This is a genomic window from Acidithrix sp. C25, from assembly GCF_904848545.2.
Genome location: NZ_CAJHCI020000001.1, coordinates 888,186 through 945,856, shown reverse-complemented (window position 1 = coordinate 945,856; position 57,671 = coordinate 888,186). Strand labels below are relative to the sequence as shown.

General features: G+C 48.2%; 54 protein-coding genes and 4 pseudogenes (1 of these 58 only partly in view). 37 read left to right on the top strand and 21 right to left on the bottom strand.

From position 1 onward, the window contains the following. The first annotated feature begins 365 nt into the window (after window positions 1-365). The 5 genes from ACIDITHRIX25_RS90630 (at window position 366) to ACIDITHRIX25_RS90610 (ending at window position 4,822) form a co-directional block, all read left to right on the top strand. On the top strand, window positions 366-629 hold the full coding sequence (locus ACIDITHRIX25_RS90630; RefSeq protein ID WP_052605453.1) for a type II toxin-antitoxin system RelB/DinJ family antitoxin: 264 nt from the start codon (window positions 366-368) through the stop codon (window positions 627-629). Continuing rightward, on the top strand, window positions 616-897 hold the full coding sequence (locus ACIDITHRIX25_RS90625; RefSeq protein ID WP_052605452.1) for a type II toxin-antitoxin system YafQ family toxin: 282 nt from the start codon (window positions 616-618) through the stop codon (window positions 895-897). Before ACIDITHRIX25_RS90630 ends, ACIDITHRIX25_RS90625 begins: the two co-directional genes overlap by 14 nt. Before the next feature lie 1,244 nt (window positions 898-2,141). Then, a complete protein-coding gene (locus ACIDITHRIX25_RS90620) occupies window positions 2,142-3,392 on the top strand; it encodes an ATP-binding protein (RefSeq protein ID WP_201732623.1) in 1,251 nt (416 codons plus the stop codon). A gap of 158 nt (window positions 3,393-3,550) precedes the next feature. Further along, on the top strand, window positions 3,551-3,811 hold the full coding sequence (locus ACIDITHRIX25_RS90615; RefSeq protein ID WP_213333406.1) for a hypothetical protein: 261 nt from the start codon (window positions 3,551-3,553) through the stop codon (window positions 3,809-3,811). A gap of 462 nt (window positions 3,812-4,273) precedes the next feature. Further along, window positions 4,274-4,822 (top strand): DDE-type integrase/transposase/recombinase, encoded by a 549-nt coding sequence (locus tag ACIDITHRIX25_RS90610; protein ID WP_201732955.1) that lies wholly within the window; start codon window positions 4,274-4,276, stop codon window positions 4,820-4,822. Window positions 4,823-5,713: 891 nt separating this feature from the next. Here ACIDITHRIX25_RS90610 and ACIDITHRIX25_RS90605 read toward each other — a convergent pair. Then, on the bottom strand, window positions 5,714-6,052 hold the full coding sequence (locus ACIDITHRIX25_RS90605) for a helix-turn-helix domain-containing protein (protein WP_052604390.1): 339 nt from the start codon (window positions 6,050-6,052) through the stop codon (window positions 5,714-5,716). Window positions 6,053-6,146: 94 nt separating this feature from the next. Here ACIDITHRIX25_RS90605 and ACIDITHRIX25_RS90600 point away from each other — a divergent pair. Both ACIDITHRIX25_RS90600 and ACIDITHRIX25_RS90595 read left to right on the top strand, forming a co-directional pair. After that, window positions 6,147-8,386 (top strand): annotated as a pseudogene (locus tag ACIDITHRIX25_RS90600) (vitamin B12-dependent ribonucleotide reductase); the annotation flags it as partial. A 512-nt stretch (window positions 8,387-8,898) separates the two neighbouring features. Next, window positions 8,899-9,285 (top strand): RNA polymerase sigma factor sigma-70 region 4 domain-containing protein, encoded by a 387-nt coding sequence (locus ACIDITHRIX25_RS90595; RefSeq protein ID WP_052604386.1) that lies wholly within the window; start codon window positions 8,899-8,901, stop codon window positions 9,283-9,285. A gap of 77 nt (window positions 9,286-9,362) precedes the next feature. On the opposite strand, the gene ACIDITHRIX25_RS90590 is transcribed toward ACIDITHRIX25_RS90595, so the two are convergent. Beyond that, window positions 9,363-10,049: a hypothetical protein gene (locus ACIDITHRIX25_RS90590; RefSeq protein WP_201732621.1), complete on the bottom strand. Its 687-nt coding sequence runs from the start codon at window positions 10,047-10,049 to the stop codon at window positions 9,363-9,365. Between the two features lie 407 nt (window positions 10,050-10,456). Between ACIDITHRIX25_RS90590 and ACIDITHRIX25_RS90585 the strand changes: the two genes are divergently transcribed. The 3 genes from ACIDITHRIX25_RS90585 (at window position 10,457) to ACIDITHRIX25_RS90575 (ending at window position 13,026) form a co-directional block, all read left to right on the top strand. Beyond that, complete coding sequence (locus ACIDITHRIX25_RS90585) at window positions 10,457-10,789, top strand: hypothetical protein (RefSeq protein WP_201732620.1); 333 nt, start codon at window positions 10,457-10,459, stop codon at window positions 10,787-10,789. 334 nt (window positions 10,790-11,123) lie between these two features. Further along, window positions 11,124-11,855: a hypothetical protein gene (locus ACIDITHRIX25_RS90580; RefSeq protein ID WP_201732619.1), complete on the top strand. Its 732-nt coding sequence runs from the start codon at window positions 11,124-11,126 to the stop codon at window positions 11,853-11,855. A 1-nt stretch (window position 11,856) separates the two neighbouring features. Further along, window positions 11,857-13,026 carry a hypothetical protein gene (locus ACIDITHRIX25_RS90575; RefSeq protein WP_201732618.1) on the top strand — a complete coding sequence of 390 codons (1,170 nt, stop codon included), beginning with the start codon at window positions 11,857-11,859 and terminating at the stop codon, window positions 13,024-13,026. A 163-nt stretch (window positions 13,027-13,189) separates the two neighbouring features. Here ACIDITHRIX25_RS90575 and ACIDITHRIX25_RS90570 read toward each other — a convergent pair whose 3' ends face one another. Beyond that, complete coding sequence (locus tag ACIDITHRIX25_RS90570) at window positions 13,190-13,654, bottom strand: transposase (protein WP_201732617.1); 465 nt, start codon at window positions 13,652-13,654, stop codon at window positions 13,190-13,192. 164 nt (window positions 13,655-13,818) lie between these two features. Between ACIDITHRIX25_RS90570 and ACIDITHRIX25_RS90565 the strand changes: the two genes are divergently transcribed. The 5 genes and pseudogenes from ACIDITHRIX25_RS90565 to ACIDITHRIX25_RS90545 all read left to right on the top strand — a co-directional run bounded on the left by ACIDITHRIX25_RS90565 (window position 13,819) and on the right by ACIDITHRIX25_RS90545 (window position 17,798). Beyond that, window positions 13,819-14,007 (top strand): ferredoxin reductase domain-containing protein, encoded by a 189-nt coding sequence (locus ACIDITHRIX25_RS90565; RefSeq protein ID WP_201732616.1) that lies wholly within the window; start codon window positions 13,819-13,821, stop codon window positions 14,005-14,007. A gap of 17 nt (window positions 14,008-14,024) precedes the next feature. Then, a complete protein-coding gene (locus ACIDITHRIX25_RS90560) occupies window positions 14,025-14,282 on the top strand; it encodes a ferredoxin reductase domain-containing protein (protein WP_249685643.1) in 258 nt (85 codons plus the stop codon). Between the two features lie 136 nt (window positions 14,283-14,418). After that, a complete protein-coding gene (locus ACIDITHRIX25_RS90555) occupies window positions 14,419-14,643 on the top strand; it encodes a hypothetical protein (protein ID WP_201732615.1) in 225 nt (74 codons plus the stop codon). A 622-nt stretch (window positions 14,644-15,265) separates the two neighbouring features. Further along, window positions 15,266-16,465: an MFS transporter gene (locus tag ACIDITHRIX25_RS90550; RefSeq protein WP_201732614.1), complete on the top strand. Its 1,200-nt coding sequence runs from the start codon at window positions 15,266-15,268 to the stop codon at window positions 16,463-16,465. A 388-nt stretch (window positions 16,466-16,853) separates the two neighbouring features. Next, window positions 16,854-17,798, top strand: a pseudogene (locus tag ACIDITHRIX25_RS90545) (IS1595 family transposase). 478 nt (window positions 17,799-18,276) lie between these two features. On the opposite strand, the gene ptsP reads toward ACIDITHRIX25_RS90545, so the two are convergent. The 7 genes from ptsP to ACIDITHRIX25_RS90510 form a co-directional block, all read right to left on the bottom strand. Further along, window positions 18,277-19,959, bottom strand: a complete 1,683-nt coding sequence (ptsP, locus tag ACIDITHRIX25_RS90540; protein ID WP_349632148.1) for a phosphoenolpyruvate--protein phosphotransferase — start codon at window positions 19,957-19,959, stop codon at window positions 18,277-18,279. A gap of 39 nt (window positions 19,960-19,998) precedes the next feature. Continuing rightward, the gene (locus tag ACIDITHRIX25_RS90535) at window positions 19,999-20,268 is read right to left on the bottom strand and encodes an HPr family phosphocarrier protein (RefSeq protein WP_201732612.1); all 270 of its coding nucleotides are present in this window, start codon (window positions 20,266-20,268) and stop codon (window positions 19,999-20,001) included. An 804-nt stretch (window positions 20,269-21,072) separates the two neighbouring features. Then, the gene (locus ACIDITHRIX25_RS90530) at window positions 21,073-21,840 is read right to left on the bottom strand and encodes a DeoR/GlpR family DNA-binding transcription regulator (protein ID WP_201732611.1); all 768 of its coding nucleotides are present in this window, start codon (window positions 21,838-21,840) and stop codon (window positions 21,073-21,075) included. 703 nt (window positions 21,841-22,543) lie between these two features. Then, window positions 22,544-22,702, bottom strand: a complete 159-nt coding sequence (locus ACIDITHRIX25_RS90525) for a hypothetical protein (protein ID WP_201732610.1) — start codon at window positions 22,700-22,702, stop codon at window positions 22,544-22,546. A 532-nt stretch (window positions 22,703-23,234) separates the two neighbouring features. Continuing rightward, window positions 23,235-24,008 (bottom strand): ATP-binding cassette domain-containing protein, encoded by a 774-nt coding sequence (locus ACIDITHRIX25_RS90520; RefSeq protein WP_201732609.1) that lies wholly within the window; start codon window positions 24,006-24,008, stop codon window positions 23,235-23,237. Further along, entirely contained in the window at window positions 24,008-25,030 is a 1,023-nt protein-coding gene (locus tag ACIDITHRIX25_RS90515) for an ABC transporter permease (protein WP_201732608.1), read from the bottom strand. The genes ACIDITHRIX25_RS90520 and ACIDITHRIX25_RS90515 overlap by 1 nt, the downstream gene beginning before the upstream one ends. 114 nt (window positions 25,031-25,144) lie before the next feature. After that, entirely contained in the window at window positions 25,145-26,209 is a 1,065-nt protein-coding gene (locus ACIDITHRIX25_RS90510; RefSeq protein WP_201732607.1) for a substrate-binding domain-containing protein, read from the bottom strand. Window positions 26,210-27,616: 1,407 nt separating this feature from the next. Between ACIDITHRIX25_RS90510 and ACIDITHRIX25_RS90505 the strand changes: the two genes are divergently transcribed. The 4 genes from ACIDITHRIX25_RS90505 (at window position 27,617) to ACIDITHRIX25_RS90490 (ending at window position 31,679) form a co-directional block, all read left to right on the top strand. Continuing rightward, entirely contained in the window at window positions 27,617-28,687 is a 1,071-nt protein-coding gene (locus ACIDITHRIX25_RS90505) for a hypothetical protein (protein ID WP_201732606.1), read from the top strand. Window positions 28,688-28,694: 7 nt separating this feature from the next. Then, entirely contained in the window at window positions 28,695-29,645 is a 951-nt protein-coding gene (locus tag ACIDITHRIX25_RS90500) for a 1-phosphofructokinase family hexose kinase (RefSeq protein WP_201732605.1), read from the top strand. Continuing rightward, window positions 29,642-30,100, top strand: coding sequence for a PTS sugar transporter subunit IIA (locus ACIDITHRIX25_RS90495; protein ID WP_201732604.1), 459 nt, complete (start codon window positions 29,642-29,644; stop codon window positions 30,098-30,100). Before ACIDITHRIX25_RS90500 ends, ACIDITHRIX25_RS90495 begins: the two co-directional genes overlap by 4 nt. 70 nt (window positions 30,101-30,170) lie before the next feature. Then, window positions 30,171-31,679, top strand: coding sequence for a PTS fructose transporter subunit IIC (locus ACIDITHRIX25_RS90490; protein ID WP_213333404.1), 1,509 nt, complete (start codon window positions 30,171-30,173; stop codon window positions 31,677-31,679). A gap of 543 nt (window positions 31,680-32,222) precedes the next feature. Here ACIDITHRIX25_RS90490 and ACIDITHRIX25_RS90485 read toward each other — a convergent pair. After that, complete coding sequence (locus ACIDITHRIX25_RS90485; protein ID WP_052605479.1) at window positions 32,223-32,471, bottom strand: helix-turn-helix domain-containing protein; 249 nt, start codon at window positions 32,469-32,471, stop codon at window positions 32,223-32,225. A gap of 363 nt (window positions 32,472-32,834) precedes the next feature. Next, window positions 32,835-33,116: an ADP-ribosylglycohydrolase family protein gene (locus ACIDITHRIX25_RS90480; RefSeq protein ID WP_249685703.1), complete on the bottom strand. Its 282-nt coding sequence runs from the start codon at window positions 33,114-33,116 to the stop codon at window positions 32,835-32,837. 87 nt (window positions 33,117-33,203) lie between these two features. Here ACIDITHRIX25_RS90480 and ACIDITHRIX25_RS90475 point away from each other — a divergent pair. Then, window positions 33,204-34,146, top strand: a pseudogene (locus tag ACIDITHRIX25_RS90475) (IS1595-like element ISAxf1 family transposase). Window positions 34,147-34,174: 28 nt separating this feature from the next. On the opposite strand, the pseudogene ACIDITHRIX25_RS90470 reads toward ACIDITHRIX25_RS90475, so the two are convergent. Further along, a pseudogene (locus tag ACIDITHRIX25_RS90470) lies at window positions 34,175-34,756 on the bottom strand (ADP-ribosylglycohydrolase family protein); the annotation flags it as partial. 109 nt (window positions 34,757-34,865) lie between these two features. Here ACIDITHRIX25_RS90470 and ACIDITHRIX25_RS90465 point away from each other — a divergent pair. After that, on the top strand, window positions 34,866-35,108 hold the full coding sequence (locus ACIDITHRIX25_RS90465) for an AbrB/MazE/SpoVT family DNA-binding domain-containing protein (protein WP_201732602.1): 243 nt from the start codon (window positions 34,866-34,868) through the stop codon (window positions 35,106-35,108). A 2-nt stretch (window positions 35,109-35,110) separates the two neighbouring features. Then, a complete protein-coding gene (gene mazF, locus ACIDITHRIX25_RS90460; protein ID WP_201732601.1) occupies window positions 35,111-35,443 on the top strand; it encodes an endoribonuclease MazF in 333 nt (110 codons plus the stop codon). Window positions 35,444-36,956: 1,513 nt separating this feature from the next. Here mazF and ACIDITHRIX25_RS90455 read toward each other — a convergent pair. The 3 genes from ACIDITHRIX25_RS90455 to ACIDITHRIX25_RS90445 all read right to left on the bottom strand — a co-directional run bounded on the left by ACIDITHRIX25_RS90455 (window position 36,957) and on the right by ACIDITHRIX25_RS90445 (window position 39,546). Then, on the bottom strand, window positions 36,957-37,466 hold the full coding sequence (locus ACIDITHRIX25_RS90455; protein WP_201732600.1) for a GNAT family N-acetyltransferase: 510 nt from the start codon (window positions 37,464-37,466) through the stop codon (window positions 36,957-36,959). After that, window positions 37,463-37,753 (bottom strand): type II toxin-antitoxin system TacA family antitoxin, encoded by a 291-nt coding sequence (locus tag ACIDITHRIX25_RS90450; protein ID WP_201732599.1) that lies wholly within the window; start codon window positions 37,751-37,753, stop codon window positions 37,463-37,465. Before ACIDITHRIX25_RS90450 ends, ACIDITHRIX25_RS90455 begins: the two co-directional genes overlap by 4 nt. Before the next feature lie 509 nt (window positions 37,754-38,262). Then, a complete protein-coding gene (locus ACIDITHRIX25_RS90445; RefSeq protein ID WP_213333402.1) occupies window positions 38,263-39,546 on the bottom strand; it encodes an ATP-binding protein in 1,284 nt (427 codons plus the stop codon). Window positions 39,547-40,755: 1,209 nt separating this feature from the next. Here ACIDITHRIX25_RS90445 and ACIDITHRIX25_RS90440 point away from each other — a divergent pair. The 3 genes from ACIDITHRIX25_RS90440 to ACIDITHRIX25_RS90430 all read left to right on the top strand — a co-directional run bounded on the left by ACIDITHRIX25_RS90440 (window position 40,756) and on the right by ACIDITHRIX25_RS90430 (window position 42,931). Then, complete coding sequence (locus ACIDITHRIX25_RS90440) at window positions 40,756-41,925, top strand: hypothetical protein (protein ID WP_213333401.1); 1,170 nt, start codon at window positions 40,756-40,758, stop codon at window positions 41,923-41,925. Window positions 41,926-42,386: 461 nt separating this feature from the next. Next, complete coding sequence (locus ACIDITHRIX25_RS90435; protein ID WP_283770397.1) at window positions 42,387-42,608, top strand: antitoxin MazE5; 222 nt, start codon at window positions 42,387-42,389, stop codon at window positions 42,606-42,608. Further along, window positions 42,605-42,931, top strand: coding sequence for a type II toxin-antitoxin system PemK/MazF family toxin (locus ACIDITHRIX25_RS90430; protein WP_201732595.1), 327 nt, complete (start codon window positions 42,605-42,607; stop codon window positions 42,929-42,931). Before ACIDITHRIX25_RS90435 ends, ACIDITHRIX25_RS90430 begins: the two co-directional genes overlap by 4 nt. A gap of 666 nt (window positions 42,932-43,597) precedes the next feature. Here the strand turns inward: ACIDITHRIX25_RS90430 and ACIDITHRIX25_RS90425 are convergent. Continuing rightward, complete coding sequence (locus ACIDITHRIX25_RS90425; RefSeq protein WP_249685697.1) at window positions 43,598-44,131, bottom strand: ADP-ribosylglycohydrolase family protein; 534 nt, start codon at window positions 44,129-44,131, stop codon at window positions 43,598-43,600. A gap of 67 nt (window positions 44,132-44,198) precedes the next feature. Here ACIDITHRIX25_RS90425 and ACIDITHRIX25_RS90420 point away from each other — a divergent pair, with 67 nt between their 5' ends. From ACIDITHRIX25_RS90420 to ACIDITHRIX25_RS90405, 4 genes are all read left to right on the top strand, one after another. Then, the gene (locus ACIDITHRIX25_RS90420) at window positions 44,199-44,453 is read left to right on the top strand and encodes a transposase (RefSeq protein ID WP_201732593.1); all 255 of its coding nucleotides are present in this window, start codon (window positions 44,199-44,201) and stop codon (window positions 44,451-44,453) included. Window positions 44,454-44,614: 161 nt separating this feature from the next. Continuing rightward, window positions 44,615-44,803 carry an IS3 family transposase gene (locus tag ACIDITHRIX25_RS90415; protein WP_201732592.1) on the top strand — a complete coding sequence of 63 codons (189 nt, stop codon included), beginning with the start codon at window positions 44,615-44,617 and terminating at the stop codon, window positions 44,801-44,803. After that, a complete protein-coding gene (locus ACIDITHRIX25_RS90410; protein WP_249685642.1) occupies window positions 44,727-45,173 on the top strand; it encodes a DDE-type integrase/transposase/recombinase in 447 nt (148 codons plus the stop codon). The genes ACIDITHRIX25_RS90415 and ACIDITHRIX25_RS90410 overlap by 77 nt, the downstream gene beginning before the upstream one ends. 95 nt (window positions 45,174-45,268) lie before the next feature. Next, window positions 45,269-45,394, top strand: coding sequence for an integrase core domain-containing protein (locus tag ACIDITHRIX25_RS90405; RefSeq protein WP_201732952.1), 126 nt, complete (start codon window positions 45,269-45,271; stop codon window positions 45,392-45,394). Here the strand turns inward: ACIDITHRIX25_RS90405 and ACIDITHRIX25_RS90400 are convergent. From ACIDITHRIX25_RS90400 to ACIDITHRIX25_RS90385, 4 genes are all read right to left on the bottom strand, one after another. Next, on the bottom strand, window positions 45,371-45,655 hold the full coding sequence (locus tag ACIDITHRIX25_RS90400; protein WP_201732590.1) for a transposase: 285 nt from the start codon (window positions 45,653-45,655) through the stop codon (window positions 45,371-45,373). The two genes, ACIDITHRIX25_RS90405 and ACIDITHRIX25_RS90400, sit on opposite strands and share 24 nt — an antisense overlap. Before the next feature lie 112 nt (window positions 45,656-45,767). Further along, window positions 45,768-46,511, bottom strand: coding sequence for a FadR/GntR family transcriptional regulator (locus ACIDITHRIX25_RS90395; RefSeq protein WP_201732589.1), 744 nt, complete (start codon window positions 46,509-46,511; stop codon window positions 45,768-45,770). Between the two features lie 183 nt (window positions 46,512-46,694). Continuing rightward, complete coding sequence (locus ACIDITHRIX25_RS90390) at window positions 46,695-47,879, bottom strand: thiolase family protein (RefSeq protein WP_201732588.1); 1,185 nt, start codon at window positions 47,877-47,879, stop codon at window positions 46,695-46,697. A 108-nt stretch (window positions 47,880-47,987) separates the two neighbouring features. Then, on the bottom strand, window positions 47,988-48,773 hold the full coding sequence (locus ACIDITHRIX25_RS90385) for an SDR family NAD(P)-dependent oxidoreductase (RefSeq protein ID WP_052604247.1): 786 nt from the start codon (window positions 48,771-48,773) through the stop codon (window positions 47,988-47,990). A gap of 159 nt (window positions 48,774-48,932) precedes the next feature. Between ACIDITHRIX25_RS90385 and ACIDITHRIX25_RS90380 the strand changes: the two genes are divergently transcribed. From ACIDITHRIX25_RS90380 to ACIDITHRIX25_RS90345, 8 genes are all read left to right on the top strand, one after another. Further along, entirely contained in the window at window positions 48,933-49,481 is a 549-nt protein-coding gene (locus ACIDITHRIX25_RS90380) for a biotin/lipoyl-containing protein (protein WP_201732587.1), read from the top strand. Continuing rightward, window positions 49,478-50,869, top strand: a complete 1,392-nt coding sequence (locus ACIDITHRIX25_RS90375) for an acetyl-CoA carboxylase biotin carboxylase subunit (protein WP_201732586.1) — start codon at window positions 49,478-49,480, stop codon at window positions 50,867-50,869. The genes ACIDITHRIX25_RS90380 and ACIDITHRIX25_RS90375 overlap by 4 nt, the downstream gene beginning before the upstream one ends. Before the next feature lie 8 nt (window positions 50,870-50,877). Further along, a complete protein-coding gene (locus tag ACIDITHRIX25_RS90370) occupies window positions 50,878-52,341 on the top strand; it encodes a hydroxymethylglutaryl-CoA lyase-like TIM-barrel protein (RefSeq protein WP_201732585.1) in 1,464 nt (487 codons plus the stop codon). 64 nt (window positions 52,342-52,405) lie between these two features. After that, on the top strand, window positions 52,406-53,119 hold the full coding sequence (locus tag ACIDITHRIX25_RS90365) for a PEP-utilizing enzyme (protein ID WP_201732584.1): 714 nt from the start codon (window positions 52,406-52,408) through the stop codon (window positions 53,117-53,119). Beyond that, window positions 53,119-54,675 carry a hypothetical protein gene (locus ACIDITHRIX25_RS90360; RefSeq protein ID WP_052604252.1) on the top strand — a complete coding sequence of 519 codons (1,557 nt, stop codon included), beginning with the start codon at window positions 53,119-53,121 and terminating at the stop codon, window positions 54,673-54,675. Before ACIDITHRIX25_RS90365 ends, ACIDITHRIX25_RS90360 begins: the two co-directional genes overlap by 1 nt. A 23-nt stretch (window positions 54,676-54,698) precedes the next feature. Continuing rightward, window positions 54,699-56,171, top strand: coding sequence for a class I adenylate-forming enzyme family protein (locus ACIDITHRIX25_RS90355; protein ID WP_201732583.1), 1,473 nt, complete (start codon window positions 54,699-54,701; stop codon window positions 56,169-56,171). Window positions 56,172-56,192: 21 nt separating this feature from the next. Continuing rightward, on the top strand, window positions 56,193-56,798 hold the full coding sequence (locus tag ACIDITHRIX25_RS90350) for a hypothetical protein (protein WP_052604254.1): 606 nt from the start codon (window positions 56,193-56,195) through the stop codon (window positions 56,796-56,798). Between the two features lie 2 nt (window positions 56,799-56,800). Further along, window positions 56,801-57,671: the 5' end (the start) of a pyruvate, phosphate dikinase gene (locus ACIDITHRIX25_RS90345; protein WP_201732582.1), read on the top strand. The gene runs 878 nt beyond the window's last position; 871 of the gene's 1,749 nt are visible here — the first part of the coding sequence; the start codon lies at window positions 56,801-56,803; its stop codon lies off the right edge, out of view.

Genomic DNA, 57,671 nt, shown 5'->3' with positions numbered 1-57,671 from the left:
TCAACAACCAGCCGCTACTAATTAATCGAAAAAGCTCTATGGATTTGCCTTAAAGTCACTAATGTGTAAACACAACCCGATCCAAAGATCACATTCATTTTGGACCATTAAATGGGAACCCGCCACAGTCGCCAATATAGTCATGAACTGGGCTTTCATGGGGTGGTGCCCGAAAGTAGAATTAACATGGTATCCATGACTTACTGCTCCACGTCTTCGCCACAGGCGACTTACCCTCTTGAGTACCCCCGGGTGAAAATTATGCTTCTGGATCTAATTCATTAGCGCTCAGCACGAAATCTACCAATTTGCCCTGGTAATACACCAGCGGTGTATTACAATGTAATTCAGTAGAGGAGGCCATTATGCCTGCAAATGCGCTGGTTCAGGCTCGTATTGATAGTGCCATAAAGGAAGAAGCCGCTCTTGTCTTAAAAGCAATGGGGCTAACCGTATCTGACGCAGTGCGTCTACTCCTGACTAGAGTCGCTACTGAGCACGCTCTACCTTTTGATCCACTGCTTCCCAATGAAGAAACTATCGAGGCAATGAAAGAAGCACGACGGGGTAATCTGCCCTCCTTTGCAACGGTTGAGGAACTGATGGCAGATTTGAATGCGCCTGATTGAGACTACCAATGCTTTCAAACGCGATTACAAGCGAGAAGCAAAGGGGAAACATAGGCTCACCCTAGAAAGAGACTTTCACAGTATCGTGCAATCCTTAGCTAATGACGAGCCTTTGGAACAACGATATCAAGACCATCCGCTTGCGGGAGAATGGAGTGATCATCGCGACTGCCATATTAGACCCGATTTAGTGCTCATATATAGAAAATCAAATCCGGATCGCGTGCAACTAGTGAGGCTTGGTTCGCATTCCGAACTCGGACTGTAGGGTTCAGCTCAAGATCTCAAAGTGGTTGATTAGATTACAGATCCAACAATGGTGGAAACGCCACACCATTGTTAACCCGACCATAACGATCCGTTTTTACCAGTATATTGATGGCTTGGTACTACCTCAAATACGATGACATGTCAGATTTTCGGCTTCATGCAAAATCGGTTCAAAGATGCAGTTGGCCTTTACGAGAAAACAGTTTGGCTCCATCTCATGTATTGGCCTTAAAGGTACTCACCAGCGGGTTGTTGTAGGTGATGGAATACAAACTAACTCGCCGACAACTCCCGGCGCGCAGCAGCGGTGATAAGCCCGAGCCAATACGACGAAATGGTCGAGGCGCTCGAAGAGTCACGTGATGTAACCGCGTTTGATATCGCCCGTGACGAACCGAATATTAACATTCCCTGGGATCAAGTAAAGAGAGATCTCAGCTGGTCATGAGGCGGTATCAAATCGAACTTAGGCCTTGCGCAGTTCGTGAACTTCGAAAGATTGATCGTTCAATTCAACCCCGGATTCAGGGAGCGATTGAGCTTCTCGCTCGAGATTCACGTCCCCCTGCTTCTCGCCAGCTCAGGGGTCGCGATGGTTTTAGGCTAAAAAGTAGGTGACCTCCGGATCATTTACACAATCGATAATAGAGTCCTGCTAATTGTCGTTACACCGTTGGCCACCGCCGAGAGGTTTATCAGTAATCGAACAAGCTGATTCGACGCCAAGAGGATTTTCGATCTGGTGTAGGTCATTACCCTTCACGACAAATCCTCCCAATTATATTTTGGACAGTATTCTTACATTTAGGGTAGACCATCCAGGATCCACCGTGGCAGTTTGGCTTCCACAATTGCATCCAGCAGGTCTAACTGCACTTCAGTTGCAACATTAAGTACTGAGATAGGCTTACTTTTACCGGTTAAACTGAGCTAACAGTACTAGAGACCATGAGATCAACGTTTGCGAAAACCTTGGGTATAGTGTCACCTTTGAGTTTGTAACTCCAGAAGCCTCGACTACCCATAGAGTCCACCTTTCTCATTTTCTGGCCCAGGCATTTCCGTTCTCGCTTTAGTAGTGGCTCATTTGAAGTTAGATCGCTGAGATTGTGTGGGCTGAAGCCGATGGCGTTCACCGCCTCGAGCATCAATGTATTTCGGCCAAATCTATCAATGTATTTCGGCCAAATCTATCAATGTGTCGCTTATGCTCTATGTGTTACGTTTTATGGAAAGCTAAAAATGTTGTATAGGGACAGGATCGTCGATGTTGAACTGATTGAACGCTTGGCAGCGACCGGTGCGGTACTGATTGAGGGGCCCAAAGCGTGCGGGAAGACGGAAACTGCTCTTAGATTAGCCAAGAGTTCTGTGATGCTTGATGTTGATACTGAAGCAAAGCGGGCTCTTAGTGTTGATCCGTTGCTCGTGCTTGAAGGCGCTGTTCCGAGATTGATTGATGAGTGGCAGGAGTCGCCGAGTATCTGGAACGATGTGCGTAGGCTGGTTGACCAGCGCAGGACATTTGGTCAGTTCATACTTACCGGTTCGTCAGTTCCGAATGATGATACTAAGCGCCACAGTGGCGCAGGTCGATTTTCTATCTTGACTATGCGACCTATGACGTTGCTTGAGATGGGGTTTAGCACTGGTCAGGTTTCTCTTACGAACCTTATGGAAGGGGAGGCCCCGAAGTCGGGCGAAGTTGCGCTTTCGCTTCAGGACCTTACCGATCTGATAGTACGCGGTGGTTGGCCACGAAATCTTGAACTTTCTTCACGCGTCGCTGCTCGTTCGGTGCGTGATTATCTTGACAATATTTGTAATGTAGACGTTCAACGTTTGGCAGGGGCATATAGAGACCCACAACGACTTAAACGCTTCTTACGATCTTTTGCTCGCAATGTCGCTACCGAAGTGGCAATTGGAGTTTTGGGCTATGAGGCGGGAGGGGAGTCTGGACCATTGGCTCATAACACGGTCGTCTCTTACCTTGACGCTCTTGAACGCCTAATGGTGATAGAAAATCAGCCAGCATGGTCGCCACATCTTCGTTCGCGTACAATGCTTCGTAATTCGCCTAAGCGTCATTTCGTTGACCCATCGCTTGCGGTGGCTGCATTGGGAGCTACGTCCGAGAGATTAGTTCGGGATTTAGAGTTGCTCGAATTGTTGTTTGAGTCGCTAGTCGTCCGTGATTTGCGCGTGTTCTCGCAGCCCCTAGATGGTGAGGTTTTTCATTACCGGGACAAAGGGGGACAAGAAGTCGACGCAGTTGTGCAGTTGCGTGATGGGCGTTGGGCTGCATTCGAAGTAAAGCTTGGCGCTGGGCGCATCGATGAAGGTGCAGCTTCTCTATTGAGGTTTGTGGGAAAGATTGATAGAGATCGAACAGGTGAACCGAGCATGCTAGGCGTGATCACGCCCGGAGGCTACAGCTACATGAGGCCGGATGGGGTGGCAGTAATTGCTTTGGCTGCATTGGGCCCCTAGCTAGTCGTGCTATCGCAGTGGTCGCCGCAGGCAGTTTCGGAGTATTTGCAATTTAGATTGAAGCTTAATCACGATGTGCGGTACCCCTAGGTGTCAGGATGGTTGGCATCTGCTCAAGTAAAATATGTACAACCCCATAGGGCGAGAACTCGGATCGAATGATGATACTTTATCCAAAGGATCAAAAGGAAGCTGTTTTCAGAAAAATAAGGACGCTCCTTTCAGATCCAAATACACCAAGAGGTGCTTTTTCCCAACTTGCTAAAGAAAGCAAGATACCAAGTGCAACTATCTACCAATGGAAAAAAGAAGTAGAAGCTGATCTGATTAGCCAGGACCCAGTAAAGGGAACCCCGACACATACGTGGAGCTCAGAAGCTAAGTTCCAGGTGCGTACTTGCTACAGCAGCAATGAGTGAGTTGCAACTCGGGCAATATCTTCGAACCAATGGAATTTTGAAACAAGAGCTTGATAACTGGAGAATCACCTGTTCAAAGGCGAATGATAGAAGTGGTGAAACCACTTCTAAATACCGATCTGCGTTAATGGCCATTGAGAAGCTGCAAGTGAGAAGGCTAAGTCAAAGAAGCTTGAAGCTTAAATAATTGAAATAGAGCTAAATAGAAAAGAAAAGGCACAGCAAGAAACTTACACATTGCTGGTATAGCTAAGGAAAAGCCGAGGCTATTCTGGCGAGGGACAAAGGGGTTACAATGATCTCCTCCCTCAGATCGCCTACTCGCAGTAGAACTTATTGATGAAGCTCATAATGCTGGAGCTAGATTACGACTAGCGGTAAAGGAACTCGGTCTGTCACTACGCAGTTACCAGAGGTTCCAAGGCTGAAGGTGCGAATACCCATGACAAGCGTCCCTTTGTCATTAAGGCTAAACCAAGCTTTGCCCTTGATGAATCAGAACGTCAAGAGATATTAGATACGCTCCACAAAGAGGAGTACTCATCACTTCCACCAAGTCAAGTAGTTCCATCTTTAGCTGATAAGGGTATATATCTCGGATCAGAATCTACCTTTTATCGTATTCTTCGAGATAACAAGCAAAACAACCACAGGGGTAGAGCTAAAAAGCAAGTCAAGCGTGGTACACCTAGTCACCTAGCGACTTGTCCACTTGAAATTTGGGTCACGGACATCTCTTGGCTCCGTGGACCAGCTAGTGGTATCTACTACTACCTGTACTTCGTAATGGATCTATATTCAAGAAAGATAGTTGGTTACGAAGTGTATGGATGCGAATCGTCTCAGCAACTTAGCGACGTAGTAAGAAGAGCAACCCTCCTAGAAGGAGGAAGAGCTCCAAAGATATTACATAGTGACAACGGCTCACCGATGAAAGGATCATCTCTACTGGAGCTTTGTTACAAGATGGGAATCACCACCTCTAACTCACGACCTTTCAATATCAGATGACAACCCTCACATCGAGGCGCTCTTTCGTACAACCAAGTACTGGCCAGGTTATCCTTATTCAAGGATTTGAAAGCCTTGCAGATAGTCGGATCTGGGTGGAGAAGTTTGTCAGTTAGTACAACTACCACCACCGCCATAGTGCTCTAAAGTTCGTCACTCCACACGATGTCCACGAAGGTAACCATATGGAGGTACTCTCAAAGCGAGCCGAGCTCTACAAGAGAACAAAGGAACTCAATCCAAAGAGGTGGGTCAACTCCAAAGTGAGAGATTGGAGCCTCACCTGGCGAGAACATGGACCACACCACCGCGAGATAGATCGGTCGTTAGTCAAAGTTTGCCTGCTAGTTCTAAAGTATCTTCAATGACTATTTGACTTAGTTGGTAGTAGCAGCAGAAGAAAACTGTTGGTGAAAGCGGTCAAAGATTGTTGAATTGTGTTTAAACGCTCCGCGTTTATGCACATTTCAATAATCGCTTGCGAAGTGATCATCCACGATGAAATAATCGTTGCGAGAAACCGCGAAATCAGAGAGACTAAAACGGCTCAAAATGGCCAAATGGCCATTAATCTGAAAGCAGGCAAATGCGTCAACTATCCTGACATTCACCGGTACACGAGGTCCCTAATTCTTTGGGTGTGACGGGGGTTGCGATTTGAGCCCAAGTGAGTGTGAATTGTGCAGTTGAGACACCCCTTCGTAATGGTTTGAAACTCCCCAACGGGCCCATAGCGTCGAACAAATCGAGATACGTGCTAAGCGGTGCGACGCTGTAGGTGGGAGCAGCACAAATCTAAACCACGAAGGTGGATATCGGGTAGGTGCAGAGACTTTCGATTCAGTAGCAGAGGTACCAATTATTCCTACGAATAGTTCGGTTGGAAATGTATCAAAAGGGAGCCGAAAGGAGGTAGCTTAGATTGTGTGGAAGTGACAACTTCTTTGGCGGGCTCCGGATTCTTGGGGTTCCACTTCGTGGAGCATCAGATAGAACTGATACCCCAAAGAGAGAGAACCTCTTCCTCCACTTAGAGTCAGTAAAGCTTGAGACACCGGACAATTCAACGATCTCTTCGTGGCTAAGGCCATCAGCAGCTCCAAGAGCAATCTTGGCACGAGTTACGTGAGACTGTGGAGAGGTGGTCTTGCGGATTACACCCTCTAGGAACTTTCTATCGTTGTCTGAAAGAACAACCTTGTAAGCAGGTCGACCGATCTTCTTTTCCATTTTTCTACTAAGTGTAGTGAAATGTACCTCTGTATAGGTAAAACACTACAAATAGGGATTAATTCCTTAATTAAACGAATTTATGACTAGGGAAACTAGAAGAGCTGCGAAGATGGCCATTCTTGACGCTTCACATCCAGTAATTGAAGAATTTATCTGGTGCAAAGCAGTAGAAGAGCACAAAGCTAGGGCGCTCAGGGATGCTGGTTTCGATATGGGAGTTGATGGTAGGGACGGATTTTCAGTCCAGTACCAAGACGCTAACAACTCTGTTCGGGTAACTGATGAATTCATGGAAGCTGTGCTCGAGGACAAGAACTGGGAACTTAGAGCAGTAAAGACAGGTGGATTACTTCGCACCATGCGTGCTCGTGACCTGATGCGTCAGATTGCCCAAGCTGCGTGGGAGTGTGCCGATCCAGGACTTCAGTTCGATACCACAATCAATCACTGGCACACTACGCCAAAAGCTGGACGGATAAATGGTCGAACCCATGTTCAGAATATCTTTCACTTGATAATTCGTCATGCAACCTTGCATCTCTGAATCTGCTGTCTTTTTTGGGTGATGATGGTTCGTTTGATGTCGAGTCCTTCGTTCATGTAAGCCGGTTGGTATTTGCTGCCCAAGATATTCTCATCAATCACAGTGATTACCCAACCGAGGCTATAGCTGAGAACACTCGGTCTTATCGCCAGCTAGGACTGGGCTATGCAAACCTTGGAGCGCTTCTTATGACTTTAGGGTTGCCTTATGACTCAGACAGCGGAAGGGCGCTTGCAGCGACTGTTACGGCACTTATGACCGGAGTTGCTTTTATGACTTCGGCTGAACTTGCAGCACGCCTTGAGCCGTTAACTGGATACTCACGCGACGCCGAATCAGTTCTTCAAGTACTTTATATGCACCGAGAAGCAATGGGGAAGATCGACGAGAAGTTGGTTTCGCCGGAACTTTTCTCATCTGCTACACAAATCTGGGATGACACCCTAGAGATAGCTCGTACCTCTGGCGTTCGCAATGCTCAGGCTACGCTGCTTGCTCCAACTGGAACTATTTCGTTCCTGATGGACTGTGGTACCACTGGAGTCGAACCCGCTTTCTCGCTTGTTTCGTACAAGAAACTGGTTGGTGGTGGAAATATGATCCTCCCTGTACAGTGCGTCGAATCAGCACTTGTGCGCCTCGGCTACAGCGAGTCTGATCGGTAAGCTATTCTCGAGGCAATAGTAAACGGCAGCTCTCTAACGTCAGAGCCGCATCTTCGGCCTGAACATCGTTCGGTTTTCGCGACTGCCGTTGGGGAGAACTCTATTTCAGCGAGCGGCCATATCAAGATGATGAGTGCTGTTCAGCCATTTCTTTCTGGAGCGATTTCAAAGACGGCCAATCTTCCAGAGGAAACAATCGTCGAAGAAGTCGAGGAAACCTACATCGAAGCGTGGGAGCTTGGACTTATGGCCGTAGTTCTTTACCGTGATAACTGCAAGGTTAGCCAACCGCTCTCGAGCACTAAAGATTTAGCAACTCAAGATACGACATCAGAAACAGAAACGTGGGAAGCTCTTGCAGCGGAGGCAGAGGCAGAGTGCTCAACTTTGCGCCACCGTGTAGCTGGGCTGGAAGAAGAACTTTCAAAGCCTAAAGTAATCTCTCCAGTTCGCAGTCGCCTTCCTCGTCACCGCAGAAGCCGCACGTATGCTTTCCGTGTTGGTGAAGCAGAAGGATACGTGACAGTAGGGGAGTATGACGACGGACGGCCTGGTGAGTTGTTTGCTAAGGTTTCCAAGCAGGGTTCCACATCGGCCGGAGTCATGGACGCTTTCTCGATAGCCATAAGTCTTGGCCTACAGCATGGTGTACCGCTTGAAACTTATGTTCGCAAGTTCACTAACATGCGCTTTGAGCCAGCAGGGATGACTGACGATCCCGATCTTCGGATTGCCTCGTCTTTGGTTGACTGCATCTTCAGGCGTGTGGCTATTGATTAGCTTGACTCTGGCACTCGCTCAGAGCTTGGGATTCATAGCTCAGAGGAACGTCAAACCATGGTTGAGCCTCCATATACATCTATGAACGGCGACTCAGTAGGTAGTTCATTCCCCGAGCTTGACGGCAATCCCACGGAAGTTGAACTTAGAATGCGACTTGGACACTATTCCGCCGATGCTAAAGCTTTGGGGTCGCCTCTAAAGGAACAGGTTTCCATAGATGAGCATCCTTATAGTAGGATCGTTGATGCGCCACTGTGTTATGAATGTGGAACATCAATGATGAAAACGGGATCTTGCTGGTGTTGTCCTGGGTGCAGCAGCTCAGGGGGGTGTTCCTAAAACCCCTGGTAGACTGCACTATTATAGGATTAGGTGCAACATTTCAAGGGTGTTCGGCGCAAGCTGGGCACCCTTGTTGTATTCGGTTGTGATGCCACGCCTACTTGACATATCAACTTCACAACTTCACAACATAAAAACACTTACTTACTTTAACGCTCTCGGTATATGCTTGGCAGCCTCACAGCGGATGAATCAGAGGGCTTACATGCCTATTTCGGAATGTAAAGTCGGTAAACATTCATGTCTAGCCTGATTGACTTTACGTGTATTGTTGGCTAGACTAACCATATGGTTGCAGAAGAATCCTCTCGCAAAATGGTTAAAGAGTTCAAAGCAGCCAAATGGACAGCATTGTGGACCGACGGTAGTCACACGATGTATGGATGCTCCAGTGGCCAGCATCATTTCACACTCCCGGACGGTCACAAAACGATCTCCCCTGGTGTCGTTCACAATGCGCGTAAGGCAATCGCGGGTTGTACCTGCCATACAGATAGATAGGACAACAAATGACCAAACACACCTACAAAGCAACAGTTGCCAGAGAGGGCCGTTGGTGGATGGTCAGCATCCCCGAGATCGGCGGGTTGACACAAGCACGACGTCTCAGCGAAGCCGGAACAATGGCGAGCTCACTGATCGCGATCACTCTAGACGTTCCATCCGATAGTTTCAATGTTGACATAGAAATAGGGAAGGTTGGGACGGTGGAGGTAGCTGAACGAACTGCCCGACTGCGGTCTACCCGAGAGACTGCAATACGACTCGAACGTGAAGTGCAGACCGATGCCGAAAGTCTCGCTCACGACCTGGCCAATGAGGGCCTTTCTCTACGGGATATTGGCGATATTCTCGGCATCTCGTATCAGAGAGTTCACCAACTGATAGCTCGCTAGGTGTCGCGATACACGTCCACGAGGAAAATTGCGGTATTGATGGTAGATATGTCGTCTAACACTTTAATTTTGATAGCTCACCCAAATGGACTTCCAATGAATTGAACTGTCTGTGAATCTATCTGTCCACCGACACTAGGGGCTGAAGGCATTTGCAAGACATTTATTGCAGAGCGGAAAGATGGTGCCGTCCCAGCGACCACTAACGCAATCTTGTTTGTGGTTGGATCGAGCATTACCCCATAGCTGTTGTTATTGATCTGCAACCTGGTGGTCTGTTTGTGGGTCTTCGGATTGGTTGTGGTCACATAACTACCAAACAGAATGATGTCACCAGCGAGAGGCTTTGAGGTGGATATCAGGTCTTGTTTCATCTGCGACGGGGCGGAGGGGATTACGATTCCGTCATAGTTGCCCATAATTGTTGGAAGCGCATCGAAACACGACGTGTGTAGCGCCGACTGACAACTATTCCCAGAGAGTAACGCCATCCAGAGCGCACTACGTTGACGTAACTGATTCACGCTCCCGCTCGCCCCTGGCGCTAGTCCTGTAACTGACATGCTGGACGAGCCAGATATAGTTCCACTGCTGTATCTAGCAGCATTTGAAAGTACATCTAAGACGTACCGAGCTGGATTATCAGAAGAATGGGCAAATATGGAGTCGTTGTAGACCACCGTCGGTTTCCCATTTACATTTTTGTAGCTAACGCCATTCCATCCAGCGTTGTATGTCCATAAAGCTAATTTTGGGTTGGTCAATATACCACTAGTGCATAACGGCGAATGTCAGGATAGTTGACGCATTTGCCTTCTTTCAGATTGATGGTTAATTGGCCATTTTGAGCCGTTTTTGACTCTCTGATTTCGCGGTTTCTCGCAACGGTTATTTCATCGTGGACGATCGGTTCGCAAGCGATTATTGAAATGTGCATAAACGCGGAGCGTTTAAACACAATCGATTGATCTCCGCCCACAGCCTCAACAGCTAGCTACTACTGAATGGTAAAAAGCTCTAGGGATCTCTCCTGGAATAGCTATTATGTAGAACAACCCGATCCAAAACTCACATCAATTTTGGACCAACAAATGGGGACCCGTCAGGTGCAATTAGTCGAGATCGCCATAATCGAGGACTAAGTGCTGCCAGAGATGCACTTGCTAATAAAATGGGAACTGTAACCCAAGAGGAGTTACAGCAGACAGCCCAGACGCTAATTAAGGTACGGGCTACTCTAGCCAAGTTACACGCACAAAAAGACAACAAGAGAGTAGATCCACAACGCGACGCCGAACAACGAGCAGCAGTGAATGAGTGGCGGGTCAAGTTCGATGGATGGCATGACAACTTGAGCGAGGTTGACAAGGAGCGCTTTGTAGCGTGCGTCAGAACAGAACAGCACAAAGCGGCAAGAGTAGCAGCAAGACAGCAGGCACTTCTGCAAGATCAATTAGACGTAGGCATTGTGGTAAACAATGATGGTCACGACTTGTCTATCTAGCTGGATTGGGAGAGGTGGCTGGGAGAGACGCCAAGGTACCCGATCCGGACGCATGACTGGTTACTTCTGAAAGTTATTCTCCAGAGTAAATAAAGCCCAAAAGTCCCCAAAAATCATCTTTTAAGCAGATGCGACGCGCAAAATAAATAGTTAGCGTTACTACCAGTGTTCTATGACTACGGAGGTTGGCTTCGAATGTGGTGGTGGCCATGGGGATGCTTTATAGCAGAATCAATAAATCAAGGTCTTATCCACGATAGGCGAACTCGTTTTATGAGCCATATTGACGAATGCTATTAGATAGATAAATGGTAACAAAGAGGGGATGTTCGCAATGGGAATTAAAAGAATAGCTGGAAGGATCGGAGTTGGTTTGGGGGCATTGGCTGTTGCCGTTAGTGCAACCGCTGCTTCTGCGCAGGGAGCAAGAAATACAAGTTACACCATTCCAGCGACGGCCACGAGTACCTCCCCTGGCAGGCAAATAGGGGATCAATTGCCAACTGCGCTAGTAGCTCTCACAGCTCCGTACGTGACTGCTAAGGCAGTCGAAGTTCGAGTTCCGCTTAGGTCAATCCCGGTTGTTTCTAGAGTGGATTTTGCATCTGGCCTAAGCCGGTTGGTCTTGGCAGACGGTACCTCGCTTACGGTTCCATCATCTATGGCTTCTCGGCTCCCGGTTGTTAATCGTAATAGTGGCGTTTCGCCGCTCAACACGGTGTATGGAAATTGCGGATATTCATATATTTACATTGAGAAGGATTCTAACAATTCCGGTGTATATGGTTGGACCGGATGGAACGTCAATGCGTCGGTAAATGGGCAGTCATACTATTACGGATGGGGAGCCGAAGTTGTTAACACAACCTACGGTCGGCCCATATTGTTTCAATGGGAGGATCCAATCTCTGAAAATAGTTGGATAACAAGCTTTTATGATATCGACGGCACAGGAAGCTATAGCGCAAACGTAGTTGGAATCTATCCTTCATTATACGGTTACGTTTTGGGGGCGAATGGAATTTGCACCTCCGCGGGTGCAAGGTCGTATACGGTGGTATCCTAAGGTGCATAGTGAAGATTACGCAGCGCCCCCTTGGCGCCTAGCTGCTGATAGGCCTTGGTATCCGCACTTGGCACTTTTCGTTCGAGATGCGTGCCGACTTGAGATACCAAGGTGGGAACTATATCCCCCCAATCTTGAGGGCGATCTCCCAGATCTCAGGGGCCTCCTTGATGAATCGATGCGTTCCATTGCAAATCGACAGTGGGTTTCCTGGTGGGGAAAGATCATTGACTCTTCGGTCCGAGATGTCCTAGTCCTTCAACCTCAAGGGAGTGCGGCGATCCTTCGGGCCATGACTCAGGCATCGGACCAGTTCTTAGCTCGTGTGACATCAAGTGCAACGGACGTATCAAGCGAGGCCGCGGAACGCATGCGTCTCATCATCGTGGAAGCGCAGCGATGGTTCTACCATAGAAATGGTGCTGTGCCAGATCGTCCAGAAGGACCCATGATCGTGGACTGGAACCTCGTTTCGTCAGTTGCTTCTGACGTGCTTCAAGGATTAGGTGTACAGTCTAAAACCGTAACAGTAGGAGTCATTCAACTTGACGTATTGGGCTCATGGTCTGAGGTTCACGATACGGGTGTGCTACTCGGTTCAAAGGGTTTCTTTCGAAACGAAGACAGATTGCGACCGATGCTTACCGAGGCCTTTCATTACGCTACAACTGCCCCGAGTTCTCCCGTTCCTTTGCTCTTCGAGATTCCAGATGAGGCTGCGGTAAGGCCTAAGTCGCAACTTGGTTCGCCGATTGTGATCGCCTCCGTCGATAAAGCGACTCTCATCTTGGAGGAAATTTTAAGGTACGACGACGGATTCGAAATTCACCTTCAAATAGGAGGTGATGCGCTGCCGCGGGGAATGAGCGAAATACTCGACGATATTAGATCTAAGCTCGCACCCAATCAAGCAGGGCGGATCGACATCTTTGATGGCCTCCAGCTAGAAGTGCTGTTCCTTGACGGACGTGCCACGGGTACTATCGAAGTCCCCAGGTTCAATGATGGACGGGGAGATGTTATCTCAAACCGCTTCTTTAGACCACCGAATGACCCCCGAAATTTATGGATCTGGATCTCTCCACTGCCTCCGCTAGGGCAGGTACAGCTAAATGCGCTATGGCCGAGATATGGGATCATCAACACATCAGTCAGCTTCAACGTTTTGTAAAAGTGAGGGAGTAGTTTGAGGTGCGCCAGTTCGTCCTACTCCTGGATGAAGAGGGGAAACGAGTAGAAGTCATCCTGAGTATTCCAAAACTCTTTACCAGTCCTATTAGTCACCATAGGGGCCATTGCGAAATGACCGTTTGGCGTATTCGACAGCAACGCATTTACTCAAAATGGGCGAGTTGCCGTTCTAGCGCAGCAAAGGCGACGATGATTTCAGGTGTCTCGATGGCCCGATTTCGACGACCAACGGAGACCTGCTTGAGAATGCCAGTCTCGACAAGTCGAGTGACCGCTTCATTGGGGTGAACGAAGCTCCGCCCTATGAGGCTTGCGGCGCTGTTGACGGTCACAACGGGTGCGCCGACAAGGAGTCGCAACAGCAGGTCAGTAGCAGAACGTGCACGAACCTTTATGAGTTCTCTTCTTTCATCAGCACTTAGTGGTCCTTCATTGACACTAGATGCTGCCTCTAGACGTATTCGTTCATCTTTTACCCATCGGTACAGCGCCTCTTGAGAAATAGATAGCTCACTCGCAACTTCTGGAATGAACGTGGCGGAATCTATAACTCGATGAGGAGCTTCAGTCTTGAATTCAAGGGTGAATTTACGCCTTATTGCTCCCATGATGACATCCTTTCTACCAACAATCTATGTTGGCTTAACAGGTGTCCACTAAATCTGGGGAACCTCAGTCTAGCTTTAAATGTAGCAGGAGAATTCTCAACCAATCGTTGCGTTCACCTCTTGAACCCAAGCTAGTCTCACCGCGACTAACTAGGCAACTCCAAGTGGGTGACGTCATAGACGTAAGAGGGCCCCATGGCAATTTCACCTGGAACGAGCCCGATGATGGACCAGTTCTTTTAGTTGCGGCTGGCAGTGGTGTGGTTCCTTTTATGGCCATGATTAGATACGCCTCTATCAAAGGGCTTAGCGTTCCAATGCTTCTGCTTTTTCATCAAAGACTGAAGAACTAGTTATATACGCCGATGAATTGGCTGCTCTTCAAGAGCAACACAGCTGGCTAGAGGTAGTGCACACCTTTACCCGTTCTCCCCAGCACCCAGGATCTCGCTATCATCGTCGCATTGACGCTGAGATAGTCCAAGAGTGTTTAAGGGAGCTTCCCAGAAAACCAACAGAGGCAATTGGCTACGTTTGTGGTTCGCCAGATCTAATCGATATGACAAAGGCAACCCTTTTGGCCGCTGGGCTAAGAGAGGATCGAGTAAAGGCGGAAAAGTACGACTGAGGGTTGCGGTGGATCAAGTCGCGAATCAACATTGTAGCTCTATAACGCTAGGTTTTCGATCTGGATCTAGCGAATACAAAGTAGTCCTTGAATTGGAATAGTCCTACGATCTATGACTATGGCCAGGGAAATGACCATGGCCATAACAGCGACTGCGACCATAGAGCTGGAGCTGGAGCTGGAGCTGGAAATACGGTTGGGTGTTGGCATTCTAGGTGCGCCTAGAATCACGATAAATTACAATATGGGGCCTTCGAAATCTCATTTCGAAGGCCCCATATTTGTCTTTGGCGAACCTAAAGACACCACTAACGAACACATCGCAAGTGCGCCTTGCATGGGCGAATCTGTACCCCTATAAGACTGGGCATGTCACCATGAAAGTGCGAATTTAAGTATCGAAGACCGCTGAGGCATGTGAAGCGCTAATGAGACAACTTCCCGTTAGAGGGGCTACCAAGGAGATGGCGACTGCGTCTTTTTATGGTTGACTTGTTTGTTCTGCGCGGTTGACCAAGCTTGACTAACGTTGGCGGGCGTAGGGTCGCGGTTTGCAACTATGCGGGATCCAATCTTGCTCGCCAAATGTTGCGGGCCATTGCTTGAAAAAGCATGGATTGAGACAGACTCTTTATCTTTGGGTTCAATCCATTGGAAGCTTTCCACTTGGATCAAAGGATCCTTCAACTCCTTACTCTGAATAATGAAAAAAAATCTATATGACAGTCTCTCGGGATCTCTATCTATCGAGCCATCATTCGCTCGATAGCCCGATTTAAGTTCCGCCTATAAATGGGGGCCCACCAGCCCATTTTGAAACCTATGGGGAAATCTTTTGACATCTGGAGGGGTTCGAGTAGTGCCACTGGTTAGCCGGCTCGAGCGCTAGCGTACACTAACTCCCGCTTTTTCACTTAGTTTTCGGGTATAACACGCTGTCTGGTTGAAACCATCTTTAATCTTCAGCCATTATCGTGAATACAATGGAGATTCCAACTCGAATGAGAATGGCACGTCTCTCGACACTTACCTATTTTTACATAAATGGTTTTATCCTTGGTGTCTGGGTGATTCAAATTCCAACGGTTGCCATTCGAAGCAAGGTGAACCCTGCGACTCTTGGGTGGTTACTTTTGTGCCTTGGGGTAGGTGCGCTTGTGAGCATGGCTGTGGTTGGCAAGTTTGCAGATAGATTAAGCGCCCGGCTGATTGTGCCAACGAGTGCGTTTGGCTGTGCGATGGCGCTATTTTTTCCACTGCGCGCATCCAACTGGTGGGAGCTAGCCATAGTTCTATTTAGTCTTGGAATTAGCGTTGGCGCTTTGGATATCTCTATGAATACCCATGCCATTGAGGTGGAAAGAAGCTATCGTCGCCCCATCATGTCTTCCTTTCACGCCACCTTTTCGATAGGGGGATTTTCCTCGTCAATCTACTCATCTCAGCTAGCAACATACAATGTCTCTCCTGATGTTATCGTAGATATCGCTGTGGTTTTGAGTGCATTGGCCAGCGTTATCGGGGTCTTAGGCCTTTTGAAAAAAGATGCAGTTTCCAAGGAAGCTAGATCCAAAGTGATCCGTAGTACCTGGAAGAACGTGCCTCGCGAGATTCGAATCTTTGCGGTCGTTGCATTGGCAGTAATGGTAAGCGAGGGGATTGCCAATGACTGGAGTTCGCTTTATATGCAAAGCATTCGCCACGCTCCAGCTAATCAAATACCCTATGCCTACGGAGCATTTGCTGCAACGATGACTATTGGTCGGGCAATCTCTGATCGCTTGGCTAAGTCCTATTCTTCGCTGTTTGTCCTGCGATATGGCGCGACACTCGCTTTAGTTGGAATAACCGTTGTAATCTTTGCCCCATCTACCATAATTGCAATCTCTGGGTGGGCAATCTTTGGCCTTGGTCTATCAGGCTGTGTCCCACAGATATATTCAGCGGCAGGGCATTTTGACGCCAACAACGCTGGGGCTAATGTCTCGAAGGTTGCTAGTGTTGGCTACTTTGGAATGTTAGCTGGTCCTTTGGTGATCGGACAGTTGACCAAGGTTGTCTCCTTGCAGTACACCTTTTTTGTTCCGGCAATCTTATGCATAGTGGCAATCGTTTTCTCTGGAGTAATCAGAAGCCATGATCACAAGCGACTTGGTGCAAATGTTGCAACGGATACCCCATAGTTCTTTTGCCATGTGCCTAGCGTTTTATACTACCTGTCGCAATAAATCAGTCCGTGTGACAGTCTTAGCTGGGATGTCTCTTTAAAAGTCCGGGTTGAGCTTGAATTCTATGCGAAATGACATCTGACGGCTTGCTTTTTCACTTTCTACGATTCTGATAACGAGCTGTTGTGTGGGAATTTCTAAAATCTCACCCGTCTTTTCCGTGAAACTGAATTGTCTTTGAACATTCGGTATCAATTACACCTTTGACTCTGAGATCGTAGGCACGGGGCATTGGAAGCACCGCACTTTATTACATACTTATCAAGTTTCGTAAGTTTCGCCTCCACCGAGACCAGATTGGAGCTAATCTTTAGTAGAACAGATGTTCGATTAAGGAGGCATGGTGGATATCTCAGGCTTTATGGTACGCTTCGCTTCAGAGGAAGCATGTGAAGATCATTTGATCAAATTGCGGTGGAAAGAGGGATTTAGATGCCCAAAGTGTGACTCTGACCAGTTTACCTTAATCAGGCCAAACCATCGAAGAAATGCAGCATCTCGAGCTCCACTTTTTCAATGTAAATCTTGTCACCGTCAAACTAGCGTTACCTCCGGAACCATCTTCCATCGAAGCCATATCTCTTTATCCAAGTGGTTCTCCGCTATCTATCTATTGTCCAACGACAAGCGTGGTCTTTCGGCTACTACCATTGCTAAATTCGTTCAAGTATCTTATTCGACTGGCTGGTTGATGCTAAATAAGCTACGAAAAGCAATGGCTGACCGAAATGGTTTATATAAACTTGGAGGAAACGTCCAGGTAGATGAGTTCTTTTTAGGTGGTGAGAGCCATGGCGAAGGCTAAAGAGGAAAGGGAACAAAACAAACCAATGTCCTAATTGGAGTGTCGATTAGCAATGGTGCTCCTACTCATTGCTTCATGGAAGTAATCAAAGATACCACTGCTAAATCACCCAAAGATGTTTTTGTGAGATGTTTAGATTCCGACACCAAGCTGATAAGTAATGGTGACCCAAGTTACGGGGTATGTGCTGCAAGACCTTGGACTAGCGCATTGGTTCACTTTATCCAAAGACAAACAAGCACACGTAACATTCAAATGGCTCAAGATCCTAAATTGGAAACTGCAAGAAATTTATCGACGGAACATACCACGGACGTGAGGAACATAAGCAACTTATGCCTCGAGGAATTCGCATACCGATTCAACCGAAGGCACTTTGAAATGTCCTTGGTAGAGCGACTTCTCAATACATGTGTGTTTGCGTCTCCACATCCGCTACTCCGCGAATCTGACTCCAAAATGGCTCTTGCTTACGAAACTTGATAAGTATGCTTTATTAATTAATGCACCGCTAGAAGGGTAGGCACGACTCATTGCTGGGCCGTGCCAGACTAGGTGGATCCCTAGCAATTCCGGCATATCAAAAACGCTTTTTTGGGCGGCCGGCGTGTTGCCTTTCGGAAAGAATGTAACAAGAGAGGCAACAAAGCCAATTTGCATCCGACCGCTACGGGAGACCCATTGATGGGTCTACCAAAGTTACCTTAATCTAAAGATTAGCTTCATGGTTCTAGGCTTAATTTTTGGCGAAAGAGGTACGCGGGCGGTATCAAACGAGCACATCGGCATCAACTTATATTCGCTTCAAATTGTGGAGCTAATAGAGCGATATTCGAAGGATTGTAGCCGTTGCGATTGAACGCATTTCCAATGAGACTCATTTTCAGAAGATCCCATGATCTGTGCCTCTTCCAATCTCGATGAAGAGGTTGTGATTTGGCTCTTCAATATTTTGGTAAAGCTAGTTTGGTGCTGCCACCAAGAAGAGCGATACCAATTCTCGAGCCTCTCTAGCGCTGACCGCATTTAAAGCTATCTCGGCAGCCTTCCGACAGATTTCAAGGCTCCTCTTTGAGATCTCGTCTCTAACCGGGGGGATGCTTATAGGGGCCATTGAAAGACTAGTTACCCCAAAACCGACAAATACAACCGCTAAGAGAGGATCGCTTGCTGCTTCTCCGCAGATGCCCACTGGCTTATTCGCTAGATTAGCAGCGCGCGCTGTATGTGAGATCAACTCCAATAGTGCCGGTTGCCATGGGTCTAGAAGTTCAGGCAAAGGAGCAGTTTCGCGATCTATGGCGAAGGTATATTGTGCAAGATCGTTAGTGCCAATGCTTACAAAGTCGCATTCGCCAACTACGAGGTTTGCGCGAATGGCAGCCGATGGTACCTCGATCATGCTTCCAGCACTTCGTAGTCCCTTTGAGTGGACCAACTCACTAAATGAACGAGCCTCAAGCGCAGTTGAGATCATTGGAGCCATCACCCACACCTCTGCATTGGTCGCCTGAGCAGCTATGGAGAGAGCTTCAAGTTGCAGCTCTAGCAGTTGCGGGTTTCGAGAGGTAATTCGGTAACCTCTAAGGCCAAGTGCAGGATTTGGCTCGTCGTCATTGTTGGCAAAGGCCAAAGGTTTATCGGCTCCAGCATCTAAAGTTCTTACAATAACTTTTCGCCCTGAAAAGGCGCTAAAGAGTTCTAGATAGGCAGATACCTGCTCTGATAGTTCAGGTGCACTGGTGCGATCCAAATAAAGAAATTCGGTGCGAAAGAGGCCGACGCCCTCTGAATCAGCAAGCCCAGCTAGTGCGAAGTCTGCTCTTCGTCCTACGTTGACCAAAAGTTCAACACCATGGCCATCGGCAGTTCTTCCTGGCCCTCCGCTTGAGCTTTGGCTAGAAGTTCTAAGTCTCACCTTTAGTTCGTGTTCTTTTAGGAGCTCGCCACTTGGATCGACAACCACGGTACCTGTTGATCCATCGACAATTACAAATTCACCATCGACGAGTTCGCCTGCACCTTGAACGTTTATGATTGCTGTAATTCCAAGTGATTTAGCGATGATCGCTGTATGGCTCGTTGGTCCACCTTTTTCAGTGATGATTGCCATAACTTTCTTGGGATCTAGACCAGCGGTGTCAGCGGGGGAGAGGTCGATTGCGACTAGCACATATGGTTCATTGCGTATTGGTAGTCCGGGTATCGCCCTTTGAAGTAGCTCTGCGACGATGCGACCCGAGAGATCGTCAAGGTCTCCTGCTCGCTCTGCCAGGTAGCCGCCCGCAAGGAGGAATTGGTCACGAAAGACGCCAAGTGCTTTGCTGACGGCGTATTCAGCCTTTGAACCAGCTGCAACGTATTCACATATTCGATCAAAGAGGACCTGATCTCGAGCTATTGCCACCTGTGCTGAAATAATGGGTGCAATCTCGGCATCCACTTCGGTCGCAAAGAGGTCGAGGCGACTGGCCACGACTTCGATTGCATTTTTGATTCTTGAGATAGTTGTCTCTATCTCTTTGGGATCGAGGACCAGAGGCAGATCCAGTTCAGGAGGAAGTGCTATCGGCGGAGCGATAGTAGCTACTACGCCTTGAGCCAGCCCAGAACTGACCGCGATACCCTTTAATTCTTTCAAGATCTGTTCCCCCACAAAGTATTCACAAACTAAATTTTGGCTTTATTTAGCATCCAAGTCAGACTCGATAAAGGCAGCCAATGCAGAGATAGCTGATTCTGCATCTTCACCCTCGCCATAGAGAGTCACTTCTTCGCCTTGGCGGGCATCGAGGGCCAGTATCGACAAGACGCTGCGGGCATCTACCGGGTCGCCATCTCCCTTTGAAATCTTTATTGAGATTGGTGCCTTGGCTGCCTCTTGTGCAACCAACATGGCTGGACGTGCATGAAGTCCAACCGAAGAACCGACTCGAGCTCGAAGCTGTGTCACTTTAATTCATCCTTTAACTTGTTGTTTGGTAGTAATTTTCTCATTGTAATTTTCACGCAGCAATTATCTAGTAGCACTTATTCTGATTGTTTGGCAAGGGCCAATTTCGTATTCCGCAAATCTCTTAGACACTTCGTCGTGGTTAGGGGTAACAGGATCCAACACCACAACAGCCCAACCGAACCACTTTCGGCTCTGTGGCCACTTGGGTAATCCATCTAAGTATTATCCTCTCGTCACGATTGAAATAGATGGAACCTTGTGAGTCCTCTGTGGTTTCTTCGAAGGGATCTATCTCTGTTCGTATAATTCATTTGATCCTTGTTGTTTTTTAGTCGACCGCCATGCCTTCATGGTGGGGGAGTTTGTAAATCGATAAACTTGAACCTCTTTTGTAGATCGTGTCAATGGGGTTTTTCTATTGCCCATGTAAATTTCCATGTGATTACTGCCCTCTGTTTACTGCCCTGAATTGATCGACTGCTACAATTGCCCAGAATTGATTTCGCGGTTTCGATTGACTTGCGCCCATAGAGGTTGTTTTTCGCCTTGGTAAGGTGCCTTAGTCTTCATAGTTGATTTTGAGCAATTTATGCCATCGTCGGCTGAACCTTTGGTCTTCTCACAATTAAAGACGAACGGGGGGTTTTTCTCTTTGTGAATAGTCGCCAACATCAATTTTCCATTTCATCTACCTACTCCAAACATCTCTTTGCGCTATCTATCTGGCTATCTCAAATTTCCTTGTCATCTCTTCCAGAGCTCTACCTGTTGATCAGAGCTATCTTTGTATCGATATTCCTTCTATGACGGTGCAACTACAACATTTAATCCAGCAAGCTCCATGGCGGCGCGGTCAACTTCGTCGATCCCGTTATCGGTGATTAGTAGGTCTACCTCTGAGATTGAGGCAAAGCGGGCGAACTTCTCATCACCGTATTTGGTGTGATCGGCGAGGACAATCACTCTTTTAGCCGCCGCAACCATCGCTCGCTTTACAGCTGCCTCAGTGGGGTCGGCGGTTGTAAAGCCCCGCTCGATAGATATTCCATTGGTTCCGATAAGTGCGGTTGAGACCCGAATCTCACTGAGCGCTGAAAGTGCCCATGAGTCAACGGTTGCTGCAGTCTTACTTCTCAATCTGCCGCCAATCAAAAGAATGGTTAGGTTTGGAAGAGGTGAGAGAATCATTCCAATAGAGATTGAATTGGTTACGATCATCAGTTCGCGGTCTTGAGGCATGATGGAGGCTAAGCGTGCAGTAGTCGTGCCAGCGTCGATGATGATCGAGCCACCATCGGGGATCTCCTCTAGAGCCCTCTTGGCAATAGCTTCTTTTTGAACTCGAGCAGTTAAATCGCGTGAATCCAAATTTGGTTCGAACCGAAGACGTTCAACAACGATCGCTCCACCATGAACTCTCTTTAGGATCCCGGTCGTTTCTAGAAGATCTAGATCCTTTCGAATCGTCTCAGGCGTAACCGCTAGGTCGTTTGCTAACTCTAGAACTTCAACGCGCTTGTTGGTCTTGATCTGTTCTCTAATCCATTCATGGCGTTCTTCCGGGTACATTCGCTTTTTGAACCTCATGTGCGCTAAATTTTTGTTTGCAACCATATTACTGCCGATTTATTTGATTATGAGTGCTAAACGGACAATCATGGACCTAAAGTGATCCAATTAATAGGGTTATTCAAAACATTACCCGAGTAGTCAAAACTCAATCCGAAGATAACAAAGTAACCATTTACACAAATATAGAGATTTATAGTGGATTTCTACCTTTGTCGAACCAACTCTCCAGATCAAGATATCCATTTCGTCAACCTAGCTAACTTCGCTAGGTTGTCTCGCCCTCGCGAAGCTGATCATCGATAACTCAGGAAGTGCCCGTCCTTCAGTTGATTATTCCCTAGAGAACGCCGCTGAACTTTAGGAGCTGGTAGAAAGTCGTCGAACATCATTGAGAGTCGTTGCCTTCAGCCATGTGCTACTCCAAAGAAACTATCGCGATAACTTGATCTAGGCTAGAAGTGCTTGCTCTATCCGTCTGGTCAGTTACCCTTATTTATTTGCGTTTATTTGCGTTTATTTGCGTTTATTTGCGTTTCGGTAAATTTATAACTGCATATTTGGATATGGGCAGCTAATACTTCGTATCTGAACTGCATTCTTGACCTCTAATTCTGGCTTTTTTCTGACCGGCATTGTCGAGCGGCATTTTTGAACTACACGTTTGAGCTGAATTTTTGAGCTGAAATTCTAAAGTTCATATTTAGATATGGGCATTGAGACTGATCTTGAACTTCATTCGAACTTCCAAATGCTGCACCCCAATGGTAGCGACAACTGGAATCGCGACTAGAACTGCACCGCACTGCCACAGGATGCTGCTGATAACCTGCTTATCGCAGGTGTCATTGAGCTTCTTCAATTGGGTAGATCTGAAACCTCACTAACTTGCATCTTTCTGTTGCCACCGTAAACGAACTGATTGGATTATTCCGCCGATGTTATTCACGTCGTCCGTCTTGTCACTGATTTCGCTCTGCTAGCTTGAATAAGACTTTCCTATTTGCCTATCCCAGCAATGGCCGAATAACCAAATAGAGTCTTTAGCTTGGCCCGTCGCTCCAGCATATTTCTATGCTGGAGCGAACCTGCGGGGTGCCAGGATGGGAATCTTAGGGGTAAATCTAACGCTCTAGGAGCTAGCACTTTGGATCTACCTAATGAGAGCAACGAGGTATAACGAACAGGATGATTGGCTCATGAGGTAAGTTGACGATCTAGTCATCTATCTGGCTAGCTAGAGGGTTTTCTAGATCGTCAACTAACTGTAATGCAGGTTTCTGAGCTATTAGAAAAGTTCCTATAGGTAGCCTCATCTCATTACAACGGGACCTACAGAGACTTTCTAATTGGCTTTTGAAGGCCCACAAAAATTGCTTCAAACGTTGATCTGTCTATTGGGCGCTGGGGCTAGCGCCGGTAAGGCCAGTAATCGTACCTAGGAGCGACTCTGCATTGAACTGCGAAGTAGGGGCATCACGCACGACTGAACCAAGGCGAAGAACGACGATCCTATCGGTTACTTCGAGAACATGGGGAAGGGTGTGTGAGATAAAGACGACACCTAATCCGCGTTCCCTAGCAGCTTTTATGACACTTAGAACTTCGCCGGCTTGGCGAGCCCCTAAGTGGTTAGTTGGTTCATCTAAAAGGATCACCTTTCGTGCCCAAGCCACTGCTCGACCAATCGCTACAGCTTGGCGTTGTCCGCCTGAGAGCTGAGAAACATTTCGCTTTGAAGCCGGAATCGAGATTCCGACCTTTTCTAGGTCTTCGCGTGCCTCACTTTCCATCTCTTTTTGAGCCAAGAAGCCCATCTTGCCCAAGATCCCCGGCCGTAGTTTCTCTCGCCCTAAAAAGACGTTGGAGCCAATCGAGAGATCAGGTGCTAAGCCAGAGTCCTGATACAAGGTCTCAACGCCAGCTTCCATAGCGTCATGGGGAGATCGCCAGGAGTGGCTCACCCCATCCACTAAGAGTTCGCCTGAGTCGGGCTGATAGACACCGGAGAGGATCTTTACAAGAGTCGACTTTCCTGCACCGTTGTCACCAACCAGTCCGACAACTTCACCTGCGTAGATAGAGAGGCTTACGCCGCTAAGCGCCTCAACGCTTCCGTAGCTTTTTTTGATGTTACGAGCCTCATAGAGTGGTATTCGGTTTTCCATTATGGCTTTCTCCTGCTCTTGGGCTTGATGGCTTGAAAACCTGCAGCTACTGCAATTAAAATTGCAACAGCGACTTGGTTCCAGTTGGGCGCCACGTTCATGATGATCAAACCACTTGTAACGGTGGTAAGTATCAGGCCACCTAAAACAGTACCTGAAAGTCTTGCGGAACCACCAGACAGGCTTGCTCCTCCAATAACCACAGCTGCTATTGCACTTAATTCAGCACCGGAACCAGATGTTGGTGCACCTGATCCAAGGCGTAGATAAAAGAACATTCCTGTGAGACCAGCTAAAACCCCAGAGAGCATATAGACCTTGGTCAGATGTCTTTTGACGTTTATACCAGCTGCTCGCGAGGCAAACTCATTGGAGCCGATAGAAAAGGTATATCTACCAAAGCGCGATGTGTGAAGAAATAGGCCAGCTATGACAGTGATTGCAATCACGATCAACACCGGATATGAAAATGGCCCAATCACCGAGACTGTGGTTTGAATTGCTTGTGAATCGTTTCCTATTGGTGCGCCACCAGTAAGTACGATAGATAGACCACCAGCCGCTCCAAGTGTTACTAGAGTTGCGACAAATGGAACCAGTCCCGCATAGTTCATCAAAATCGCATTTACAAGGCCAACGATAGCTCCGACGGCGATGCAAACAACTAAACCAATCAAGAGAGTGAACATCTCATTTTTCAATCCTGCATCTCGCATCACAAATGCTGCAATAACACCGGCAAAGCCTGCAGTTGCTCCGACCGAGAGGTCAATCCCACCTGTGGCAATTACGTAGGTCTCTCCTACTGCCATCAAGACAAGCGAGGAGAAGTCAGCAAGGATATTGCCAAATTCGCCATTGGATAAAAAGACTGAATTTCTGGTCGTAAAAAACGCCACCAGGATGACGAAGGCGATCAGGAGCAAAAATTGCTGATTGCCCAAGATTCGCGCGATTAGAGTAGGCGTCGTTTCTAGCGACTTTGTCGCTGTGGATGGCGCCTCTTCAACTTTGGATGCCACATCTACCTCTTCCGCTATGGAAATAATACGCTACAAAAGATCTGCCGATCTTTTGTAGCTGCCTTTAATCCGCCACGGAGAAGAGTTTCTCCGTGGCGGATTAAGACGTTTCGACTAAGCCGTTGCGTAAGTGTACTTGGCTAGCTGAGCGGCTGGGGTACTAGGCGTTAGGACGACGTTAGGCAGAATGATTTGCTTTGGAATGCCAGTTGCCTTTTTGCCCTGTCGTAAATACTTGACAGCATTGGCTACTGACATAGCACCTTCTTCGGTTGGGTTCTGTGCAATTAGGGCAGAGAAGACTCCGGTTTGAAGGAGAGCTACGTTGTTTGAGTAAGCGTCATATCCAACTAGGGCGACTTTACCAACGAGGCCGTGTGCCTGTAGTGCTGATGAGGCACCAGTTGCATTGGTTCCGTCAATGGCAAAGATACCGGCTAGGTGTGGGTACTGGGTCAACCAGTTATTTACGTTGGTATTTGCAGTTGCAGCTACCGACTCCGAATACGCAGTGGAGACGATTTGTATACCTGGATATTTAGCAGCGATCTCAGCTTTGAAGCCAGCCAGTCGAGCGGTGTTGGTTGTAGCGGTAGGCGAGCTAAGGCCCACAACAACTTGGTAGGTCTTGCCTGCTGTGTAGTGCATAGCCTTGGCCATTGCATCAGCTGCGGCTTGTCCACCTTGGGTGTTGTCTCCCGTGATGAATGAGACGACTTTGGCCATGTTGGCTACGTGAGTATCAACATTGAAGACTGGAATTCCTTCACTGACAGCTTGATTTACAGCTGGCTGAAGCGCATTAGGATCTGTAGGTGCAATGATTAGGGCACTTGGATGCAGAGCTAGAAGTTGATCGACGATCGGAATCTGTGTCGCTGGTGAATAGAGCGATGGGTCACCTTGCCAAATCAGCTTTACCCCAAGCTTCTTGGCCTCTGCTTCAGCGCCGATATTCATAGAGATAAAGAATGGATCGGCCTCGGCGCCCATGTTGAAGGCGATCGTAATTCCACTCGATGAGCTTGACGTAGCAGACGTGGCTGCTGTCGTTGCCGTCGAAGACGATGACGTGCTACCGCAAGCGGCTGCAAGTGTAGCCATTGAAAGCCCGAGGATAATCTTGGTCTTTAGGCCCCGGCGACCAAATAGGGATGTGCGGCCCTTAATTTTCTTCAATTGGTTTCCCCCATCAGTTTGCGTCCGAAATGAACGCTGTGTTTACTAAATACAAAACCGTACTAGAACCAAATCTAAAAGTCAAGTCATGCAAAAATATTCAAAGAATTTCACAACTATTCAAAGAAGTAGGGTCACAACTCATTGGAAATAACCTCTGAAATGGATTAATCACCACAAACTGCACTCCAATTCGTCATCTTCGAGGTGGCTTAGCCTTAGGTCCAAGAAATGACTAAATTTGTCGATCCAATAAGCCTCAAACCGAATATTTCCTCTTAACAGCACTGGCTATTGATTACTTAGATTCATCAACAAACCATATATGAGCGGGTCTTTTCGTTGTCTACTCTTTGCTGGAACAGCGTTGATGAAGAAATGAGAGGCGATCGACCAAAGTAGATCTTAAGGCATTATTACCGATTGTAGAGATATTTGGGAAGATATTTTTAAATTTGCCGAGATTGAAAAATCGCTCCATTGATCTAAAAACAAAGGTAATATTGCAATAAACAAAAGCTAAACCAACTACAAGGCTCTATGGCAGACATGCACAAGACTTCAAAACCAGAAAATCATTTAGATGATGTGATGAACAAATCATCGGTTCATCTACGACTGAATGATTCGAAGATCTGCATTGGACTATCGATGGATCTGGCATCGATGGATCTGGTGACGGAGGCCATTGATGGCTTCGTTCCATTCAATACTGCGTGTTTCTTAGAAGTCTTGGTCGAACCATTTTCTGGCTTAGTCTCTGACTTTCGGGCTGCGCAAGATGTTTATGAGGATCTCGGTTTTCGTAGTTCAAAAGATCATAACCCCGAATACTGCTTTAGCACCGGACATAGGGGCAACCCAAGTCATGGCTTTTTCGATTTGAGTAAGCTTTCACAATCAAGCAGCCCTCTCTATAAACAAGAAACCCAAAGAAGAGAAATCAAAAGAAAAGAAGCCCGATCTAGCCAACTACGACTTTCGGATAATGTTGACCTTTGTCATCAAGATATTCTTAGCAGGAGGGCACTTAAATCCAAAGGGGCTAAAGAGATTACTAGGGTTGACTCCACTCACGAAGACCCGTCGAGTGTTTGTCTCACAGGTTGTTCTTCAGTAGGCGCGCTATTGGATATTGTTAATTTTGCGACTTCTCGTTTGTCCGGCAGTATTTTAGCCAGTTATCTTTTTGCTAATAGTTCATTGAGCATGTCTTGTTTCACTGGTGTTCATTCCACGGGTACGTATTTAGGGCCTAAGCTATCAAAATTTATAGATAGGCAGAGGACCCCTAAGAACTTTTATACTTCAAGGATTTCAGAGAACTTCAATTCTTCATCGCATATTAATCGCTGCGGGATCGCCAGTGTTACAGATGAAACAATAAGTATCTTGACAGATATAGCGGTGAATAGTACAAATTCAATTCTTCATCGAATTTTCGCCCTAGATTCGCCATCTCCATCGAATAGTGACCGATTTTCTTTTGATTATCTAAGTATGAATCATCTCGGCCTTAACCAATTCAAAGCGGCTAAATTCGAGTCGGCTCATACCAAGGTGGCTAAAGGTGACCTTGTTCAAGCTGGGGTCACACAAGATATGCCCCTTCGGTTTGACTGGGGCTGGATTAGACTAGGCAAACCTAAGACATTCCAGCCTTACCCAGCCCAGCCTAACTCAGCCTCAGTTGTGCCAGACCAGCTTCGTTCGGTTCATCTCTTTTCGGCTCAACTCCAATCATTCGAATTTTATTCAGGTCAACTCCATCAAACGCAAAGGCAATCGGGTCCAGTCGAATTGGGTCCAGTCGAATTGGGTCCAGTCGAATTGGGTCCAGTCGAATCAGATAGAAATGAATTAAACCAAAACGATATATATCTTGGCGAGTCAGTGCGATTGGATTTGGATCAATTGGATTGGACCGAAATGGCCACCAAGATAGACACCAAAACAGGTAAAGACCTGTCGATGCTTCATCAATTGAAGCTAGGTCACTTTTGTCTTCCTGGGCCAAAGTGGAAATGGTGGGCCCCAAATTTACGCCAAATAAAACCTTGGTGGCTGGTTTGTACGATTCTAGATCAATTCCGATTTGCTACTTTGAAGTTAACTCAGCTACAGGCTAACCAACAAGAGTTGGCCAATTCCAATTTAGGCCGACAACATTTCATCCAAACTAACATTAGCCAGCTAGGCCAGACCAATCCCAAGTCGGCTCCACTCGGGCGGATTCGAATGGTTCAGCATAAGTCGGATCTTCCACTTGAGCGTTTTGACCTAGAAAGCGTAGTTTTTATGCAAATCGGTGACTTTGATTTAGATCGCAATCGATTTGATTGCATGAACAATATGGTTTCTAGTTCGGCAATGATTAGAGATATTTCGCTCCGGGCGATGATCTCTCTCGATATAGATGCAAGCAATAGACCTAAAGATGATCAGATGACCCAACTTGTTGGCGTTAGGCGAAAGTAGCACGACTTTGATAGTTACCCTGACTCCCAACCCAAGCCTGGATCGAACTCTCGAGGTACCGTCATTGATAAATGGTGATGTCATACGGGCCTCATCTACCCGAATAGATGCCGGTGGAAAAGGCATAAATGTCTCTCGAGCCCTACGTGGCTTTGGTATTGCAAGCGAAGCTATTTTCCCCGTTGGCGGCCTAGAGGGAAACCAGATTATCCGACTCTTAGAAGATGAGCTCGTTGTCGTTAGATCGGTCTCAATTGCGTCTTCAATTCGTATGAATATCTCAATCGTTGAGCCAGGTGGATTGGTAACCAAGATAAATGAACCCGGACCGTGTCTAAGCGACGATGAAGAGGCGGCTTTGATTACTATGACTAAAATCCATGGTGGCGGTGCTCGATGGGTTGTTGGATCAGGCACTCTTCCCAAGGGAATGAGAAAAGATTTCTATAGTCGGCTAATGAATGAACTTAGTGATTGTGGCTGCAAAGTGGCGATCGATACAAGCGGAGATGCCCTAAATACAGTGATTCCATATGGGCCAACTATTGTAAAGCCAAATCGCGAAGAGCTAGAGGGATTTTGCGGGCAAGAAATTGTGACCCTAGGTGACGCTATAGACGCTGCCAAGTCGCTTTTGGCGGCAGGCGCCAAGTCGGCTCTGGTAAGTTTAGGCTCTCATGGTGCATTTTATATAAACGAACGGCAACTCATCTACGGCGAAGTTCGTCCAAGTGCAATACGATCCTCGGTGGGTGCCGGCGACTGTCTTCTGGCGGGCTTTTTATCCGCCTATGAGCCTGGTCAACAAGCTCTGGCAGAGGCTTTAGCCTGGGCGGGTGCCTCTGTTTCTCTACCAGGCAGTGTCATGCCGAACCGTGCGGTGGTGGACCGCTCTAGCGTGGTAATGCACAATGAAATCGATAGAACAAAGTTAATTAAGGAAGGGAGCTCCAAATGACCCCGATCATAAGCACTGTGACAGTAGATCTCAATATGACTACTACCGACAAAGTAGAGACCATAAAGCACCTGATCGGCTTGCTCGATAGTGACTCCCGACTTGTGGATCCTAAGAAACTACTCGATGATGTACTGATTCGTGAAGGTCAGATGCAGACCGGCCTAGAGGGTGGTATTGGAATTCCTCATGCACGATCGGGTGGGGTAGTCACTCCAAGCCTTGCCTTTGGTCGTTCTGTATTAGGTGTCGACTTTGGCGCTAGCGACGGAAAGGCCGATCTGGTCTTTTTGATAGCCATTCCCGAGGGCTCTGAGGCCAGTCATATGAAGTTACTAGCGGCTCTAGCTCGCAGGTTGATCCATGATTCATTTAAGAGCGCCCTTCGAGAGGCTAAAAACGCCCAAGAGGTCGTTGAACTGATCGAGGTTGAAGTCGTCGCAAAGACAAAGTAGATTACTCCTCTGCCTTATTATGTCCAATGGCCCTTATCCATACTCATCTCGCTAGCACAATGGAATTGCATTGAAGATCGTCGCAGTTACATCATGTCCAACAGGAATCGCCCATACGTACATGGCAGCCGAAGCGCTTGAGAATGCCGCAAATGAGGCTGGCTATGAGATTCACGTCGAGACTCAGGGGGCAGCTGGTATAGATGCTGTCGAGACCAGTGATATAACAAGTGCTGATGTAGTCATCTTTGCAGCTGATGTTCAAGTGCGCGAAAGGGAGCGTTTTGTTGGGGCCGTCATCCTAGAAGTAGGCGTAAAGCGTGCCATCAATGAAGCTCATGTTGTAATTGAAGAGGCTATCGCACTTGCCCAGTCTCAGCAGAAGTCACCCAACAAAGATGAGGAACCTGTCGATCAGTTGCAAGGTGATGGTTTGGTTCGATCAGATGAGGCGAAACCTGACTCCGAGAACTCCTTCCTTAGTTCCCTTCGTCAATGGCTAATGACGGGCCTAAGTTATGCAATTCCACTAATTGCTTGTGGGGGAGTTTTGACAACGATCTCATATTCCATGGCTGGCACCTCGATTGCATCTCGAATTGGCAGTTCCTACGGCGGTGCGAACTCGCTATTTGGAAATATCAATGTGATCTATGGCCACTTTGGGGTTGCCGGGGTTCTTTATTCAATCGGTGCCTTTGCCTTTGTTTTGACGATTCCGATCTTAAGTGGGTATATATCCTTTGCAATAGCGGATCGCCCGGGCTTAGTGCCAGGTTTGGTTGGAGGGTTGATTGCTGGAGCCATGGGCGGAGGTTACATCGGTGGCATTGTGGTTGGGGTTGGCAGTGGACTCTTGGTCCAACAGCTACTTAGGATAAAAGTACCTTCAATCCTCAAACCGATTCTTCCAACCACGCTACTTCCCGTAATTTCAACCCTTGTGGTTGGAGGTCTCTTATTTGTTTTTCTTGGTACCGTATTGAGAGATGTTACCAATGCGATCTTGAAATTTGTAAATGGGCTAAATTCACCCGAAGGTCTGGTTCTTGGTTTGGCCTTGGGATCAATGATGGCCTTTGACTCTGGAGGTCCAATAAATAAAGTCGCCTATACGATAGGTGTGGCACTCTTGCTGTCTGGTAATTTGAAGGTCATGGCTGCGATCATTGTTGCAGGTGTGGTTCCCCCGGTTGGTCTGGCTTTAGCAGTAAAGGTGCGTCCTAAGCTTTTTACACCACCTGAGCTAAAGGTGTCATCAAGTGCATTAACCAAAGGGTTAGCCCTGGTAACAGAACAAGCTATTCCATTTGCCATGGCGGATCCAAAAAATGCTCGATGGTCAGCAGTTGCCGGGTCGGCAATTGCAGCATCTTTGTCGATGTATTTTGGTTCAACCGCTCCGGTTCCACATGGGGGAGTGCTGGTCGTTTGGCTTATGGGTCGGCCTGGACCGTGGATAGCTGCTCTCGCAATTGGGATCCTGATCACCTTCACATCTGCCATAGTGACCAAAAGTCGATCTGTCGGATCAAGCATTATGTCACCAAAGACGAATTTACTTCAGGATAGACCTTAAAAGTTTGGGGCCCTAGGTGTCAAGGGAGTTGGCATCTATTCGAATAGAATATCAACTATACGGGACGAGAACTTGAGGAACACGATCTATAACTCATCTTGGACCAAGGCTTATCTTGAACCAAGTCACCGCGGTGCGACAATAGGTGCGACGGATGACATCGCAATGGCCCCTGACTCCTATTACAAGATGTAGGTCCTCAGCGTGATCTGTATTACCAAGATTGACTAACCCTGTGGAAAATAGCTAGGAAAACAATCTTGGCATGGGCAGAACACTTTGCGTTCTGCCCATGCCAGGGACCTTCGACTTCTAATGACCTTCGACCACGAGGATCTCTAGCTGATATCAAGACAGCAAGTAGCTATGTAAGCTCATCTTGATAGCGCTACGATTTTCTATTTACCACGGCGGACACTGACGAAATGTCAGTGTCAAGGTTGCTACAAGATCCCCATTGACCTTGCCGCCAACTTGCAGTTCTCAATGGCCAGTAACATGCTCCATAGACGATCTTTCCAGTTTCATGATCTGTTACGGGCTCTAAATAACTTGGGTTATGTACTTATGGTGTTTACGATAGGCAATCTCATCTACCCCTATTATTGAGAGCTTCTCTAGTCGCTTTGGATCGATCTCTTTGGCTACTACTCTCTCACAGATCGTACCAACTGTTTTCTGAGCAATCCGGGTGAGCTTCGTAACTGTTGTTTTATCCATCTTTGCGGTTGAGCCGGCAACTAGATGTTCAAAGTCTCTCGTGAAGCGAGATTTGCGATACCGGTCACCCAAATGGCACTGACTCAGTGATTACTCCATGATTGGGGCATTTCGGTCTCCGTAGGGCACAAGAGATCCAAGTACGACGTATTCCCATGTCAAGATGTCTCCAGCGAGAGTTGATAAGTTCTGATGTCGTAGCGGTATTTGGTTTTGAATTTACGGCTTATTCAACAACACGGTGGACATGCGAGTTTGGATCGTGCAAGTTTGGAAACGCTCGACCATAATGGCCCCAGCACGTTTGAGTTAGTGGCCCCACTCACCACATACGTACCAGAAATAAAATTTGTGCATTTGTGGGTTCATCAAGTACTCGCATCTAACTATTTCATTGGACTACACGTAAACTACCAGCACATGCATCAGCGGACTTTATTGGCTGCCAACTAATCGACTTGCTAGCTCCAAGGCGTCAACTGGCCAGAAGCACTCTGGTCGTGGGCGATGGACGCCAGGATTTCCGACTTTAGGGCGACAGTTCAAGACAGAGTCGACCCATTGGGATGGTATCGCGTCGATACCGTAGACAGCGCCCAATAGCGCTCCACAAATTGCCGCATTGGTATCTGTGTCTCCCCCTTGCATAACTGTATCGGCGACGCCTTCAGCAAAGCTTGGGGCATTGAGTAGCTGCCATAGGGCATTGCCAAACATACTTATCAAGTTTCGTAAGTTTCGCCTCCACCGAGACCAGATTGGAGCTAATCTTTAGTAGAACAGATGTTCGATAAAGGAGGCATGGTGGATATCTCAGGCTTTATGGTACGCTTCGCTTCAGAGGAAGCATGTGAAGATCATTTGATCAAATTGCTTATGCTATGAGGGATTTAGATGCCCAAAGTGTGACTCTGACCAGTTTACCTTAATCAGGCCAAACCATCGAAGAAATGCAGCATCTCGAGCTCCACTTTTTCAATGTAAATCTTGTCACCGTCAAACTAGCGTTACCTCCGGAACCATCTTCCATCGAAGCCATATCTCTTTATCCAAGTGGTTCTCCGCTATCTATCTATTGTCCAACGACAAGCGTGGTCTTTCGGCTACTACCATTGCTAAATTCGTTCAAGTATCTTATTCGACTGGCTGGTTGATGCTAAATAAGCTACGAAAAGCAATGGCTGACCGAAATGGTTTATATAAACTTGGAGGAAACGTCCAGGTAGATGAGTTCTTTTTAGGTGGTGAGAGCCATGGCGAAGGCAGAAGAGGAAAGGGAACAAAACAAACCAATGTCCTAATTGGAGTGTCGATTAGCAATGGTGCTCCTACTCATTGCTTCATGGAAGTAATCAAAGATACCACTGCTAAATCACCCAAAGATGTTTTTGTGAGACGTTTAGATTCCGATACCAAGCTGATAAGTGATGGTAACCCAAGTTACGGGGTATGTGCTCGAGACCTTGGACTAGCGCATTCGATCACTCTATCCAAAGACGAACAAGCACATGTAACATTCAAATGGCTCAACATCCTGATAGGGAACTGCAAGAAATTTATCGACGGAACATACCACGGACGTGAGGAACATAAGCAACTTTACCTCGAGGAATTCGCATACCGATTCAACCGAAGGCACTTTGAAATGTCCTTGGTAGAGCGACTTCTCAATACATGTGTGTTTGCGTCTCCACATCCGCTACTCCGCGAATCTGATTCCAAAATGGCTCTTGCTTACGAAACTTGATAAGTATGTTGCCAAATACAATCAACGCCTATCCCTGTTGATTGAAATAGTTAGATGATTGTGAATCGATAGCTCCATGGATTACATCCATGAGCGATTGGTCAACTCGCAGTTCTTGTGCCCACTGCTTGATCTTGCGAAAGAGTGTCTCGCCGTCGCATCCAGTTGAAATAGCATGAGCAATCGCCATTGTGAAAAGCGAGTTGGCTTGAAGGCATACCTGATTGGGATGAGTTAGAGCGGCGTCTTGCTCGGCCCATTCGCCGACCATATCCAATGGTTGACCGGCAGCGAAAATACCCAAAGGGCTGATCCGCATCATGGCTCCGTTGGCCTGGCTGGCTGAGTTCGGATACCCTCGAAGACCAGAGGAAGTTGTCATACCGCAGTCAAAAGGATCGGAGTCTAACCAGAATTTATAGGCATTAAATGCAGCATTAGAATCATAGGTGCCACGCTCTAGCAACATCCGTGCCAAAAGAAGTGCCATCTCTGAATCATCGGTTGGCTGACCGGCAATGGTGTTCCATGTGCCTCCATCAGACAATTCTCGTAAGCCATCAGGGTAGCGGCGTCTGATCTCTTCTGGGGACTGGAATTCAACCAGACTGCCTAGAGCATCCCTGGGGAGAAATCACGGCACCTTTTATGTAGATACAATGTATCATTATGATTGATGTAAGTGAAGCAACCAGAAAGCATTCGGAAAGGGGATTGTGATGCGCTCAGTCATAAAGAAGTGGGGCAATAGTGCATCGGTTCGGATTCCATCCTCGATCATGGAAGCTGCTCATCTAAAAATAGACGATTTAATAGAGATACGTGAAGAAGCTGGACGTATAGTCATTGATCCAATTCATAATGATGAGTACGATTTATCTCAGTTGCTTAGCGCTATTGAACCCGATAACATACACGGAGAATTTGACTTTGGAATTCCCTCCGGCAGGGAGCTTTTGTAACTTTGCAACGCTATGTTCCAGAGGCAGGAGACATTGTATGGATCGAGTTCAATCCACAAGCTGGGCATGAACAGTCTGGACATCGTCCGGCGGTGGTATTGAGCCCATCTACTTACAATAGCAAGGTCGGATTGATGCTTTGCTGTCCGCTAACTACCCAAATCAAAGGTTACCCGTTTGAAGTTGTGATTACCGGCCACCCTGAAAGTGTGGCTCTGGCAGATCAGATCAAGAGTCTTGATTGGGTTGTTAGGAACGCCAAACACAAGGGGAAAGTTACACGGGATGAACTCGCTGCTATACGGGCAAAAGCAGCTGCGCTTTTGGGTAAATGACCCTAGGAACTAGGTTCTCAAAACCTATCTGCCAATAGCGTTGCCACCCAAACTGAGTCATATCGTCAAGAGGGCGAAGATGGAATGGGCGTGAGGACGTATTCAGGGAATCTGAAAAAATCAACGTAGTAGCTCACCACTACTACTTGCAGCCATGAGCATTGAAGATAAGAAAGGGATGAAACTAACAACGACGCAAAGGTGGAACGTAATCGAAAGTAAGACGACCTCTTATGCGGATAAGGCTAAGGACAATCTCGGGTTCTCCTAACCATCATGTGTCACGAAGTGAACCTTCTCACGGCACGCGACACGGTTCTCCCTAATTTAAAGGGGAATAATTGGCATGGATAAAGTACTATCAAAAGGGACAAAGCCTCGTGAAAGGTTTGTCCCATAACTTCAAAAGTGACTCAGTAAACCGTTTAGCGATCTCAGAACCAATCCATTAAGAGATGGCAAATGTGCTAGTCGTCGTCGAAGCGACGCTTACAATCCTAAGCGTACAAAGCCTCGAAGTCAAAATGAGCTTCGGGTATGAATAATCTGCGATCGCATCGAATAGAGTGCGTCGTCTTCACAACTAGATGTGAGAAAGCTCGCGGCCGGTGAGAAACGGAGATTCCTTAGCTTTCGCACCTTTGGGGTGGACTAGACCGGCGAGAACTGGGGTGTTTTCATAGTTGAGTCCTGCGAGGCATAAGGTTCCGATCAACAAGCTCAGCTCATTGTTGTCGATTATTAGGGCTTTCCTATTGTCGCAGGTCGTCGAGGAAAAAGTGCTTCGAAAATCTGACAACCGCTTGCGAGAGGCTAAAAGATCAACTACTAACCACCCCATATACGTTTGAAGGATCTAATGCTCCCTCTCTGCCAGCGATGATCCTCAGCGACACCGCGCTTTCAACAGATCCCCTGTGAGTAATAAGGATCTTTGCCTCAAGGTCGTCGCCTTGTTAAATTGGCATAGGCTTTCGTTCTGTAACCGCCGCAACCAGGCGAAATAGACGATATCTCGATACGTCCAGAAGTCGCACCATTCGTGGTTATTCGAAGTTAGCGCAATTACACTTCTACCAAGGTAAATTGCCGTCGCTTGTTTGCTCTGCTGTAAAAGTACGCGTTTGGCTTACCCTTAGAACTCATTATTCTCACTCGAGTATCTACGATGCTCGCGGCTAAGCCTTATGAGTTCTCGTCACCCATCTCCCATCACAGTTAGTGATCCGTCGCTGACGATCGATGCAGCCTCTAATCTCCTAAATTGATCTTTTACTTGAGCTTTTTAGAAACTCTCACAGAAATAGATATCTCATTTCCTACCTCTGGCGCGTTCCTACCGGAATCTACAATTCGATGCGCACCTTCGTATCTTGAACGCAAGAGTTAATATACGCCTTGTTCTCGAAAAATTGACAACCATTCTGCTAATAATCTATGTTGACTTAACAGGTACCCACGAAATCTGGGGACCCTCACCCTGGGTTGAAATGAAACGAGATTACTGCTTACATTACTGCACCGTCAATAATTTTATTACCGTTGCCACCGGCAAATAGAGGGTGCGAGGACGATGCAACAATGGCGTGAAGCCAAATCCAATATAGAAATTTGCAGCTTGGTCATCAATCGCGTCAGCAAATATGGCATGGGCCCCAATAGGAGCTGTGGCGACTGTTTTAATTGCGTCAAACAACAATGCTTCCCCGAGCCCTTGTCCGGCGAAATTTCTATCGCGAGCAAGCCAGCCTATTAACGCTGCCGGGATGGTTGGGTAACGTGGCAGTTTCCGCTTCACCTGGTCGCTCACTTCGGTCAACGGCACGTTACTGGAAGACAAGGTATAGAACCCTACTACCTGATCAGTCTTGATATCTCGCGCGACGAAGCAAGTGGCATAGTTGCGCTTTACGTCTTGTGAGACAGATTTGTGGAAATAGCTATCGATCCGGTCGTTGCCGCATACAAACGTTTCCCGCTTATGTGTTTTTGTGAGCGACTCGATGACGTAACGACTACTCACCTCCGTTCGATCATCTCGGAATGGCGTTTGGCAGCGCGAACCAAACGTTCGTTCGGTGCAATTGGGTTGATTAGGGCTTCGGCGAACACGGTCTGATCCTCACGGGCCAATCGCATGATGTCAGCGTCCTCGACGATACGGCGGGCATCTTCACCTGCGGTGGCGATGAGATAACTGGTCAAAGTCATACCGCGCAACCGTGCAGCACGTTGCATCAGGTCGTAGATCTGGACCGGGATTCGCGCTTCCAATCGGGCAGTTTCGACATCGGTTTTGGATTTATTCATTTTTACCTCCTCATATGATCTATCATACGGCATAATGCCGTATTCCGCAAAAGGTTATTTTTTGTTGTGTCTCACAAACACCGTCAATTGGATAGAGTGAGGTTGCCCAAAGTTGTGGACGATTGCTACGCAAAAGATCGACTGAATGGGAAAACGCTACGCGTTTACACACAATCGGTTGATCTTCGCCCACAAAGGCTCAACAACCAGCTACTGTTAAATGGTCAAAAAGCTAGACGGATTTGCCTTAGGGTCGCTAACGTATAAAAACAAAGCGATCCTAAGACCACATTCAATTTGGACGATTGAACAGGGACCCTCCAGAGGACTTCGTTCACGTTAGATAGAAGTAGGGATGCCAGCACTTGCGGTTGCCTTTCATTGAAATCCCAAGAGGCACGCAACCAAGAGTTTCGAAGAGCCGCGTCACCCTCAATTTTATAAAGATTGGCCACCCATCATGAGCTCAAGGGGCGATTTACAAATAAGTTCAAACAAATTGGTTTCAATCAAGGTGAAAGTGCACTTAAAGGGGCAGACACGGTACCATCGTCTGCAGTGAGGATCGGACCGGTTCCAGTGACGACAAGTCGAAACGCTGGATCGCCCATCGTCTTAGTGTCGATCTGGTCGATAGCGCTGCGTAACGACTTGACTCCATTCAGAATCTGTCCCCCACCGAGCTTTACCTCGATTGCTCCCCAGCGTCCATCCGCAAGTACGGCTACCGCATCTATCTCCTTGCCGTTAGAGTCTCGGTAGTGGCGGACTTCGCCACCCATTGCAGAAACGAATACCATAAGGTCGTGGATTACTGCGCTCTCGAAAAGCATGCCGAGTGTCTCAAGATCATTTCGCAAATGTACAGGTCCTGCACCGAGCGCCGCAGCAGCAAGCGAAGCATCGACCAAGTGAAGCTTCGGCGAGACTCGCAATCGAGCCCTGGACCGCAGCTTTGGCGCCCAGGGCTGTTGGGATTCAACGATGAATAGACGCTGCAACAGTTCGACATAACTGCTAATCGTCTCTACGTCGATGTTTGGTGCGACAACTCGTACGTCATTAGCAAGAGTTGTATAGTTCAGCTCGGTAGCGACGGACCTTGAGATTGCCACAATTAATTGCCTAATGACGTCGGGCTTATGGCGGACGTCAGCCAGCCGCCTAATATCCGTACGGGCGACGTCGTCGATGTAAGCCCTGAGGCGATCTGCAGATTGTTCCGGACTTAGGGCTGTCATCGCGGGAAATCCGGGACGCAGGATATGGTCGACGACATGGTCGAGTTCAATGCCCGTACTTGCATACGCGGACGGTCGAATACCTTCAAAAAGTCCGGCGATGCTCACCTGACCTCTAGCCCCATCCAGCTTCTCTGAACAGGTCATTGTCCGTTGTCGAAGTCGAATAAACCTACCAGCTCCGGTGTGGCGGGTTAAATCGTCGGCAGTTAGGGCAGACCCTGTAAGGATGAACTGTCCAGGTTCAATGGTCGAATCAACACTACGTCGTACTAAATTCCAAAGTTCTGGGGCGACCTGCCATTCATCAAGCAGTCGCGGAGCGAGCCCCTCGAGAACCGAGCGCGGCGCGATCTCCAAGATTCGCTGTATGTCAGTATCGTCAATGAACGCGTATGAATTTGATGCATTCATGGCGGTCATAGTTTTTCCGCTGGCCCTCGCACCCTCAATAATCACAGCGCCGGCCGCTCCGAGCGCGCGAAGCAACGCCACGTCTATCACTCGTTGCCGGTATTCTCGCCCTAGAGTTTTAACGGTATCCACTGTCACTATCATAACCCTATGCCGATAATTATGGCAACCCTATGCCGATCAATGCGGAGACCTATCGACGAATTCTGCGGATTTCCGAACTTCTCGTGATACGCAAACACCGTTGAATATCGCACTTGAAGGCCAAACTTTTGGCTCGCAGCCCTGAGATCTATTCGGTTTCATAGCTCAAACTCTCAATTCCGTAGACTCCTCGGTTGAAGTGAACTCGAAAAGATAGGCCGAATTCGCACGTGAGTTGTGAGTGGAGCATGAACTATATAGAGCGCGCATTCATTGGCAAATCGACAAAACGATAAGAGGGTATTTGGGAACAGCCCACGCCTGGCTACATGCTACCCAAGGGGACACGTCGGATTATTCGCGAGTGGCGAACTTACACTTCTCGGCGTCAGCCTCCCGTCGGACAATTCATTCAAGCAAATTAGAGAGGGCGATAAAGTCGAGGGGAATTTTTAAGCGGATAGTAAGCAGTTCGAATTTGTCAACTCGGCGCAATTCAAGTTTGGAAACTTCACAACCCCTCTCTGCCAATAATGTTGTTACCTAACTTGACTTTTGTTTGGAAGAGGGCGATGATGGAGCGCGTATGACAAGGTGCCCTAGGAACCAAAGCAGAGAGTCCTAGTAGCTGGAATTACTCACCAAACGCGACACGAAGCTCTGCTCAACTATGCAGCTTCCAACAATCCCTTGCCGCTGCGATGGAGTTAGAGGAGCGATGACCCAGGTACGCGAAATTTAAGTCCTTGTGAATTTACAGCTCTGGGATCAACCGAACAGCTGAGAGATTCCACGAGGATCTTTAAGGCGCAGTAAATTCAACGTTACTAGCCACTTTCGGGAAAAATCCGTAAGGGAAACAAACCTGTAAAATCAGCCGTATCGACTCACGTAGCGAGCGGATCACCACAAGTAACTGTGAACTTAGCCGTAAACCACTCACGATTCAATCGATAAATTCGAATGGTTTTAAAGGTCGAATGACGCAATTGACTTTCGAAAAACGTGTAGAGGTTTGGTTGGGATGCTATCATCCACAACGTTTGATATTGCAAACTCAGTTGATTACGAACAAAGACGGAGTGCAGGTGAATCTGGAAGGTGCTGTAAATAGTGTTAATTTGACAGACCTTAGGATTTTTGCTGGAGCTTGGGGCATGCAAACCTAACTCCCTTCGGCATTTGAATGCCAAGACAGTCGATTTGTATAAAACAGTCCTAGAAGCGGCCTGGGAAGATAGCGTCAATGCAAGTGAATTCCGGTTACTCGAGAGGCTTCGCCTAAAGCTAGGAATAGCTCGACGCGATCATCGAGTCATAGAGCTTCAGCTCGGTAAGTTTCCATCGGAAAGTGGCGCATTGCATACCGCGAAAGAGGTCAATGAAGCGATTGGCCATCTGGAAAGAATGGGTCTCGTGCTGAGAGCACGATTGAAAGATGAACACATTTATTGCGTGCCAGACGAACTTGCAATACCGCTTCGCCAACTCCTAAAGATTGAATTGCAAACCCCAGCGTACTTAAATCTTCTCAAGAATGTCCAAGTCAGCACCATGAAAGCTGCGCTCGAAGCAAGCAACCAATTATTTACCGGAACGCGGGAGTTTTTGGCATCACGACTGATTGACAGTTACACATCTCCAAAAGCTGTATTGAAGTTGGTGGAGGATGATCAACTTCGGGCGTGGGCGCGGAAGCTTTCACTACCAAATTCTGATTCGAGCAAAGATGCCCTAATAAGACGTATCGTCAAGTTTTACGATACGTCGACCACTAAGGCGATCGGGCAAGGTGTTTCGAGGCACGAGCAATTGGTGGGGTTCTACGTAGAACTTGCTTCTCGTGATTACAACAAACTTCGGGCAGCTGGAGTTATCGAAAAAGATATACAAGGCGAACGATTCTTCGAAGATGCAACAACGTATTTGGTTAGGGAGTATCTTTTTCTTGAAACCGAGAAATTCGAGGGAAGTAACCATGCTGACGGCAGAGCGTTATACCCCGACAAACGTCATGTCCTCCTCTGGGACTGCAAGTCAAGCGTGAGTGAATACTCTCTTACCGAAAAGTCGAGCCGTCAATTTTTAGCTTATTGCACTCGAACTCCAGCGCCTCAGATTCCATGTCCGATGATGATAATAGCGCCCTCCTTTTCAAAAGAATCGGTCGCAGAAGCCCAGCGCCTTAAGACCCAATGTCCGGTTGGAACTGAAATTGCGCTAATCGAAGCGAGCACATTTCTGTGGCTTTGCCGTCAGTGGCACCAGCAACATGCAAGCACTGATAAGAAACCGCTTCCATGGAAAGTTCTTGCCACAAGCGGGAAACTGTCTGAAGAGAATTTGAAACTGCGTCTGAAAAGTTTTACCTGATTTACTTTGGGAAATCGCATTACTACCCATGAATAAGCATCTTTAAGATATTTTGGATTTCAAGGGGTGATAATAGACCAACCTCCGTATCGCTCATTAGCCGACTACGAAATCAAGGCAGCTCTAGAGCAATAACCAGCAAAAGTCGGCCCGCCCGGTAAAGCACCTTGTCGGTCATTACCGTTCGCCACGCATTCCGGCGTCCGATAGTGCCTCCTTCCTTGGTCGACCTAGACGGTTGTCACCCTCACCTTTTTACTCCGTCGAAGTCAAGCCCCATTATCTCTGTGACCTTGCCTACTTCCTATCCGGGTCTTTCCATACGGGGCGACGCAACCCTCACCAACCAGCGTGTTGTCACAGCGCGGCCGTGATATTGCCCACAGTACGCGCTTGGAAGCAATCCAACCAGATGACTTGTGGCATATCTATGCTATATTGGTGGCATGAGTAGGGTGAGGGTGAGTACCACGGTGGACGAAGATCTTTTGCGCAGTGCCCGCGAGCTGCTCGTCGGGTCGACGGACGCTGCGCTGCTGGACGAGGCGTTGGGGGCGTTGGTGGCTTCTTATCGTCGTGCGGAGATAGATGCAAGTTACGGTGCTTACGATGACGTTCCGCTGGATGTGCCTGATGAGTGGGGTGATCTGGCATCGTTTCGTGACGCAGCTGGGCGGTCGTGACCCAGCTTCCAGCACGGGGCGAGGTGTGGTGGTGCGAACTGTCGGACGTCGGTCGCCGTCCTGTGGTGGTTCTGTCTCGCGACATGGCTATTCCTCGGCTTCGCCGGGCGGTAATCGCCCCGTGTACGACGAACATACGGGGGTTGTCGAGCGAGGTGGTGCTCAATCCGGAAGACGACCCAGTCCCGCGTCCGTCCGCGGTTAACTTGGACTCAGTTGAGAGCGTCTCAGTCAGCGTGCTCGTCGAGCGTTTAGGCCGACTTAGCGACGCACGGATGCGCGAGGTCTGCTCCGCGCTTGGGGTGGCTGTGGGCTGCGGGTAGTCGGTGTGAACTTACGCGACCTTATCGATATATATGGGGAAGTTTATCGAGGGGGCTTGAGGGGATTGCAGTGCTTTGACCTCATTATTCTTCGCTAAATCCCTATTCAGGAGGCCAGGATTGGTACTTTCGCACCGTGGACATCGGCGGTTCGAGTCCGCTCACCTCCACCTAACTATCCGTATGATAACCCTGCACTTTATCGATGCCGCTCAAATCGCCTATCGGGTTGTTCCTGAGGGCGATTTTTTATATGTCGAGAGAGATGTGGACCCTTGGTGGAATGGAGCTACTCACCAAACGCGAAACGGAACCCCGCTTATCTATGCAGCTTTCAACATTGCTGACTTCTCAAACCCATCCGGTGAAATGCCACCAATACTTGAATGTCTCCTATTGCGGTTGTACCATTAGATCCAGTCAAAGATCTCAATTCTCGCCTCCTCTCTGGTGTCGAAAACGCCTCGATAGACACTCCGTTTCTTCAATGATGTCAATAGTGTGGAAACGCTTGACTGAACTGGTCTTAGTGCGTTTGAGGGAGTGATTCAACTCCTCATATGATTACAACGAATCAAGTTTTTGCATTTGTGGCATCATCAAGTGCTCGCATCTAACTATTGCATTGGACTACACGTAAACAACCAGCACATGAATCAGCGAACTTTATTGGTTGCCAACTAATCGACTTGCTAGCTCCAAGGCATCAATTGGCCAGAAACACTCTGGTCGCGGGCGATGGACGCCTGGATTTCCAGCCTTAGGGTGGCAGTTCAAGACGGAGTCGACCCATTGGGATGGTATCGCGTCGATACCGTAGACAGCACCCAATAGCGCTCCACAAATTGCCGCATTTGTATCTGTATCTCCACCTTGCATAACCGTATCGACAACGCCTGTTTCAAAACTCGGAGCATTTAGCAATTGCCACAGTGCATTGCGAAATGCAATCAAAACCCAACCTTGTTGATGGACGTAGTCAGATGGTGGTCCTTCGGTAGCTCCTTGGATTACATCCATGAGTAAAGGATCGACTACTTGTGCGTAAGACCACTGCTTGATCTTGCGATAGAGTGTCTCGCCGTCGCATCCAGTTGAAATAGCATGAGCAATAGCCATTGTGAAAAGCGAGTTAGCTTGAAGGCATACTGGATTGGGATGAGTTAGAGCGGCGTCTTGCATAGCCCATTCGCCGACCATATCCAATGATTGAACCTTCTCACGATACGCGACACGACTCTCCCTAAATCAAAGGAGAATGGTAGTCATGGGAGAATTGCATCCAAAAGAGGCAACGCCTCGTAGAAAGTTTGACTCAGATTTCAAAAGTGACGCAGTCAAACTTGTAGAGATTGGAAATCGATCCATTAAGCAGGTGGTAGAAGAGTTGGGTATCTCGGAGGCAACTCTTAATAATTGGGTCTACAACGATCGGAGAGCAAAGAAGGCTTCCGGTGAGACTACACCGGATTTCATTGAAGATAATCTTCGTCTCCGCAAGGAGATAAGAACAGGCTCGTAAATGGAAAAGAAATAGAGACTCTCTGTTTTCGGCCTTCTGGATAAAGGACACAGACGGGAACTGATTTACCAGTTCATAGATATCCGTAAAGGCCGATTTTCCAATCAATGTGCTCTGTAGGGTCTTAGCTGTATCGCGTTTATGCCTATTACCGCTGGTCGGTGAGGAGGAAGTACCTCGAAGAGCTAAATAGCGCTCGTGAGAATCTCAAAGAGAGGCTCCTTGAAGCCTTCTTAGCTAACCGTAGGATCTATGGCGCACCAAGATTGACTCATGAGCTCAGAGATAGCGGTATTAACGTCTCAAAAGCGACCGTACGTAAGTCGCCTGATGGCAGAGTTATCCATTAGTGGGGCTTGCGGAAGAGCTAAGACGATCACGACTCGACCAGATAGACACGCCAGGAAGAGTTCTGATCTAGTTGAGAGAAACTTCTCCGTCGATGAAACAGACAAGCTATGGGTGAGTGACCTGACCTACATCGGCACAAGAGAAGGCTGGTTGTATTTGGTGTGCATCATGGACGCGATTCAAGTAAGGATCCTTGGGTATTCGATGAGTGATTCAATGGACCTCCAGATGTTCATCGATTGCCTCGATAAAGCACGATCTACCAGGGGAAAGGTATTGATGTCAGATACCATTTTTCGCATCGACCATGGATCTCAATACACAAGTAATGAGTTCAGAGAGATGCTACGACTCTCTCAGTTCTTATAAGTCGATGGGGAACGTTGGGGATTCACCGTTAACCGGCTAATCGTGAGGCTCCATTCCCGCGAATCAATTTGCCTCGATTAGCAGGTTAACACGGCATTATCCGGGCGCGAATCGAAATATTCGACTGGATCCAATGGTACAACCGGAAGAGGAGACATTCAAGTATTGGTGATATTTCGCCAATTGATTTTGAAAAGTCAGCTATGGTGAAAGCTGCATAGATAAGCAGAGTTCCGTTTCGCGTTTGGTGAGTAATTCCAAAGATTCTCTTCAATGAGGTCCGGTGTAGTCTCACCGGAAGCCTTCTTTGCTCTCCGATCGTTGTAGACCCAATTATTAAGAGTTGCCTCCGAGATACCCAACTCTTCTACCACCTGCTTAATGGATCGATTTCCAATCTCTACAAGTTTGACTGCGTCACTTTTGAAATCCGAGTCAAACTTTCTACGAGGCGTTGCCTCTTTTGGATGCAATTCTCCCATGACTACCATTCTCCTTTGATTTAGGGAGAGTCGTGTCGCGTATCGTGAGAAGGTTCACATCGCTATCAATTTCGATAGAGTAACTTGTAAAAAGGGATCGGTGAGCACCTCTCTACTCCGCCGTTTCAATCTCCGTCAAGTTTACTGAATGATCATGAAGGGCATTGATCGAGATCTGCTTATCCTCAATTAGCGAGCGAATCCATCTCTCGGATTCGGTTACATGGATCGTGGATGCTGCGGAAGCCAAGGTAGGGTTCCGGTCAGCCAGCGCATCTACGATCCTTCGATGCTGTTCCAGTGTAAACGACTGTACGCCACCGATATAAATTCCCCTCCAGATACGTGCCCGGATTGCTTTATTTGACAGCCCTCGCATCAGGGCACACAAAGTCATATTTCCAGTAACCGCCATAATTTGTTCATGAAATTCGTAGTCGAGAACGATGAGATCTTCCACATTGCTTGCTTCGTACATAAGATCAAGGCTTCGACGCAGCTGCTCAACTTGCTCATCGTTTATCTTTAACGCCGCATGCGCGGTTGCAACTGGTTCAAAAAGGCGTCTTACTTCAAATATTTCGAGCAGAGTATCGCTCTTGGCCAAATCGACAACAAGTCCAAATCCACTCATCAAAACTTCTGGCCCCAGGTCTGAAACGTAGGTTCCGCTTCCCTTGCGTACTTCAAGAACCTTCAAGTGGACTAAGGCGCTAGTGGCCTCCCTCAACGAACTCCTAGAAAGGCCAAACTTAGCCGCTAGTTCAGTCTCCGAAGGAAGACGCTGACCTGACGCAAACTCACCGTTTGCTATCAAATCCATAATTCTTTCGATCGTCTGTACAGATCCGCTCATTTAGATGTCTCTCCGAAGGGCTTTTGGCATTCACTTTGCAGCGAAATATCGACACTCGGATCGATGCGATAGTCTCGGGCAACCTCGCTGAAAGCCGTCACCTTCGAACGTTAATTATACTTTCATCGACTTGGCTAATACCATCACCAAAGATGCGAAAGTCGAAACGCATTTTTCAACTCGTTAGCGTCCAAGAATTATAACCGTAGCTGCAGCAGAGTCATTTCGCAAATATCCCCCGGCATTTTCAGCCAATCCAATTCTTGCACCAATTACCTGCCTGTCACCGCCCCGTCCCCTTAACTGATCCGAAAGTTCCACGAGCTGAGCACAGCCAGTTGCACCGATCGGATGGCCCCTCGCAATCAGACCACCGCTTGGATTGACTGGGATCTTTCCTCCGATGGTCGTATCTCCCGCTCGCAGCATACGCAGGGCTCCTCCCTCATCAGCTAGACCTAATTCTTCAATTGTGATGAGCTCGGCGGGGGCTGCTCCATCGTGAACCTCAACGACATCGATATCAGCAGGGGATACACCTGCCTTCTCATACGCTTTGGTGGCGGCACGACGTGCCACCGTAGGCGTCTCTTCAGCTCTCTCTTGTCCAGAGAGAAGGACACTCGCCAAAACTCTAACTCTGGAGTCAGTCCTTCGAGATTTTGCAAATTCGGAACCGGTTACGACTAGAGCTGCTGCGCCGTTACTAATCGAAGAGCACATAAGGAGTGTCAATGGACCGGTAATAACGCGACTTGCCAAAACCTCTTCAACCGTTGTGCTCTTTTGAAATTGAGCACTTGGGTTACTCAATGCGTGACGCCTGTTTTTTACTACTACCTCTGCGAAGTCGTCCTCGGTAGCGCCGTAACGACTCATGTACTCCTTTGCCATCGATGCATATACATCCATAAAATACGAACGATCAATCGATGCGCCGTCACTTTCAATTGGTGGTGGCCACTCCAGGTCGATCGCTGTGCCAATGGCGGCAAATGATGTAGCTTTATCGAGATGTGTCATCTTCTCAGCGCCAACGACGAGAATAACTTCGTAGGCGCCGGAATCTATCAACTTATCTGCCAGAAAGAAGGCTGAACTACCCGAGGCACATGCATTTTCAGTGTTGATAATAGGCTTACCAAGGAGGCTGCTTCTCTTGAGACTTGCCTGTCCTCGGATCATCTCTTGGCCTGTAATTAGTCCACCGACTGCATTTGAGAATATGACGGCGTCAACTTCGTTGGTGTAAATCTCTGCATCTGCTAGGGAAGCTTCAATCACTTGAGAGCACATCTGTTCCAACGAACGATCCTCTTTGGTGAATCGAGTCATCGAAGTACCGATGATGTAGTTAGAGCCAGCCATTTCGACCTTCAATGCTCAGCAGATGGACGAGAATTGACCTATCCAACGATCTTTGAAGGCACGAGTGATCACTCGTGCCTTCAAATCCGAAAGTTCGGACTACTGGCCTCACGGCGAGCAAGTCATTCCTCCATCGATCACCATGACGGAGCCGTTGCAGTACGTCGCTTCATCGGATGCAAGGAAGAGAATTCCATTTGCAATCTCTTCAGGTTTGCCCATCCGCCCCGATGGATTCCATTGGAACCTATAGTCTTCACCATTTAGGTAGTCGATGTACTCTTCCACCATCGGCGTCTCGATATATCCCGGACAAACGACGTTAGAACGAATGTTGTCCTTAGCATAGGCCGTAGCTAGTGAGCGAGTGAGATTTATTATTGCCCCTTTAGCAGTGGTATATGCGTGCGCATCTGGATTTCCTACGATACCAAGCACGCTCGAGACGTTGACGATCGCTCCGCCACCACGCTTACGAATCTCTGGAATTGCGCGCCTCGTGCAATTTACAACCGAGTCGAGGTTGATCGCCATAACGTGGCTCCACTCCTCAACCGAACTCTCATCGATAGCAAGCATGCTATTCGGACGTACTTCTCTATATGAGTAGCCAACTCCTGCACAATTTACTAGGATGTCAAGACCTCCGTAGGTCGAGATCGCAGTGTCGATCGAGGCCGCCGAACCCGCATCTTGCGATAAATCAGTAGCAACTGTGACTATCGTGCCACCGTTCTTCTCTATTACTTTCTTCAGGTCGGCGAGCTTAGATTCACTCCTTCCAACCCCAACGACTTTGGCCCCCTCTGCAGCAAAGCGTTCAGCGGCTGATCGGCCAATGCCACTACTTGCCCCCGTGACAACAGCGATCTTGCCCTCTAGTCTCCCCGTCATATATCCCCCTTCAATTCGAACATGTTCGATTCTGCATATGGCTTAATGCCCCATCTTTCGAAATGGCTTGACGGAACCACATGCCATATGTAGAATGAGTAAATAGTAGTCATCCTACAACTTGTTGTCAAGACAAATTGACTACGAAGGGGGAGTTGAATGGGTTTCGATACTTCGGATGTACGTCGAATACTTGAGGCATTTGAAGCTTCTAACTGGGAAAACATACACCTAAGTACTTCGGATTTCGAGATTAAAATTAGTTCAAAATCAGGTACGATCGACGAAAGAGAGGAGATCGTATTCGAACGAGAAGTAACAAAGTCATCCTACAACTTGGGTGAAAGAGCGACGATTGGCAATGACACCGAAGCTGAATCAATTCCAGCTGAATTACAAATCTCCCAGAGAAACTTGAACAGAGATCACAGTGCGTCAGATCTGGTTCGAATCACGGCGCCGACTGTAGGGATCTTTTGGGCTTCACCCAGTCCCGGAGCACCCCCCTTTGCAAAGGTAGGGCAGCTTCTAGAGCCGGATAGCACAGTAGCGATCGTTGAAGTTATGAAGCTGATGAACCACATCAAAGCAGGCGTTTCAGGAAGGGTAGTCGAGACAGTTGCACAAAATGGAAAGGCAGTGGAGGCAGGAGACGTTCTCTTCCTAATCGAAGTCGAAAGCGACGATCTCTCACGGGGCACAAATTGATTTCGAAGGTTTTAGTTGCAAATCGGGGAGAGATCGCGGTACGCATCATCCGTGCCTGCTTTGACGAAGGATTGATAAGTGTTGCTGCACTATCTGAAGCAGATCTGGACAGCATGCCAGCACGGTTAGCAGATGAGGTAATTTGTATAGGTGAACCGAGCGCGAGTGCGAGTTACCTCTCCGTTGGAACCCAAATCTCTGCCGCGATACTAGCTAAGTGTGACGCCATCCACCCCGGATATGGATTTCTCTCTGAACAACCGGCGCTAGCTGAGGAGGCGAATCGATGGGGAATCACCTTCGTTGGTCCGAGTGCCGATGCCATTCGACGCGGCGGAGACAAGGTAGCAGCACGAGAGCTTGCCCGTTCCCTAGGAGTTGCCGTGGCTTCGGGTTCCGACGCAGTCTCTTCAGTAGATGAAGCTGAAAATATTGCCAAGGAGCTCGGATATCCTCTGCTTCTGAAGGCAGCTGGAGGCGGCGGGGGGAAGGGGATGCGCCAAATTCACAACTTGGATGAATTACGAGCCGGATTCGCACAAGCATCCAATGAAGCACGTGCCGCCTTTGGCGATGACAGGATTTACATAGAGCGTTACGTCGAGAATGCACGCCACATCGAAGTGCAGATTATGGCAGATCGCTTCGGTAAGGTAGTCCACCTCGGTGATCGAGACTGCTCCTGCCAGCGTAGGTTTCAGAAGTTGGTCGAAGAGGCGCCGGCAACGATCATAAGCGAAACTGTTCGACGAGAGTTAGCCGAAGCTGCGATATCACTGTTATCAGCCCTCGATTACGTTGGAGCAGGTACGGTCGAATTCCTCTATGATCTCGACCGCGAGTCGTACTTCTTTCTAGAGGTAAATACCCGCGTTCAAGTGGAGCATCCTGTAACAGAGATGGTTACCGAGATCGACATTGTAAGGGAGCAACTTCGGGTTGCAGGAGGGGCACCCCTTTCTTTCTCGCAATCTGATGTAAAGATCTCGGGCCACGCTATCGAATGTCGAGTCAACGCAGAGTCGGCCCTAAACGGATTTACTGCATCGCCTGGTTTGATCACCTCCTGGACGGCGCCGATGGGAAGCGGTGTGAGGGTAGACACTCACTGCTACAGCGGATATAGAGTCTCCCCCTACTACGACTCGATGCTAGGAAAGCTAATATGCCACGGCAATACCCGATCAGAGGCGATAACCAAGCTTCTTAGGTCCCTAACACACTTCGAAGTTGAGGGAGTGGCTACGACTATCGACCTGCACCGCTCGATTATATCCTCGAGAGAGTTTGGAGAAAATCAGTTCACCACCGTTTGGCTAGAGAGAGCATTTCTACCCAGATTTTTAGCTGCTAATTCTGGGTCAAACTTCGACCCCCTAGGAAAATAGGAACTTTAATGAGCCATATCGAATTCGTTGATCAGACTTTAAGGGACGGCCAACAGAGCCTTTGGGGTATGCGAATGCGCACCGGAATGGTAGCGGAAGTAGCTGGATTGATCGACAAGGCCGGTTTTAGGACCGTAGATGTAACGGGTAGCTCGATGTTTGAATGCATGATTCGCTACTCCAGAGAGGATCCATGGGAAGGGTTAGATCTTTGGCGGAGTTGGATGCCAAACTCTAAACTACGTGCTGGTTCAAGGTCAAACTGCATCGCAAAATTCGGCCTGACACCCGATTCGCTGATGGACCTTTGGATTCAGACTTTAGTCAAGCACGGTATCAATTCATTTTGGATCTACGACTGCCTCTTCAATATGGACAAGATGGAGAGGTTATGCAAAGTGGTATCGGATGCCGGGGCCGAAGTCGTCCCATCGGTCATGTATGGCATCAGTCCCGTGCACACCGATGAATTCTTTGCAGAGAGGGTCGCCGAGATGGTGTCTTGGGGCTTTGTGGACTCAGTGTACGTAGAAGATGCTCCAGGAATTCTAACCCCCGAACGAGCGACTACTCTTTTTCCAGCTTTAGTAAAAGCTGCTAACGGCACGCCTCTCGAGATGCATTGCCACAATACCGTCGGAGTTGCGCCAAGAAATTACATTGAAGCAATTGCAGCAGGAATCAATATCCTCCACACGGCCTCTCGGCCACTCGCAAATGGTCCATCACTTCCGTCAACCGAATCCATGGTTGCAAATCTAGATTGGCTAGGCCACACCCATGGAATCAACGAAGAGCTCCTTGAGCCTATTGCCGCACACTTCGCTCGTGTAGCACAGCAAGAGGGTCATCCAATTGGCCACGTTAATGAGTACTCCGTCTTCAACTACAAGCACCAATTACCAGGTGGGATGACTGGAACCCTCAAAGCCCAACTTGCTCAGTACAACATGGCGGACCGACTCGATGAGGTACTTGAAGAGGTAGTTCAATGTCGAGAGGACTTGGGCCATCCAATTTCAGCTACTCCATTTTCACAATTGATGGGAATTCAAGCGGTACTAAACGTAGTGACAGGGGAACGCTACTCGATAGTGCCCGACGAGGTAATTATTTACGTCCTTGGCCACCTTGGTAAGGCACCAGCACCATTCAATGAGGAGGTCAAGGATCGAATCTTGGATTCGACTCGGGGAAGAGAGATGCAGGATTGGGAGCCTCCGCAACCCTCTATTAAAGAGTTAAAGCGAGAATACGGCGATGAAAAGATCTCCGATGAGGAGCTTCTCATGCGATACCTAGCACCTGCAGATGATCTTGAAGCAACCAGGTCAAAGGGTCCTGTTCCTCGCAACTACATATTCAACGAGACATCCTCCCTGAAGGATCTTGTCGAGGATATGTTGGCAATGAAGAGGCCTAAATACCTTCGAGTGAGCAAGGAGGATTGGACTATCACGTTGCGACGATAGAGCTTTACAGTTACAAAACACTTATAACAAGCCTAAACAAGAAGAATATCGAGGGGGAATATCGATGGGTCAACCAAATACAAACGACTCCAAGTGGGGGAAGAAGGCGATGACGCCGACTGTGGAGTTCTACCACAATCGCATCCGCGAGCTAGTAGCCGAAAGGTTTGCATCGTCAGGCAAACCATGGAACGATGTCGTGGTAGATCCAAATCTTGAATTTACAAAGGCCGACTTTGAAAAGATCGAGGCCGAGCTACTCGCAACTGGGTATCGATTTGAGATGTCAGCTCAAATATCGCAACAAGAAGAGCCCGATAAGTACAAGTCGCTGGTCGGAGTTCAAGATTCCGGAAACCGCGAAAGGGACGAAGAGGGGCGAGAGGTCGTAGGAACCGGGGACAACGTCTTCAATGCTAAAGCCAACGTCATTGGTACGGCACGAATGATCTCCAACGTCGAGATCGTCATGGAGATGCTCATAAATGGCGTACCCGATGGAACTATCGCCATCATCGACGACTCAGGTGGCACTCTAACAGCGCCAATACTAGAGGGCTTTGCTGGTGTCGTATGCATGGGGGGAACCGTGCGATCACACCTTGGAATCTTGACCCGAGAATACGGGGTTCCTTGCCTGATGGCCGCCGAACTCGATGGTCTAAACGATGGCGACACCATAGAGGTTGAATTTGCTCGGCAAGGGGAACAGGCAAATGGAGGCGACAGCAATTCACGCCGTCGCATCTGGAAGATTGAAGAATTAGGGGGAAAATAATGCCTACAAAGAATCACAGCTATGCCGAGTTGCTCGAGCTCAACTCATGGATCAGAAAGTGCAGCGACACCTTTTTTTGGCTTTGTACCACGCGTACTGTTCAAGAGTCAAAGCTATTTCCAGTCAATCCCTATATCGCCCTCTCCTATTTAAATGCATGGTATCGCTACCCACAACTCCTGCGAAAGCTAGAAGAGCACATGTCTGCCGAAGATATTGGTGATAGAGCTCGAGAGGTAACGACCTACGCCAATGCAATTGCAAATGGAATCATCCCTCAATTCTATCTAGGCGGGCGACAGATCCTCATTGACATGGGGATGATTAGTCCTACGGACGCCCTCGACGACGTTGCGTACGTTCTGGACTTTTCTCGAAGACTAAACCTCTCCTATCACAGAAACCATGCCCACATCCTCGCTAGTGATGCAAACCAGAGAATGCAACTTTTACCTGAGCGTGTGGTACAAGTCTTCGAAGCAGATGCTTTTCCTGTAAAGCCGGGCGACCGCCTACATACGGCGGTAGTAAAGTTCCTAGCTCAGATCTCTCAATATGCGTTTCTCTCGCATGCAGAGTGTCGCCTAGGTATCCACAACTCTGGCCCCTATATGGTCGGTGAAAACTCGGAGATGCTGGTAAGGGATTTTGTAGACCTCGCGGAGGGAGATCTACCGTGGCTCGATGGGGTCGCCTCTGCTGTCTCCTATAACAACCTGACAATTCCAGTAATCCTGAAGGACACCCACTTTCATATCGTCGACGACTGGGCATCATTTGAAGCGACTCCAGCTTACGACCACGCCAATATGGCCGCAGTGGGCGTCTACACCTCTGACTATCTTTCGGGGGGATACCTGCCAGTAGCAATGGACAGTCCCGATACCTTGGCTGAATTCCTTGAGAATGAACGAGAAGTCCTTCGAAAGGCCACCTCTGACCTTTGGAAGGTCATGGCAACATGGAGTAGAGATCAATTGATCGACGCAGGTCTACTCGTCTACTACAACGTTCCAAAGGACCTATTCCACATAGCAGGCATCTATGAACAGGAAGATTGGTTCACAGTCGAGGAGAGGGCTCAACGCTTCAAGCCTCTTATGAACGACGAATATGGCAGGGATCTTATCGCAGAGCTAGTTGGATATATCTCCCTTTCATCTCAGCAAGGGAACGAGTACGTGATGAGTAAGTACTCGATGGCGAGGGGCGATATGTGGTCAACCATTCCATATTCAGTACTTAGTGATGATGAATTTACCACTTCAGTCGGACAAATCAGAGGGGGAAGCACCTCGCTACCGGCAAAGGCTGGCCTCTATACGACCACAAAGGGCAAGTTGACGCAGGAGCAGGCGAATGCTGAGGCTAAGAAACTCGACTGTCTAGTCTTCGAGGATAAGTACCGCTTTCTAGATGACGAGTGGATGAAGTTGCATCCAAACGATCCGAGGGCCCAGGAACTCTATCTCTATTCGCAGAGAAACTCTCGAACCCTAAAGGGTAAGGGGGCATCGCTTCTTAGGGGGGACTTTATCTCGCCGGAGGATAAGTAGTGGTCAAGTACGAAAGGCTCTAGATGGAAATTGGAGATCTAATACGTCAGGCGGCTCGTCGGCACGGCGATGCGCCCGCCATAGAGTGTGAGGAAAGGGTCTTAAGCTTCAACCAGTTCAACGATGCTACCGACCGGCTTGGAAACTCCCTTCTCAAATTGGGTCTTTTGCCTGGCGACCGGGTGGGAGTCCTTCTTCCAAATGGGATCGAAGGACTCATCGTCTACTACGCGCTAGCTAAATCTGGACTCGTAAGAGTCTCGCTAAATCACAGGGACTCCCATCAAGATCACCTTCACCGTATCGCTGACTCTGAAGCGAGGGCCATGATTTCGGAGGATGCTTCTAGCTTTCCAGTTGAAGTATCGATCGACCTTGAACAGCTCGAGAAATTGATCTCGGATGGGTCGCCGATCGCCTGTGACGTGGGGCGTTCTGCTCAAGCACCCTATCGAATTGGCTACACCGGAGGTACTACTGGTCCACCGAAGGGCGTAGTACTTACGATGGCAAATGAATACGCTGAGATAACCAACTATCTCATCGATCTCATTCCTGGAATCGGAACGGGAGATGTAATGGTGCACGCAGCACCCGTTACCCATGCGAGTGGATCGTTCTTTCTCCCACACTTAATTCGTGGCGCTAAAAACATCATCCTTTCCAAATTCGAGCCGTCTCGTTACTTAGAGGCGCTCGAGCAGAGAGGAGCAACCAGCACATTTTTGGTACCAACGATGATATCGATGGTCTTAGAAGAGCCCAATATAAATGACTTGGACTTTTCAAAGCTTAAAAGACTCTGCTACGGTGCTTCCCCAATCGCGCCCTCTGTGGTTGAAAGGGCGGAGGCGGCATTTGGTAAGATCTTGACGCAAACGTATGGCCAGTCCGAGGCGCCAATGACCCTAACTCTACTCAGGCCAGAAGAGCACCATCGCGTCGGTTCGGCTGGGGAGCCCTACTCCATGGTAGAAGTTCGAGTCTTCGACGAAGAGGACAAGGAACTCCCCATCGGGGCCGAAGGAGAGATAGTTGCTAGGGGCCAGATCGTAATGAGTGGCTACTGGAAGCGCGCAAATGAAACCGAAGAAACTCTTCGGGGAGGGTGGTTGCACACCGGCGACATCGGTCGAATTGACCAAGACGGCTTTGTCTACCTTCTCGATCGCCGCCACGACATAATCATTAGCGGTGGCTTTAACGTCTACCCCCGTGAGGTGGAGGATGCACTTCAGTCTCATCCAATGGTGAAGGAGGCTGCCGTAGTCGGTGTAGCAGACGCCAAGTGGGGCGAGGCGGTTAAGGCAGTGGTTTCGGTTCGGGGCGAGACGAGCGAAGAGGAGCTACTTAGCTTCGTTCGTGAAAGGGTAGCTAGGTACAAGTGCCCACGCTACGTGGAGATCTGGGAGGACCTCCCCAAAAGCTCCGCAGGAAAGATCCTCCGTAAAGAGGTAAGAGGCCGCTTGAAGGCCGCAGAGGTCCAAGAAAATTAGATGAAATAACCGGAGGTATATATGGACGTCGATCTTCTATCTTTGCATGGGCTGGGAGTCAAAAAGGCTGGGGGGATCGAAGAGATCGCCAAGATCATGGGGCTAACCTCCAATCAAGTCGAGTCGGCCTTCAAAACGGCACAGGCCGAAGGATTGATCGTTGGGGCACGAGGAAACTTTATGTTGACGCCCTCAGGCCATCAACATTTGAACGAGAGCTATGCCGTTGTCTTCAAGGATCTTCGCGAAAACGAAGCCCTTAATAAGTCGTACGAGAGGTTCGAGGTTATCAACAAGAGGCTGCTCGCGCTATTTACGGCTTGGCAAAGTGTCACTAAGGCTGGAACGTCGGTTCCCAACGATCACAGCGACTTCGAATACGACAACCGAATATTCGACGATCTAGGTGGTATTCACGAACGTTCACAACCAATTATTGCCGCCTTCTCTAAAGAAGTTCCCCGCTTCGCCCTTTATGAAGAGCGACTAAGCGACGCATATGACAAAGTACTTAGCGGTCAAAGCGAATACGTCAGCGGCGTTCGCATAGACAGCTACCACACAATCTGGTTTGAACTACACGAAGACCTTCTCCGCCTCCTAGGTCGAACCCGAGAGGAGAACTAACTATGCCTTTGGCTGAAAATCCAATCGTTCTCGATGGTAGCGTCGAGCTTTCAAAGAATGACATAGGGGGAAAGGCGTGGAGTATCGCTCACATGGCTGCCCTAGGAATACGAGTACCACCGGCATTCGTCCTACCAACTTCTACCTGTTGGGCATATCTAAATGGAGGAATGACGCTCTCTGAAGATTCCAAACGCGCGCTTCGAGAGGGGATTGCGTACTTAGAGGAATCTCTGCATAGAACCTTTGGCCGAGGACCTAGCCCCCTATTGGTTTCAGTAAGGTCAGGCGCACCGGTCTCCATGCCGGGGATGATGGATACAGTTCTAAACCTAGGAATCGACCAAGTAGTTGAAGACAAACTTGCCGTAGAATTTGCAGACGAGGCCTTCGCACGAGAGGTTCATTGCCGCTTCATCGAATCCTATGGAAGGATCGTTCTAAAAGCTGAGGTCGAGCGCACTCCACAGTCATCCCCTAAGGAGCTAACGGAGCAGATCGCTAACCAGGTGGATCGTCAGGTACCCACCGATCCATGGGAACAACTCTTTGGAGCAGTAGCTGCGGTCTTTGAATCATGGCAATCACCGCGAGCGCGCACCTACCGCCGCCATTGGTCGATCTCAGATGAACTTGGAACCGCTGTAACAATACAGGCGATGGTCTTTGGAAATCGTGATGAAGTCTCTGGTACAGGTGTGATCTTTAGCCGAAACCCAATGACTGGCGAGGGTGCGCCGTTTGGAGAGTACCTCAGTAGAGGCCAAGGAGAGGAGGTGGTCTCGGGTGAGCGCACTCCACAAAACCTTTCACGACTAGCCGAGCAGATTCCCGAAGTTTGCCGCGAACTTCTAGCTACTGCGTCCAAATTGG

Coding starts and splice junctions, on each gene's coding strand:
- ACIDITHRIX25_RS90355 (WP_201732583.1), top strand. CDS start 54,699: ATGGAAATTGGAGATCTAATACGTCAGGCGGCTCGTCGGCACGGCGAT.
- ACIDITHRIX25_RS90360 (WP_052604252.1), top strand. CDS start 53,119: ATGCCTACAAAGAATCACAGCTATGCCGAGTTGCTCGAGCTCAACTCA.
- ACIDITHRIX25_RS90385 (WP_052604247.1), bottom strand. CDS start 48,773: ATGACGGGGAGACTAGAGGGCAAGATCGCTGTTGTCACGGGGGCAAGT.
- ACIDITHRIX25_RS90595 (WP_052604386.1), top strand. CDS start 8,899: ATGACCAAACACACCTACAAAGCAACAGTTGCCAGAGAGGGCCGTTGG.
- ACIDITHRIX25_RS90605 (WP_052604390.1), bottom strand. CDS start 6,052: ATGGAAAAGAAGATCGGTCGACCTGCTTACAAGGTTGTTCTTTCAGAC.
- ACIDITHRIX25_RS90480 (WP_249685703.1), bottom strand. CDS start 33,116: ATGTTTGGCAATGCCCTATGGCAGCTACTCAATGCCCCAAGCTTTGCT.
- ACIDITHRIX25_RS90530 (WP_201732611.1), bottom strand. CDS start 21,840: ATGTACCCGGAAGAACGCCATGAATGGATTAGAGAACAGATCAAGACC.
- ACIDITHRIX25_RS90520 (WP_201732609.1), bottom strand. CDS start 24,008: ATGGAAAACCGAATACCACTCTATGAGGCTCGTAACATCAAAAAAAGC.
- ACIDITHRIX25_RS90350 (WP_052604254.1), top strand. CDS start 56,193: ATGGACGTCGATCTTCTATCTTTGCATGGGCTGGGAGTCAAAAAGGCT.
- ACIDITHRIX25_RS90625 (WP_052605452.1), top strand. CDS start 616: ATGCGCCTGATTGAGACTACCAATGCTTTCAAACGCGATTACAAGCGA.
- ACIDITHRIX25_RS90365 (WP_201732584.1), top strand. CDS start 52,406: ATGGGTCAACCAAATACAAACGACTCCAAGTGGGGGAAGAAGGCGATG.
- ACIDITHRIX25_RS90465 (WP_201732602.1), top strand. CDS start 34,866: ATGCGCTCAGTCATAAAGAAGTGGGGCAATAGTGCATCGGTTCGGATT.
- ACIDITHRIX25_RS90380 (WP_201732587.1), top strand. CDS start 48,933: ATGGGTTTCGATACTTCGGATGTACGTCGAATACTTGAGGCATTTGAA.
- ACIDITHRIX25_RS90450 (WP_201732599.1), bottom strand. CDS start 37,753: ATGAATAAATCCAAAACCGATGTCGAAACTGCCCGATTGGAAGCGCGA.
- ACIDITHRIX25_RS90570 (WP_201732617.1), bottom strand. CDS start 13,654: ATGGGAGCAATAAGGCGTAAATTCACCCTTGAATTCAAGACTGAAGCT.
- ACIDITHRIX25_RS90390 (WP_201732588.1), bottom strand. CDS start 47,879: ATGGCTGGCTCTAACTACATCATCGGTACTTCGATGACTCGATTCACC.
- ACIDITHRIX25_RS90370 (WP_201732585.1), top strand. CDS start 50,878: ATGAGCCATATCGAATTCGTTGATCAGACTTTAAGGGACGGCCAACAG.
- ACIDITHRIX25_RS90410 (WP_249685642.1), top strand. CDS start 44,727: ATGAGCTCAGAGATAGCGGTATTAACGTCTCAAAAGCGACCGTACGTA.
- ACIDITHRIX25_RS90395 (WP_201732589.1), bottom strand. CDS start 46,511: ATGAGCGGATCTGTACAGACGATCGAAAGAATTATGGATTTGATAGCA.
- ACIDITHRIX25_RS90555 (WP_201732615.1), top strand. CDS start 14,419: ATGGCCATAACAGCGACTGCGACCATAGAGCTGGAGCTGGAGCTGGAG.
- ACIDITHRIX25_RS90400 (WP_201732590.1), bottom strand. CDS start 45,655: ATGGGAGAATTGCATCCAAAAGAGGCAACGCCTCGTAGAAAGTTTGAC.
- ACIDITHRIX25_RS90630 (WP_052605453.1), top strand. CDS start 366: ATGCCTGCAAATGCGCTGGTTCAGGCTCGTATTGATAGTGCCATAAAG.
- ACIDITHRIX25_RS90420 (WP_201732593.1), top strand. CDS start 44,199: ATGGGAGAATTGCATCCAAAAGAGGCAACGCCTCGTAGAAAGTTTGAC.
- ACIDITHRIX25_RS90580 (WP_201732619.1), top strand. CDS start 11,124: ATGGGAATTAAAAGAATAGCTGGAAGGATCGGAGTTGGTTTGGGGGCA.
- ACIDITHRIX25_RS90425 (WP_249685697.1), bottom strand. CDS start 44,131: ATGGTCGGCGAATGGGCTATGCAAGACGCCGCTCTAACTCATCCCAAT.
- ACIDITHRIX25_RS90615 (WP_213333406.1), top strand. CDS start 3,551: ATGATGATACTTTATCCAAAGGATCAAAAGGAAGCTGTTTTCAGAAAA.
- ACIDITHRIX25_RS90550 (WP_201732614.1), top strand. CDS start 15,266: ATGGAGATTCCAACTCGAATGAGAATGGCACGTCTCTCGACACTTACC.
- ACIDITHRIX25_RS90495 (WP_201732604.1), top strand. CDS start 29,642: ATGACCCCGATCATAAGCACTGTGACAGTAGATCTCAATATGACTACT.
- ACIDITHRIX25_RS90585 (WP_201732620.1), top strand. CDS start 10,457: ATGGGAACTGTAACCCAAGAGGAGTTACAGCAGACAGCCCAGACGCTA.
- ACIDITHRIX25_RS90620 (WP_201732623.1), top strand. CDS start 2,142: ATGTTGTATAGGGACAGGATCGTCGATGTTGAACTGATTGAACGCTTG.